The sequence below is a fragment of the Fluctibacter corallii genome, from assembly GCF_025751585.1.
In the GTDB taxonomy this organism is placed as follows: domain Bacteria; phylum Pseudomonadota; class Gammaproteobacteria; order Enterobacterales; family Alteromonadaceae; genus Fluctibacter_A; species Fluctibacter_A corallii.
In genome coordinates, this window is the sequence record NZ_JAOWKX010000001.1 from 519301 (window position 1) to 576971 (window position 57671).

Consider the following 57671-nt stretch of genomic DNA (forward strand, 5'->3'; position numbering starts at 1 on the left):
ATGATGCCTTGGGCGAAGTCTCGGATGAAGTCTCGGATGAAGTCTCCGACGAGGTCTCGGGCAACGCATCAATCGTACCCTCGGCCTCATCATAATCTTCCGGCGTAAATACCGTACCAGCACCATTCTCACGCGCGTAAATAGCAAGTACTGCGCGATATGGAACGCAAAGTGAACGGGCTACACCACCAAATCGGGCTTCAAACGTGATGTCCACATTCCCCATATTCAACTTTACGCACGCGCCTGTAGAGATGTTTAAGACGATTTGACCGTCTTTCACATGCTCTTGAGGGACGAGCGTGCCAGATATCGTTGCATCTACAACAATATAGGGCGTTAGGTCGTTATCAACGATCCACTCATAAAAAGCACGCAGTAGATAAGGTTGATTTGATGTCATTTTAAATGAGGACATGGCGCAATCTTACAATGGATCTCGAATCTCTCTTTCTTGGTCAGTCAATGACGCTTTGAAAGAGTTTCGATCAAAAATTCGGCTCATGTAACCATGAATTTCTTTGCTACCATTGCCTGTTAACTCGATACCTAGCAACGGCAAACGCCAAAGTAGCGGTGCCAAGTAACAATCAACTAAGCTAAACTCTTCACTCATAAAATATGGTGTTTCAGCAAAAAGTGGTGCAATGCTCAACAGCCCTTCACGTAATTCTGAGCGCGCAGTGTCAACGTCACCTTCTTTCTTAAGTACTTTTTCTGCTAACACGTACCAGTCATTTTGGATACGATGCATCATCAAACGACTCTGACCACGAGAAACCGGATAAACAGGCATCAATGGAGGATGCGGAAAGCGCTCATCCAAATATTCCATAATGATATGAGAGTTGTACAATACCAACTCACGATCAACCAATGTAGGTACCGTACCATAAGGATTAAGATCAATCAGATCTTCAGGCAGGTTATTTGGATCTGTGTAGCTGATTTCTACGCCTACCCCTTTCTCAGCAAGAACAATTCTTACTTGGTGACTATAAATGTCTGACGTGTCCGAAAACAGAGTCATGATAGAGCGTTTATTTGCGGCTACAGCCATTAACTATCCTCCAGGAACTGTGTCATCCTCGTTTTACGTTATCGACAATATTAAGCCGACCCACCTTGGAATATATAGCTATTCCTGAAGATTCAAAAAACAGATGACAATAATGTTATTTAGCAAAAAAGGGGCAAAACCCTTTCGGTTCTACCCCTTCGCGATTATACCTTATTTTTTGGCAGATTAATGCACGTCACGCCAATATTCTTTCTTCAACAACAATGCGAAGACAAAAAATACGAAGATAAACACTAGCGCCCAACGACCAATACTCTCTGATTTTAAGCGCGTAGGTTCGCCGGTATATACCAAGTAGTTAACTAAATCCAGTACAGCTTTATCGTATTCTTCAGCACTGAGTTCGCCACTACCGTCGGCTTTTATGCCTACATCACGTTCTACTTCTTCACCATCCACCATCGCTTTTTCTGTTGTTAAACGAGGAACTCCCTGAAGACCTTGCAGCACATGCGGCATCCCAACATCAGGGAATACTTTGTTATTCACACCGAATGGTCGGTTTTCGTCTACATAAAAAGTACGAAGGTACGTATATAGCCAGTCTGCACCACGAACACGCGCAACCAATGTTAAATCAGGAGGCGGTGCACCAAACCATTTAGCAGCTGACTCAATTGGCATCGCATTTTTAATATGAACACCAACACTCTCACCAGTAAACTGAAGATGCTCTTGGCCTAATTCTAGCGGAATATCCAAGTCTTCAAAGGTACGCTGATAGCGTTGATATTGCATCTGGTGACATCCCAAGCAATAGTTTTGGAAAATTTTTGCACCACTTTGTAACGACGCTTTATCAGTCAAGTCATACTCTGCTGTGTCTAACGGGTAGTTAGACCCTGCAGAAAACGCAACACCTGGTACCAGAAGTGCGATGATCATTAAAAGTTTTTTCATTTAGTAATCCTCTCTGGTACAGGCTTAGTGTTCTCATTTTTACTGTACATCCATAATAATCCGAAGAAACCGAAGTACATTAAAGTGGCGATCTGAGACGCAACAATCTTCCAGTTCTCCTGAGGCGTTCCACCAAGGTAACCTAAGAAAATGAATACAATCGCGAATACGATCAGGTTCCATTTATGGATGCCTGCACGGTAGCGCCAAGAACGTACTTTTCCACGATCAATCCAAGGCAACAATGCTAACGCAATTATCGCTGCAAACATTGCAATAACACCGAATAGTTTTTCTGGAACTGCTTTCAGAATCGCGTAAAACGGAGTGAAATACCATACAGGGAAAATGTGTTCAGGCGTTTTGAGTGGGTTGGCAATTTCAAAGTTAGGATGCTCTAGGAATTTGCCTCCCATTTCAGGCGCAAAGAACAGTACATAGCAGAAACCAAACAAGAATATCGTAAAGGCTACTAAGTCTTTTAATACGATATGTGGGAAGAAAGGAACAACATCGTCAACAATGTCATACTTGTTCGTATAGTATTCATGCATCTTAAATTTGGTTTTCTCTTCTTCCGATAAAGAGCCTTTAGGACGCTTCACTTCAACGCCATCAGGATTGTTAGAACCCACCTCATGAAGTGCCACAATATGTAGGAATACCAAAATAACAATAACCAAAGGCAATGCGATAACATGCAATGCGAAGAAACGGTTCAAGGTAGCGCCAGAAATAACATAATCACCTTGAATCCATACTACCAAATCTTCACCAATGACAGGAATTGCACCAAACAATGATACGATTACCTGCGCGCCCCAGTAAGACATTTGTCCCCAAGGAAGTACATATCCCATGAAGGCTTCAGCCATAAGCGCTAAATAGATGAACATCCCGAACAGCCACAGTAATTCACGCGGTTTCTGATAAGAACCGTAAATCATGCCTCTGAACATGTGCATATACACTACGATGAAGAATGCAGATGCACCCGTAGAATGCATATAACGAAGCAACCAGCCGTATTCAACATCACGCATGATATATTCTACTGAAGCAAATGCTTGCTCTGCAGACGGTGTATAGCTCATCGTTAGCCAAATACCAGTTACGATCTGGTTTACCAAAACGATAGTCGCTAGGAAACCAAATACGTACCAGAAGTTCATATTTTTAGGTGCAGGGTATTGGATGGCGTGCATATTCGCAACGCGCATCATTGGAATGCGTTTTTCAATCCAGTCTAAAAATGCGTTCATGCTGATTAAGCCTCCGCCTCAGAACCAATCAAAATGGTTGAATCGTCGATATACATGTAAGGCGGCACAACTAGGTTTAGTGGCGCGGGAACACTTTCAAATACGCGGCCAGCCATGTCGAACTTAGAGCCGTGACAAGGACAGAAAAAGCCATCTTGCACACCTTCAACAATCTCTTCAAATGCACCATCTTTCAGGTGTTGAGGAGAGCAGCCCAAGTGCGTACAAATACCGACTAAAACCAAATATTCTTCTTTTAAAGAACGGTATCTATTTTGAGCGAAAGTAGGTTGCTGCTCTTGTTCAGAATTAGGGTCTTTCAACTTATCTTCGTGACCTGCAAGCGCCTCCAAAATTTCTGGCGTACGACGCACAATCCATACAGGCTTGCTTCGCCACATTACACGAATAAGCTGGCCGGGCTCAACTTTGCTAATATCTACTTCCACGTCGGCACCCGCAGCACGTGCTTTCGCACTCGGGTTCCAAGAAGCAACAAAAGGTACAGCCGCACCTACAGCACCGGCGCCACCAACAACTGCAGTCGCAATTGTCAGAAATCGACGACGTGTGTTGTCTTGCGGTTCGCTGTTGGCTAAAGACGAATCGTTAGCATCTACAGATACATCGCTCATCCACTTTTCTCCAAGGGTCGGATTACAGTGATACTTCTCGTGTTGTTCCCTTATACGCAAAAATTGCCGAATTGGTTGACAAAATCACTAAGGCGAAAATCACAAGAAATCATGGTTTTACTTATAACAGGAAATGATAAAAGAAAACCCCTGAAAAAGACAAGGAAATAGATAAGAAAAGCCGAATAAATCAATGCTATGGTGTAAATAAAACGGCCTTCTTGAGAACCATTCTCATTATCAGAAAATATCCCTCTCAAAGCCAGCGCCAAATGAAAATAAAATGTTGCCAAACTTTACCTTTACCTAACATATGAATTTAAAGATCTGCGCCACGTTACCGTTGCCACACAACTCGCCTCAAAGGCAAAAAAAAACCCGGCAAATGCCGGGTTTCTTGTAATGCTGTACACAATGTACAAAACGAATTAACGCTTTGAGAACTGTGGACGCTTACGTGCTTTGTGAAGACCCACTTTCTTACGTTCAACGCGACGTGCATCACGTGTAACGAAGCCAGCCTTACGTAGAGTAGGACGAAGTGTCTCATCAAACTCCATAAGAGCACGTGTAATACCGTGACGGATTGCACCAGCTTGACCGCTGATACCACCACCAGTAACCGTTACGTACAAGTCGAACTTTTCAGTCATTTCAACAAGCTCTAGAGGCTGACGTACAACCATGCGAGCTGTTTCACGACCGAAGAACTCGTCTAGTGGACGCTTGTTTACAACGATATTACCGCTACCTGGACGAAGGAATACACGAGCGGTAGAGCTTTTGCGGCGGCCAGTGCCGTAGTATTGAGTATCTGCCATTTTTCTCGCTCCTTAGATGTCCAAAACTTGAGGCTGTTGAGCAGCATGCTTGTGCTCAGAGCCAGCGTAGACTTTCATCTTGCGGAACATTGCACGGCCAAGTGGACCTTTTGGCAACATACCTTTAACCGCTTTTTCGATGATCATTTCAGGCTTGTGAGCCTGAAGCTTTTCAAAGTTAGTCTCTTTAAGACCACCTGGGTAACCCGTGTGAGAGTAGTACATTTTGCCTTGGGCTTTGTTGCCCGTAACAGTTACTTTCTCAGCATTGATTACAACAATGTAGTCCCCTGTGTCCACGTGAGGCGTGTACTCAGGCTTATGCTTACCGCGTAGGCGGCGAGCGATTTCAGTGGCCAAACGACCAAGCGTTTTGTCCGCGGCGTCAACCACGTACCAGTCACGTTTTACCGTTTCTGGCTTTGCAACAAAAGTTTTCATCTAACGTTACCCGAAAATCTAAAAATAGTTACTAGGCGTTTTCTGTACCCAGCTTGTTTACTGAAAACAGAAAACTCTACAAATCAAGGCATTGACCCCTTCGAGCCCCCTGATTCTTCCGCTTTCCCAAAGCGGGTGTAACTGGGCAGGGCGCGAATTATACAGAAACTTTAGAAAAAAGCGAGTACAAATATCAGACTATTTATATCTGTTTCACTGTGACGGTTGGAAACGCAATATTAAATTCCTATGAATTTCGGCATCTTATGCTTTGCAAAGGGACAAATATTAGTCTAAACCTTGGAATGAGATGCAATTGCACCTTACGCAAAGATGAACCTCAACGATATCGCCTTACATTAAGGGGACACTATGAAACACACACATAGCATCAGGAGCGTTTTCATCGCCACATTATGCACATTAGCGAGTCTATGGATATTCTCTGCGGCGCATGCACAAGTTGCGGTGATCGTTCATCCTTCAAATAGTTCAGAACTGGACGAAGGAACAATTAAAAAGATTTTCTTAGGCAAAACAACCAAGTTTAATGATGGTAAAATTGCCCTGCCCCTCAATGGCGCAAAAGACTCCGCGCCCCGCGAATACTTTAACAACACCGTTTTAGGCAGAACCACCAATCAGGTTAACAGCTATTGGTCGAAGCTCGTGTTTACGGGCAAAGGAGAAATGCCAAAAGAAGTCGATTCAGATGCAGAAGTTGTCAGCACGGTAGCAGCTAATCAGGGTGCGATTGGCTATGTAGATCCGTCTGCGGTTAATGATTCTGTTAAAGTCGTCGCTAACTTTTAAGGGGAACAAAAATGAAACATAAATTATCGCTTACTTCCCTTTTACTCGCTGTACTGGTCCTATTTACTAGTCAAACTCTTGCAGAGGTTAAATTCAGTGGTTATGGCTCCATTGTTGTCGGTAAAACCTTTGGCGAAATCGACGACCCGTTAAATCCCGGCCAAACACGAGACGAAATATTTACTGCAGACTTTTACGATGTTGGTCAATACGATAATGATCTTAGCTTCAAGCCAGAGACGGTGTTTGCTATACAAGCTCGGTCAGATTTAGGAGAGGGCTTAAGCGTCACCGCGCAACTTGTTGCCAAAGGCACTGACGATTTTGAGCCGGAGTTCGATTGGTATTACATCACCTACAAACCCACGGATGACTGGACCTTACTCGCTGGTCGCCGAAACATTCCTATGTACTATTTTTCAGAGTTTTCAGAGGTGGGATATGCGTATCCTTGGATGCGTCCTCCATCAAATCTGTACTGGTGGCAAGTCACTCAATTTAACAGTGTGCAAGCCATTTACACCTTCGACTGGGGCGATCTCACTAATAGCTTGAACTTCTTCTACGGCAACGAATACAGCGACGACAATAAAGAGATGCTTTTCTACGATAGACTTTTCGGTGGAAACGCGACCCGCATAGATGAAATCTGGACAAACATCACCGGCTTTAACTGGAATATGTCGGGGGAAATGTTCGACTTACGCTTTGTTTACTTCAGAAATGACCGTGACAGAGACACCTATAACCCTGATGGTTCGATCACCGTCGCAGATACTTACGATCAGTTTTTCGTAGGCTTAGGCGGGGTTATCAACCTTGATCCAATTACTCTTCTATTCGACTACAACTACGTAGAATATGACGATGTCGTTGGAACTGTTTACCCGACATGGTTATTGTCAGCAGTGTATACCATTGGTGATTTTCAACCTTACATCTCCTATTCCAAAGCCGATCACGAGCAGGACAAGGAACCATTTGTTACAGAAGACTTGGAAGAGCACTATGTATTGGGTATCGGTTTGCGCTACAACTTCCATCCACAAGCGGCACTCAAAATTCAGTATGATAAGTTCAAAGATCAAGGCGATGCAGCGACATTCTACAATTTCCATGGCGATGCCGAAAACATTGCTATCGGAGTCGACTTCATCTTTTAGTCCATCCTATACGTTTGTTAGGCCGCATCATGCGGCCTTTTTCATTACCATCAGCGATATTTGTCTTATTCCAACCAAGCGCTAACAAAGGATTTCAACCCTAACCAGTGGATAGAATTTCATCCACGTTCTACGCTTTCTTTATGACTAGATATGCATTGTTTTTACTCATCCTTAGCCACAGTTTCCACGTGATGGGTAACACCTACATATATACCAGTTACCGTGGTTCAGACGACCAGCGAAGCTACTTCGTTGAAGCACTTAAACTTGCTCTGGAAAAAACCCAGCACGACCATGGTGATTACCGTATTGAGCCAGCCCAAATGCATATGAATCAAGAGCGTCAAATTGTCGCCGTACAACAGGGCTTAGCTGATGTTATGTGGACGATGACAACCGACGAAAGAGAAGAAAAATTACTTCCGGTACGATTTCCACTATTGAAAGGGTATGTTGGCAAACGCGTTTTAGTGATTCATCGGTCGCGCGAGAAAGAGTTCGGAGCAAAGCGAAAAAAAACTGAATTGCAAAAAAAGCTTGCGGTACAAGGGCTTAATTGGCCTGACTCAATCATACTATCCCATAACCAATTCAATGTGCAGACTGTCGATTGGGGAATGTGGTACGAAAACATGTTCAAGTTACTCGCAGAAGGAAAAGCCGATTACTTTCCTAGAAGCATTATTGAAGTTCATCAGGAACTCAGCCGTTTACGCGATCCGAACTTCGTCATATCGCAATATCATCTAATCGAATATCCGGCTTTTATATATTTCTTTGTGAGTAATGACAAAAGAATATTCGCGAAACGATTATTGACAGGTCTTAAACGGGCAAAGCAATCTGGGGAACTACAAACGCTATTCGAAAGTTTTCCTGAACATCAACGGGCTGACGAACTAATCACGCGAGGATTTGAGCAACATTATCGGTTAGAAAACCCATTGTTAACCGTCAAACCTGTTGGTTTCAAAAATTGGCGTGCCAAAGTTCGCACACTGAACTAAGCTATTAATATCGGTGAGAAAATCAATAAAATTACTCCCGAATTATTTACATTTGCCTATAGTTAAGTTTGCGCTGGATTTTTGGAACACACTCTATGCATAATTTTTCTGATGTACGCGAATTGCTTCACCACAATCAACGTTTTCACGATCGCGCCAGTTTGTATTACCGCGAGCTGGCAAGTAAAGTGTCTGACGAACGCGTGAGAATGCTATTAGACACTCTCAGTACGCATGAAGTGATACTTTCGAATGAATTAAAGCGCTATGTAGAGCAAGCCCCAGACGCCATTTTGAATACCTACTACCAGTTTGATCATGAATACGACGTTAATGAGCTGTTTGCCATTGCTTCAGCCCCTCACGAATGCAACGTCAATGATATTGAGCAGCTTGCCACACGATTAGATGATTATTTACAAACGCTATACAGCAAAATGGCACAAGGCGTAGACTCTGAAAATGTGAGAGAAGTATTCGAAAATCTCTCAAACCATATGCAAGAGGAGAAGAAGAAGCTCTCTACTGACTTATACTCCATGCTTGATATTTAGCTTTAAGTCGGCTTAAAACCAACATCACTTAACTCAACACCAAGAAAAATTGGTGAATACCTATGATTGGTAAAAACCATTGCCAATGCTGCAAATTTTCTGATAGGTTTGACATCCCCGTAATATCGCCTTTGCAACAAGCTCGCTCAGTGGCAAACATTATCTGATAGGTATGCCGTGATGCTTGCCGTGGCATTAAAAAATCAAATACGGGATCAACGAAGGAAAAAACAGATGATCAAATTCAGCAACGTTGCGATTGCGGTAATTACTGCAACTTCGCTCAGTTTACCTGCTGTTTCGGCCACCAAGGACGGCAGCAACAAAGTAGGTAAACCTATTATATCTTCTAAAATTGTTGGTGGTGAAGAAGCCACACAAGGCGACTACCCTTGGATGACTGCCCTCGTGACCGTCTCAACCGAAGTCGATACCACTCTCACCGTTGGAACTGATATTATCGGTAGTAATGCATTTAGTAATGGTGTGTCTGGCGACGCAACAGCAGAAATTGCTAGCTGTGGCCTAGGTGGAGAAGTCTGTACAGAAGTACAAGACAAAATATGCTTAATTGAGCGTGGTGAATTTAACTTTTCTACTAAAGCGCAGAATTGTGAAGAAGGCGGCGGTATAGGCGCAATCATTTATAATAATGAATCTGGCCCGTTGAGCAGTGGCACACTAGGTGACGATTTTGCAGGCACCATTCCTGTTATTGGTATTTCTCAAGAAGATGGGCAGGCACTGTTAGATCGGGTAGGCGAGATAGCAAGCATTAGCGTCGCTGCAACAGAAAACCTTGTTCAAGATTCCAGCTGTGGTGCATCTTACCTAGGAAATGGTTGGGTACTTACCGCTTCTCATTGTGTCGACTCGGAAGCCTCAGCCTCACTTAAAGTTAACATTGGTGAATATGATCTAAGAGATGGCGCTGAAAATGCGGTAGATATTGAACGCATCTATTTACACCCAGATTATAACGACTCAACATTGGATTCTGATATTGCTTTACTAAAGCTTACGCAAAATGTTGAAGCAGCAACGGTTACAGTAGCGAACAAAACACAAACAGAATCTTTTGAAAATGCTGCGTCGCTTACAACTGCTATTGGTTGGGGTGGTCGCACAGGCTATGAGCCAGGAGAAGGGCCTACATCAGATTTCCCCAGCATTTTACATCAAGTTAATACAAACCTAATGACCAACGAAGTGTGCGCACAAACATTAGCCACATCATATGGTGAAGAAGATCCTGCTTTAGCAGGCATCACCGAACGTATGATTTGTGCTGATGTTCCCGACGGCGGGAAAGCTACCTGTCAAGGAGACAGCGGCGGCCCACTGCTCGTTCAGGAAGGAAATGAATGGATTCAAGTAGGTATAACTAGCTGGGGAAGTGGTTGTGCAGCGAAAGGCTACCCGAGTGTATACGCTCGTATATCTGCCTTTGAAGATTGGCGTCTCGCCACCATGACAGGTATCACTCTGCTCAACGCAAAAACGTTCCCGACAATTCGTGTTGGACAAAGCACAACGCAAACATTGACCTTAATTAACAACTCGAATTCAGCACAAACTATCGACCTGACTACATCAGGTACAACTGATATCGTGTTAAATAGTGCTGCATGTCAGACCATAGAAGCAAACGCGTCGTGTGATGTCACTGCGACCTATACTCCAACTCAAGCTGAAGAGGTGTCTCTAGACATTACCATCACTGCTGGTGATACCAGTGTGAAAACGTATGGTGCAAGCGTAAATGGTCGTGCGCTGATTGAAGCAACCGACGTACAAACTGCCTTTGCCTCTCTTGGCACTACTGCCTCTTGGTACACAGGTGGGAACAATGCCTGGATGGTTAACACCGAAGGTCATGTAGAAAGCGGTGATATCAATGATAGCCAATATGCTTTGCTTGAAACCACGATTACAGAAACTGGTACGCTAACGTTCGAATGGTTTGTTTCTTCAGAAGCGAATGAGGACGACCCAGAAGCACCATACGACGCGCTATATTTAGTCGTGAATGGTCAGTTGATTGACTTTATCTCTGGTGAAGTTCCTTTCACTGAGAAAAGCGTAGACCTCACAGAAGAAACGAATCTTGTGCAATGGATATACGAAAAAGACGGGTCTACCAGTGCATTTGAAGACAAAGGCGCTTTACGCAATGTATCTTTTGCCTCTGATACACCAGTCACTCCGCCACCAGTTGAACCACCGCCACCGGTTGAGCCTCCTCAACCTAGAAGCTCTGGCGGCTCGTTTGGTATCTCTGCACTATTGCTTCTACCTTTATTGTGGATGCGCAGACGCTTCAAATAAAAAACAATCGTTATCAAGCCCGGTTATCCGGGCTTTTTTATTCGCTTTGCTCTCATATTAATTGACTCACTGCTCAATACATATTGATTCAACATCCCCCCAGATATCCACTAAACTTAATGTGGGTAATTTACGTAAAAAAATAAATTATTTCGCTTAACTCCGCTGGATTATCACATTGGCAAAGCCTCAACAGGCTACAGGTAAACGATATGAGCAAGTTTAGTAAAATCGCCGTGGCAGTTGCTACAGCATTGGCAACACAGTTTTCTCTCACTTTCACAACCAGTGCGGCAGCTGTCAATAAACCATCCGTTACGCCAAAAATTGTTGGAGGTGAAGAAGCACAGAACGGTGAATTTCCCTGGATGAGTGCGCTATATGAAGTCTCTAACAATAGTACATCGCAATTGCGTGTCGCCGGCGTTGAAATAAATAGCTCAGGTTTTCGCGAAAGTCCGTTTGCAGACGTAACAGGACAATTAGTCAACTGTGGACAGGGACAATCACTGTGTGAAGGCGTTCTCAACCAGGTTTGCTTAATCGAGCGAGGCGACAATACATTTTTGGATAAAGCGTTAACGTGCGAAGCCTCTGGAGGAATAGGTGCGATAATCTATAACAATGAAGCAGGTGACATAGAAGCTGGCACACTGACAAGCGACTATTATGGCACGATCCCTGTTGTATCAGTTTCACAAGAAACTGGGCAGTCTCTATTAACGCAAATAGGTAGTGATGTCTCACTCTCTGTCAGTATTTCAGACTTGAGCACTGAAACCTTTACCTGCGGTGCAACCTACTTAGGAGAGGGTTGGTTACTGACGGCTGCGCATTGTATACCAATTGACGCGACGCAACGGCTCAAAGTAGGCATTGGTGATTATGAAGTATTTGTAGGTACTCCCTCTAACATTACCGCTGTCTACATTCATCCAGATTTTAACGAGGTAACCTTTGACAGCGACTATGCGCTACTTCGAGCCAATGGCGGCGTTAGTGAAACTATTCGCCTCGCTGACATTGCGACCACGGATGCATTTGTGAATGCCAATAGTGTAACCACGGCAATTGGTTGGGGAGGACGCATTGGTTACGAACCCGGCGAAGGACCTACAGGGGATTTTCCTGCTCGACTTCATAAAGTTGATACAAACTTACTCACGAATAGCCAATGCATTCAAACTTATGCGTCATCAAACGGCACCCCTGTCGAAAATACTTTCATTACAGACAACATGGTATGTGCTGATGTACCAGAGGGAGGGAAAGCGACCTGTCAGGGCGACAGCGGCGGGCCAATTCTCGTCAACGATGGTTCGGAGTGGATTCAAATTGGTATAACAAGTTTTGGGCAAGGATGCGGGGCACAAGGATACCCAAGTGTCTATACTCGATTGGCGCGATTCGATAATTGGCGAGACATCACCATGAATGGCGTGATTTTTAATCCAAGCTTTTCAGTTCCTACTCTTACTGTTGGAGAAACGTTAGCACTCCCTATCGTCGCCCATAATAATTTTAATGACGCCTTAAATATCGGTATACAACAGACAAACATTCCATTTGCATCTATTGAAAATGGACAATGTAACAACGTACCGAGTGGAGGTGTGTGTGAAAGGATAGTCACCTTTGCGCCATCAGAAGCCGGAACCTTTACAGCCAATTTTGACATTACCTCTGATGAAAACCAATTTCAAAAAAGAGATTTAACCCGAAACATTATCGTTCTCGATAAAAGTGAGGCTTTTCAAGCTCTGTTTACCGTGGATGATGACGAGAACATCGTTTGGTCGACGGGAGGCAACGCCGACTGGCAAATTGCGAACGGTACAAATGCACAAAGTGGCGATATTAATGATTCTCAAGCAAGCTATTTAAAAGCGACTGTATATGGTAAAGGCGTACTCACTTTTGATTGGCGCGTTTCCTCAGAAGTCAGTTCTTCTCCAGATACGGTCTTTGACGGCTTATATTTGTACGTAAATGACAGGCTACTAGATGTTATTTCTGGCGAAAATGCATTCGCAAAAAAAACGGTTAATCTTGTAAGTGAAGTAAACCGAGTCGAGTGGGTTTATCGCAAAGATGAATCTGTTTCTAGCGGAAGAGACAATGCCGACATAAAAAACGTAAATCTACGGCTGATAACGAAAACGCCACCGCCTTCACCCAGCCCTGCGCCGAGTCCAACTCCTAGCCCAGCTCCGAGTCCATCACCCAGTCCTACGCCAAGCCCAAGCCCAGCGCCAACTCCAGCTCCGAGCTCTGGCGGAGGCTCAACAGGCGTGTTGATGGCTGGCTTATTACCTATTTTGTGGTATCGGCGCAGACCAAAATAGAAATCTAGTTAAGAAAAATCTAGCATTAATAGCGAAGTATCACGACGCGGTTGCGACCTTCATTTTTGGCTTGGTACAAAGCTTGGTCTGCTCGCTCGAACATTCGATTTTGATCTTTGGCTGCATCAGGTTCACATACACAGCCTCCCACACTGACTGTGACCGAAAGAGGCTCCCCATCGTGACGAATAAAGGTTTTGCTTACTTTATCTCTTATTCGTTCTGCTAACCGCGACACGTCTTCAACATGAGCGACCGCGATTAACACAGCAAATTCCTCACCACCAATACGTGCAACGGTATCAGACTTACGCTGGCATACTCGCTGTATTGTTTCTGCCACTTTAACAATCACCTTATCGCCTGTAGCATGCCCAAAGGTGTCATTAACCCGTTTAAAATGATCGATATCAATAATCAGCAAGCTTAAATTAGCTTGCGTTCTTATGTGAGTATTCCACCCAAGCGACAACGCATTATCAAAAAATCGACGATTACCGATACCTGTGAGAGCATCTTTGTTAGACAGCGCTTTAAGTTTCTGTTGTTGTTCAATTAATTGCGCGTACTCTCGGTTGAGGCGCGTTACCTGAATACTCATGAAAATCGCATACAGCGCCATTAACATTCCAAGAACGCGGTTTTCTGTGGCAAAAAATACCGATGCGATAAATGGAGGCGCCACAGTACAGAATAAATACGCGAGTGACAAAGTACGATTTGGTGAAAAGCTCACCGTACCGCCAGACACAAAAGCAAAATTCGCCATCATCAGAAAAAGATAAATACTTTGATGGGCAGGTAAAACCATAGACACCGCAAACATCGAACTGAGAATTAACGTAGGAATAAGTGCATTGAAGTACAACAACCCCCGCCACATGGTTTTACTTCGACGCCTAAGCGTATCTGAAGAATAGTATGCCAACAGCCTGAGTATGCCTAAAAGCAGTAAGGCGAACGAGAGAGACCAAAAAATAGTAGGCTGTTGAAGGTGGTACCCTGCGCCACCGCCGATAATTAACCAAGCCGCGAGATAAACATAAGCGCCATTCAGCGCGCGCTCTTCAAGATCAGTGGCAATCCGCTGCTCCATAGGTGCGTTCATGCACATACTTCCTTTTTATTATTGTTATTGATTATTTTTAGTGCCTGATTATGTTAAAAATTTATCCCCATTCCGTCAATCTTCTTCAGCTCCTCTACATTTGAAATCGATTTATACGATTAATTCAATCTACTTGATTCATTTTAAATAATTAAATCACTTCTCTATTATTAGCGTAAATGAATTGACGCGGTGACATTAACCGCACTGTTTGAACCTAAGTACATAGAGGAATTATCCATGGCTAAAATCAATCAAATGATCCCTGAATTCACTGCTGAAGCATTTCACAACGGTGAGTTTAAAACCATCACGAGTGAAGACGTAAAAGGTAAGTGGTCAATTTTCTTATTCTACCCAGCAGACTTCACCTTTGTTTGCCCTACAGAACTCGAAGATATGGCAAAAATTTATGAGGAGCTGCAAGGTTTGGGTGTAGAAGTGTATTCAGTCTCTACTGACACTCACTTCGTTCACAAAGCATGGCACGATGCGAGTGACGCGATTGGCAAAATCAACTACCCAATGATTGGTGACCCAACAGGTAAAATCACACGCGGTTTCGACGTGATGATCGAAGAAGCAGGCCAAGCTTTGCGTGGTACGTTCTTGGCTAACCCTGAAGGCATCATCAAAGTGGCTGAAATCCACGACCTAGGCATCGGCCGTTCAGCAAAAGACATGCTGCGTAAAGTAAAAGCAGCACAGTATGTAGCAAACAACGATGGCGAAGTATGCCCAGCTGCATGGGAAGAAGGTGAAAAAACCCTAACCCCTAGCCTAGACCTAGTAGGTAAAATTTAATTCCTGCCAGTCTACATCGGTGGCTTCGGCCACCGCATGCCGAATCAATACTTCGTCTAACACGCATTTAAGAGGTTATGTCATGTTATCACAAGAAATATTATCAGCCATTTCGCAGTACACAGCATCAATGCAACATGCCGTGACTCTGGTGCTGCAAACAGGCGAACACAGCAAGCGCGATGAATTAAAAACATTTTTAGACGGCATTGCTGGTGCATCAGACAAATTAACGCTAGAAGAGCGAGATAGTGCTCTACCCAGCCCCATCAGCTTTTCAGTAGAAGTTAACAACGAGCCAACCGGCATTATATTCTCGGGTATTCCTGGTGGGCACGAATTCAACTCACTCATTCTTGCTATTCTTCAAGCCGGCGGCGTAAGCTTGAAGTTAGACGACACCATTCAGAATATGGTGCGTAAAGTAACGCAACCACTGCGCTTTGAGGTATTTGTGAGCCTAAGTTGTCACAATTGCCCAGATGTGGTTCAAGCACTGAACCAATTCGCTCTGCTTAACCCGAATATTCAAACAGAAATGATCGACGGAGGATTATTTCAAGATCGCGTTGACCAATATGGATTACAAGGCGTACCTGCGGTTTACCTAAACGGGAAACCCTTCGCAAACGGCAAGATCGACACGGCGAAATTACTGGATAAACTGATTGAAACCAACCCTGAAGTGGTTTCACAATCTGACAACCAAGAAGCACTTCCACTGCAAGATGTGACCGTCATTGGTGGAGGCCCAGCGGGCGTTTCAGCGGCAATTTATGCTGCACGTAAAGGATTGAACGTAACGATGATTGCCGATCGTATGGGCGGTCAGGTTAAAGATACCATGGGAATCGAGAACCTGATCTCTGTAAACAAAACCACGGGCCCAGAATTAACCAGCGCACTTGTGGGTCACATGAACGACTACCCAGTTACGTTAAAAGAGCATTTACGCGTCGAAAAAATTGACAAAGGGGAAATCAAAACCCTTCACCTATCATCTGGTGAAATTATTCAGTCTAAAACCGTCATTGTTTCGACGGGTGCGAAATGGCGAGAGCTCGGCGTACCTGGAGAAGCCGAAAATATCGGAAATGGCGTAGCATATTGCCCACATTGTGACGGGCCATTCTTCAAAGGCAAAGATGTTGCAGTGATCGGCGGCGGTAACTCGGGGGTAGAGGCTGCACTCGACCTAGCTGGTATCGTGAAGTCAGTCACCGTGTTTGAGTTTATGCCAGAACTGAAAGCCGACAAAGTGTTGGTTGAGCAACTGGCTAAACGCGACAATATTAACGTGATCACCAACGCTGCAACAAAACAGATTCTGGCTGACAATGGCAAGGTGAACGCCATTGAGTATCAAGAACGTGAAACAGGCGACATAAAGCAACTGCCGCTAGCTGGCGTATTTGTACAAATAGGACTTGTGCCTAATTCACAAGTGTTAGAGGGCGTAGTGGAGTTGAGTCAGTACGGTGAAATCATTATTAATGAAAAGGGTGAAACCAGCGAACCTGGCATATTTGCCTGCGGTGATGTAACGACCGTACCTTACAAACAGATAGTGATCGCAATGGGTGAAGGCGCCAAAGCCTCACTTGCAGCATTCGACTACCTTCTAAAACATCATTAATTAATGACATTGTGATTGGCACGTAGCTTTATCAAACCATAGGCTACGTGCCACTTTTCGATGCAAAAATGTCGCAGTCACGGTCTCTCGAATTTTATGCGTTCGTGCTTCACTTTTCGTCAGTGGCTGTTTCCCCAATCGCCTATTAACAATAGGACAAACACCCACCCAGTTGCGACTGTTCTTCTTCTCTGAGGGTCAATACTTCGAAACCATTTGAAGTAACCAATACCGTGTGCTCCCATTGCGCGGATAGTTTTCTGTCGCGGGTTACGACCGTCCAGTTGTCTTTTTTAGTCTTGGTTTTTGCGGTTCCTTGGTTCACCATTGGTTCAATGGTGAAGGTCATGCCTTCCACCAGCGCTTGGCCTGTTCCGCGACGTCCAACATGCAGCACTTGGGGCGATTCGTGCATTTCGCGGCCAATTCCGTGCCCGCAATAATCTTTCACTACTGCGTAATGGTGCATTTCAGCGTGTTTTTGAATCGCGTATCCAATATCACCCAACGTTGCACCTGGGCGCACCACTTCGATGCCTTTCCACATTGCCTCGTAAGTGACATCACACAGTTTTTTCGCCAATGGGGATACCTGACCCACCATATACATTTTACTGCTATCTGCGATAAAGCCGTTCTTTTCCAACGTGATATCAACATTAATAATATCGCCAGACTTCAGTGTTTTCTGTAAGGAAGGCACACCATGACACACCACTTCATTGAGCGATGTATTTAATGCGTACTGATAACCATATTGGCCTTTACTTGCAGGACGGGCTTTAAGGGTGTTGATGATATAGTCTTCGACAAAATCGTTAATATCCATTGTCGAGATACCTGCTTTTATTACAGGATCCAACGCCTTGAATACATTCGCCAATAAACGCCCAGATTCGCGCATAAGCTGAATCTCTTCAGGCGTTTTAATTATGATGTCATTCATTAATCACCCGCTTAAGCGGCTTGGATTCAACTTGCAACTGCTGTTGAATGATTTCGGTAAACGACAATGTAGGGTTAGCTTCTGCCAATTGGCCGATTTTCATCCAAAATTCAGCTTGTGCATTAATAGAACGCACCATAACTGCACTAACCGACCGCAGCTCTTCATGCATCTCATCTGATATTTTAACAATTCCCATAATATACGCTTTGCATATAAAACATATACACAATGTATATTGCAAACCTATTTTTGGCAAATGTTTGTTGAACGCGCGCACTGCGAATAAACAACAGGGCTTGTTAGATACCAGTTACGTGGAATGCCTCAAGTAAACGCCATTTTTGACACGTTATTCCTTAGCTTTAACTCGCAGCCAATAGGATTCCATCTCTTCCAAGCTAGCTTGCTCTGGGGATTTGTTGTCAGATTTCATCATCGTTTCGAGTGCCCGAAAGCGAGTGGTAAATTTGTGATTGGCTTTACGTAACGCTATGTCAGGGTTTACCTGTAAATGTCGAGATAGATTCACCACAGCAAAGAGTAAATCGCCAATCTCTTCTTCAACCGCTTGTTGGTTGATGGTGTCTTTGTCTAATTCTGCGACCACCTCATCAATCTCTTCTTTGATTTTTTCAATCACGGGCGCTGGCGCAGACCAGTCAAAGCCAACTTTTGCACATAACTTTTGAATCTTAGTCGCTTTGTTGAGTGGTGCCATGCCGGTTGGAATGGTGGCAAGCACACTGTCATCAATGTCGCCTTTGGCCTCACGCTCACGCCGTTTGATGTCTTCCCATTGCTGATGCAGTTGTTCATCTGTGGGAGAAGCAGCTTGGTCAAATACATGCGGATGCCGCCTAATGAGCTTGTCACTGATTTGCTCCGCAATGTCTTCTAAATCAAACAGGTTTTGTTCTTGCCCCAGCTGCGCATAAAACACCACTTGAAACAGCAAATCTCCTAACTCATCTTTGACATCACTAGGTGTGCCGTATTCAATCGCATCTGCAACTTCATAGGCTTCTTCAATAGTATGAGGGACGATGGTTTTAAAGGTTTGCTTTTGATCCCAAGGGCAGCCCGATTCAGGATCGCGAAGTCGTGCCATTATTTCCAGTAAGCGGGTAATATTCGGAAGCTCAGATACTTGTGTCATGCCCTTTCCCTCTTTAACACTTAAACGCTATCAGGCTCGCAGCTGCGATAGGACTAATGATCTAACCGCACCACATCGCTAACGCCTTTTACCTGTAGCAAGCGCGTAATCGTTTTTGACAGTGAGTGTAAATCTCTCACCTCTAATTTTAGCGTGATTTTTGCAGTATGCTCCTGCGCATTACTACTACTTATCACCCCCAACAAGCCAATTTTTTCATTGGCCAGCACCGTTGTGATATCACGTAAAATGCCGTCTCTATCAACACTATAAATATCAATATTCGTTTGAAAACCGCCCGTCACATCCGTTACCCAATTTACTTCAATTTGTCGCTCAGGGTGTTGATCTAACAGGTGATTAAGTTGATCGCAGTTCTCTCTGTGCACGCTTACGCCGCGCCCTTGGGTGATGTAGCCCATGATCGGGTCGCCAGGCAATGGCTGACAACATTTCGCCAATTGTGTCATCAGGTTTCCTACCCCTTCTACCACAATCGAATCTTTAGACGCTTTGCTCACCGCTTTACGCGTCTTCAGACGAGGATCAACTTCAGGAGGCGGCGCATTGCGTTGCTGCAAGAAATTCACCACTTGCATGATACGAATATCACCACCACCAATAGCTGCATACAAATCATCTAAAGATTGCACATTGAACCGTTCGCACGCTTCGGCAGCCTCTTTTAGCGGAATACCTACCTTGCTTAGCTCTTGCTCCAAGATTTCTTTGCCTGCTTGCAAGTTTTTATCTTTGTCTTGTTTTTTAAACCACGTGTGGATTTTTGCGCGGGCACGAGAAGAGTGAACATAGCCAAGCCCTGGATGCATCCAATCTCGGCTTGGATTAAGGGCTTTACCCGTTAAGATTTCAATTTGATCGCCCGTTTGTAACTGATACGTAAATGGCACAATACGCCCTGCAACTTTTGCCCCAATACAGCGGTGACCAACATTACTGTGAATATAATACGCAAAATCCAGCGGCGTTGAGCCCGCGGGCAAGTCAACCACATCGCCACGCGGCGTAAATACGTAGACCCGATCATCAAAAACCTGACTACGAAGCTCTTCCATTAAATCGCCCGCTTCCGCGACCTCTTCCTGCCACGCCAGTATTTTGCGCAACCAGTTAATACGCTCTTCATAGCCTGAACGCTCGGAACCACCACCTTCTTTATACTTCCAGTGCGCTGCTACGCCCAACTCTGCATCTTGGTGCATTTGATGGGTACGAATTTGTATTTCTATCGACTTTCCTTCAGGCCCTACCACTACGGTATGAATAGATTGGTAGCCATTGGGTTTAGGCGTCGCGATATAGTCATCAAACTCTCTGGGGATATGCTTCCAGATAGAATGCACTACTCCTAGTGCGCTATAACAATCTTGCAAGCGGTCAGCGATGATGCGTACCGCACGAATATCAAACAGCTCAGTGAAAGAAAGCTGCTTTTTCTGCATTTTCTTCCAGATACTGAAAATATGCTTAGGGCGGCCATATACCTGCGCCTTGATATTAGCTTCGTCAAGCGCACCCTGAAGATGATCAACAAAATCAACAATATATTGTTCTCTGTCTGCACGGCGTTCATCTAGCAAGCCCGCAATTTGTTTATAGGTATCTGGGTGAAGGTAACGAAAAGATAAGTCTTCCAATTCCCACTTAAGTTGCCCAATGCCTAATCGGTTCGCCAAAGGCGCATAAATATTGGCGCACTCTCGTGCCACCATAACACGCGTTTCTTCGTCTTCTTCTTTGATTTGTTGCAATACGCAGATACGTTCGGCCAACTTAATCAAGACCGCGCGAACATCTTCAACCATAGCCAAAAGCATACGACGAAGATTATCAATTTGCGTTTCGCTGGCTTTCCCTCCAGAGCGCGGTTGAAGTGTGCGAATCGCATCCATTCGCCTTACGCCGACAATCAGTTTCTGAATCCCCTCTGAAAAGACCTCTTTAATCTCATCATCGGGAATATCGTGTCGCTGACAATAAGGGTAAACCAGAGCAGCTTGGAGGGTTTCATCATCCATGTTCAGTTCATGCAGGATTTCCACCATTTCCTGCCCAACCAACAAGTCTTGAGGTCGATCAGATACGTCAATCAACTTTTGCCGCGTTTCATCCGACAAAGCCAAACTCTGTAGCCACTCGTGAAACTCAGGGCGTTCAGGCTCATGTACTTTGCGGGTTGAAACCATAGCGTATTTCCTTCTATTAAAACGACGAATTAGGTACGCACGAATAATGCCATTAATTCTGTATGGGACGTCTGAGGAAACATATCCATAAGTGACACTTTCTGCAACTGGAATCCGTTGTTTGTCAGAATTTCTGCGTCACGGACAAATGTCGCAGGATTACAAGAGACGTAAACAACATGGCTCACATTGGTTTTGCCTAAATGCGCAACTACGTTTTGCGCACCATCACGGGCAGGATCTAAAAGTACTTTGCTACATTGTTTGAATAATGTGCCCGAAAAAGTAGCTCCTTCGCTCAGATCCGCTTGCACAAATGTGGCATTGTCGATGCCATTTTTTTGTGCATTGCTGCTTGCCCGTTGCACCATTTCAGTGACCCCTTCCACCCCTGTCACAGAGGCAACTCGGTTGGCAATAGGCAGGCTGAAATTTCCTAATCCACAAAATAAATCAACGACATGATCCTGTTTGGTCAAAGCCAGCCAGTCAATCGCCTGAGCCACCATGGCTTGATTAATGTCAGGATTGACCTGAATAAAATCATTCGGTGCCACCGCCAAACGGATGTTGGGTTCTGGGCAATACTCAATATATTGCATCTCTCGATTTAACGAGATGAATTGATTCGGTTTGATTTCAAGCACAACATGCACGTTTTGCGCAGTGGCAAAGCTGGAGAGGGTATCAATATCCTGCTGGCTTAGCTGACGCGTAACACGAAAACACAGCTGTAGTGGGATCTCTCCTTCCCCTTCTAGCATACTAATATGGCCAATATGTGAGGGCGACTTAAGCGATTGCATTAGTGCTTGTAAAGGAGGCAGCATGTCAGACAACGTAGCGCGCATGATGCCACAATGTTGAATTGAGATGACCGACTTACTGCTTTTACCGCGAAATCCAAGGCGAATATCGTTACGATTGCGCGCATCTACGGCTAAACGAGATTTACGTCGATAGCCAGTAGTACGAGCCTGTAAAGGAGCGCTCCAGTCCCATTGCTGCGCACTGACTCGTTGTAACAGTGAGTCAACTGCCTGTTGCTTTGCGGCAAAGATCCCATCGGAATCAGCATGCTGCAACTGGCATCCACCACATTGCTGATAGTACTCACAAAATGGCGTAACCCGCATTGGAGAAGGTTGCTCTACAGAATGAATATGCCCCGACCAATAGCGAGACTTCTTATGTGTAATCTTCACCTTAGCCTGATCATCTGGTAAGCCGCCATCAACAAAAATCACCGCGCCTTCGTGACGCGCAACCCCGCGGCCTTGATGATCCACATTGTCAATTGAAACAGAGAGAATTTCACCGTGCTGCTTGGCTTTAGACGCTTGTCGAGACTTACCTCGAGCGGGTTTAAATATACGCGCCATCAGAAGGTCCCCTCAAGTACCACAGTAGCCACGGCATAATGCTGCTCATCTGAGATAGAAATGTGGCTACTGGTAATGTTACGCAGCTCACATTGGCGTGCAAACTCACCAGAGAAAACAAGGTAGGGCTGACCAGATTCATAATTTCTTACTTCTACATGTTGCCAACTCATGCCATTGCCTATACCAATTCCAATCGCTTTCACCGCCGCTTCTTTTGCCGCAAAACGTTTGGCCAAAAATCGAACTGGTTGAGAATGTGAATTAAAACGCTCGAACTCAGCGTCTGTCAGTATACGCCGAGCCAGTTTGTCCGATTTTTGTAAATGCGCATCCAAACGCCCAATTTCGATAATGTCCGTACCAATACCCACAATAGCCATTATCTACGACGCGCTTCCAGCATAAGTTGTTTCATATCAGCCACCGCTTTAGCTAATCCATCAAAGGCTGCGCGTGCGATAATAGCGTGACCAATGTTAAGCTCAATCACTTCATCAATCGCAGCAATGGGTTTCACATTATGGTAATGCAAACCGTGTCCCGCGTTCACTTTTAGCCCTTTCTGGTGCGCATATTTAATGCCTTCGATCAATTTTGCTAGCTCTTTTTCCTGCTCAGTTTCGTTGGTCGCTTCAGCATATTGACCTGTATGAATTTCAATGTACGGTGCGCCCGTTTCAACAGCAGCATCAATTTGTTCTTTTTCGGCATCAATAAATAAAGATACTTGAATACCTTCAGAGGCTAAACGTCCGCAAGCAGCACTTATACGCGCAAGATTTCCTGCGACATCTAAGCCACCTTCAGTGGTTAACTCTTCGCGCTTTTCCGGCACTAAACAACAAAATTCAGGTTGAGTTTTCGTAGCAATGACCAGCATTTCTTCAGTTACTGCCATTTCTAGGTTCATACGCGTGTTTAGGGTTTGACGCAACAACGCCACATCGCGATCAGTAATATGACGGCGATCTTCACGCAAATGGACGGTGATACCATCCGCGCCTGCACGCTCTGCTACATCGGCGGCATGCACAGGATCGGGATAAGATGTGCCACGCGCATTGCGAAGCGTGGCGATATGATCAATATTCACGCCTAAAAGAATGTCTTTCATCGTTGCTGCTCCATGTGCAGAAATAACTCTCTGCTTTTTAAAGGTTTCGTGCCCAGAATAGGTAGAAAGGCCTGACGCATTATGTGTTTTGACCACTTTAATGACATCGGATGCCAATGTCGCTGAGCAATATCTATTATAATATTTCCCGGAATTTGCGCGCGCAAACCATTTACAGGTGCGCAGGTAAATCCCTGCTCGTTAATGTATTGGTAGTAAGAATCAGGAAGAATAGATTCACCTGTTTCGCAATCATAATCCCAATCGGGGGTGTAACCCAGTTCATCCAGTAACAGTAATTCAAAATTACGTAATAACGGTTCTAACGGTGCGTTTTCTGTTAGCGCTTGCAGCGCATCTGTGTAAGCATCGAAGACGTTTGGAAACGCCACCTCAATAGGCAAACAACGACTTAACAATTCATTGAGATACATGCCTGAAAACATTGCTCTTCCCACTAAAGGGAAGGGTTTTGATACCGACTCCACACTACCGGCATTCTTAAGCTCATTACGTCCATACACAGTGACAAGAATCGGCTGAAACGGTTGAAGCAAACTTTTGCGATCGCTTTTACTGCCCCGCACCCCCTTGCAAACGGCATGCACTTTGCCTTCTTCTTGGGTGAAAAATTCAGCCAGATAGCTCGTTTCTCTGTACGGGCGACGATGCAGCAAAAAAGCATTAAGGTTATCGCGTTTCACTCAATATTCCGCTATGTGATGCGCAACCGCACAACCTTCATGTATTCGAACTCTACGCCTGCAATCTCTTCAGCTTGAGGGTAATATGTCAAATTCACCCGCGCCCCCTTCAGGTTTTTATAAGGTTGCTTGCGGCGATACTTGAATGGCACATCAATGCCATCAATCATAAGCGTATTCAGATACCAATCGCCGTCCTCTCGCTGCACATGAGACGACACCTTCACATTTTCAGTGTGGGTGAGATTCTGATGAGTTGTCAGTAATGCTTGAATGTCTTTACTTGTCATTTGCAAAAACTAAGTTCGACCGTAGCTAATCATGATATCATCGAATGAAATAAAAATAACAATTTAGCCGTAATTTAAAGGACATTTATGCAGGGAAACATTCAACGCGTAGCGCTATTCATTTTGTCTTTTTCGCTATTAACTGCATGCGACACTCAGCCCGTTAAAACCGAATCCATGCTATACCGCGAACGTGCAGACAATGAAGCGAATACAATGTTATCCAGCGCTGAATCCCTGATCAAGCAAGTAGACAAAACGCAATTAATCCAGCATGTATATGAATTGCAAAAAATTAACTCAATGCTGAAAGATGTCGCTGAGGTATACAGAAACAAATCCATTCTAGACTGGAAAGGGCAACGTTATTTGGCACTCCAAGGTCAGTTGAATAGCTATCACCGCCCATTATCTCTAGCTGCAATTCCTCTTCTCCAGCAACTCCATAATGAAACCAAGCTACTCAGGGAACAAGTTGAGCAGGCAAAAACGCGTCCCCAATCTGCCAGTTCACGCAGCCCTGATGACATGGTCAACTATCTATCTAAACACTACAACCAACGCATATCAGCATGTTGTTTGATGTCTTTATCTGACATAGAGCAACTTCTACCTACAAATGAGACTTATATTCCGCTTAAACGATTGATTTTAAATATCAATTTATCACTAACAAGAATGATTAAAGAGGAGGGATACGGAGATACCTTATTACGAGAAATTAACCAATTAGATTCACAATTGCGTTAAACCTTGAGGCAACGACTCTCCGCATTAATATTAGGATTGTACTTCGTCTATTTGCTTACTGGAAAGCAATGCCATTAGCTTGTAGCACAACTCGATATAATGGACCGCTTCCGCGCTGCCAACTTGGTAATTCTTAGCATGCGCAACTTTGTTACGCAGGCGGCGCAATTCGTTAAATAATTTACCGCGTTTCTGGTCAATCAAACCTTCTTGCAACAAGGTCTTTTCCATTACTTTATAGCGAGTATTCACATTTAGGTCGACATTCACATTGGCGGTTTGAATCATTTTTTCTGCAGCCAGCTCTACGCCTCTCCATGCCTCAAGTACAGCAGCGTTGGGTAAGCTATTTGCAGACTCAATCAATGACAATTTTTTATCATTATCAAACTCAGGAAAGGCCTCACGCGCGTCTTTAGACGCTTCTTCTAACGCCTCGCCAAACTCAATTTCAAGCTCTTTATATTTTACTTTTTTTGCGAGGGGTAATAGTTGTAATAAAGGTGTTTTTAAAACAACCGCGCATGACATGACAACAATAGGCCAAGCAAGCCTATCCACTAACTCAATAATAAATTGCATCCAATGCATGCTTGTTCCTTAACGCTACTTAGGTTCGGCTCGCGTCACTAAAAACATGGCGATCAATAAAAAAAACACTGCCAAGCCCGTTAATAGCAACATATTATTTGAACGAGAGTACAGTATTCCCCAACTCAGAATCAGCATCAACACCGCAATATATTTACTTTTTCTTGAAATGGCTTTTTGTTGCTCCCAATCAATCAGTAACTTACCCAATTGGGGGTGATCATATAACCATTGGTGCAAACGCGCTGAGCCTCTAGCGGCAAACCATGCAGTTAACAATAAAAAAGGAACTGTTGGTAAACCGGGCAAAAATACCCCCAGAAGTGCCAAAGCGAGAAACAAATAAGCAAAAACCAGTGAAATGACTTTTTTCATAATGATTTGAACGAGATCAATTCAACGGCTCCAATCCTTCCACTAGCAGTTGTAAGCTTACTTTGCCTCTAAATTCATTAATATCAAGCTTATAAACAGCGCGTATTCGCTTAACACTCGCTTGAGGCCAAATGGCGGTATCGACATTAAATGCAATTGCGTCAACCAGTTGACCAGTGGGAGTAGACAACATCATTTTTAAGTGCTTTTGTCCGACAATGCGTTGCTCGAGCAATGCAAACTCACCGTCAAAACAAGGCTCTTCATACCCTTGCCCCCAAGGACCCGCGTCTTTCAACAACTTTGCAAATTGCAAATTAAAGTCATTAAGCGCTAATTCCCCGTCGGTAATATAGACATTTTCGAGATTTTTTCCGCGTAAGTTCGCTTCTGCACATTCGGTAAATGCCCGCTGAAACTCGTCCAAATGGCTCAATGGCAATGACAGTCCAGCCGCCATCGCATGACCACCAAATTTATCAATAACGTTGGGATATTTGGTATTGATCTCTTCTAACAAATCACGAATATGCAACCCAGGAATAGAGCGAGCCGAGCCTTTCAACGTGTCATCATCCTGATGTGCAAATGCAATCGTCGGCCTGTAATACTTTTCTTTAATCCGGCCCGCCACAATACCAATAACACCTTGATGAAAATCAGGTTTGTACAACACAATGCCATGCGGAAGCTGATGTTCATTAAACTGAATCGTATTCAGTGAAGTTTCGGCCTCTACTTGCATAGACGACTCTATTTCACGGCGCTCACGATTAAGGCTGTCGAGTTGCGCGGCAATATGTCTCACACGATGCACATCATCACTCAACAAACACTCAATACCCATCGACATATCATCAAGCCTACCTGCGGCATTGAGCCGTGGACCCAGTACAAAGCCTAAGTCACTGGCCGCCAATTGCGTTTGCTTACGTCCAGCAACATCCAGTAACGCCTGAATGCCTGGTCGACAATGACCACTGCGTATGCGTTGTAGCCCCTGATGCACAAGAATTCGATTGTTATCATCTAACTTAACCACATCCGCTACTGTGCCTAGCGCGACAATATCCAAAAACTCAGCTAAATTAGGCACGGCAAGTTGTTGGCTTTCAAACCACCCTCGCTCCATTAGCCCAGCGCGTAAAGCGAGCATAAGATAAAATGCAACGCCCACGCCTGCAATGCTCTTTGATGCAAAGTCACAGCCATATTGATTCGGATTAACAATAGCGTCAGCGGGTGGCAACGTTTCGGAAGGCAAGTGGTGATCGGTGATAACCACGTCAATGCCCAAGGACTTTGCTCGCTCGACACCGTCGAAACAAGATATGCCGTTATCTACAGTAATGATGACATCTGCGCCTTGCTGATGCGCAACATCTACGATTTGTGGGCTTAGGCCATACCCGAAGTCAAATCGATTGGGCACGAGGTAGTCATGATTTTTGCTGCCCATTTTACTAAGCGACAACAACACTAACGCTGTACTGGTGGCACCATCGGCGTCAAAGTCTCCAACGATGATAATGCGTTTGCTCTGCGCTAAAGCCCGCTCAAGTACCAATACAGCCTCAGTCATGCCACGCATTGACTTGTAATGCAATAAGCCTTTAAGTCCAGTCTCTAACTCAGACGGCTCACTTATCCCTCTACTGGCATAGATTTGACGAAGTGTTGCATGGGTGACAGATGACAAATGCGTATCGTCGACCTTTGGACGACGAGAAATGGATAAAGGCATAGCGTGATGAACAAAAATATAGAAATTAAGCTAAAAAAATAAAGAGGCTTTCGCCTCTTTATCATTAAATTTGTTTGAGAGATTGTAGCAGCATTGGGGCCGGTTGATAACCGCCAATCAACGAACCATCAGGAAGGATAATATTAGGTGTACCTGTCACGCCCACTAACTGACCAAACTCATACTGCTCGGCAACAGGATTCTCACATTTTGCAGGCTTAACTGCATCGCCACTTTTAGCCGTCGTCATCGCTTCAAGCGGGTCCTTTGCACACCACACCGATACCATGTCTTCGAACGACTGGCTCTGCATGCCGCCTCGCGGGAATGCTAAATAACGAACCGTAATACCAAGATCATTGTATTCCGCAATTTGACTGTGCAATCTGCGGCAGTAGCCACAAGTAATGTCAGTGAACACATTTACCACATACTTTTCATCTTTAGCTTTGAACACAATGGCGTCGTTTTCAAACTTCTTTAGCCCTTCATTACGAATTTCGCCCAGTGCTTCCTCTGTTTCATTACGCATATCCTCATCCAAGTTGAAGATACGCGCTTGCATGAAATACTTGCCATCTTGACTGATATAGAAAAGCCCACGGTTTGTGATCACCTGGAGTAATCCATCAACAGGTGCATCAGCTACACTACTGACTTCCAGCCCTAACACTTTTTCAACTTTATCAATTGCTGGCGCATGGTTTTCTTGCGCAAAAACCTGATGCGAAAAAGCAGCCATACAAGCGATGGATGAAACCAGTATCGCTTTTTTAAACCATGAATTCATATTCTTTCCTATCAAATCTAAACCTCTTATTCCTTAAGACCGGAATAAGTTAAAAATATTCCTTTTATTTCTTTATTACCGCGTAACAAAGAAAACACATACCTTATTTGGTATTGTGTGCGCTATCATTTAGCAGCTATGTTGCAAATGTATGACGCCCAAAAGGCGACAAAAAATAGACGTATTAACGAGACTACCATTTCCACAACCATCGCATACTATTCGATTCGATGCCAGAACGTTTAGCGCACGTATTACTTGTTACATCGAACGGGAAACAAAATATCCGAATTACGTATTAATGAAAAGAGATAATGTCAATCGTCGCTAGCTCCACCTCATTGATGAGTCATTTATTTCGCAAATTATTTCATTCCACGCTCTTGTTTAATCATTTCATACGCTGCCTGAATATCTTGCGCTTTGTTTTTTGCTATCTCCATCGCTTGTTTGGGCAAGCCTTTAGATACCAGCTTATCTGGGTGATGCTCACTCATGAGCTTTCTATATGCTTTTTTAATGGCGCGATCATCGTCGCTTTTATTAACCCCCAAAATCTTATAAGCATCTTGTAAAGTAGGGCCTTTAGGCGCGCTTTGGTGGGTTCGTTGGCGATATTGATGCTGCGACTGTCCAGTTTGGCTTTGATAACGAGTATGTTGACGAAAACGCACCTCAGCTTCAAACATTGACATTAAATACAGCAATTCATTTTGCTTAAACCCTAAGCCCTCAGCAACATTTTCTAACACCCGTTGCTCTGCTGCGTCTACGCTGCCATCTGCATAAGCTGATTGAATCAGAATTTCTAAAAAAACTTGCTTAATATCACGACGCCCGTGACAACTTTCACTAAAAGACTTCAGGGTTTTCAGTAACGGGAAATCCCGTTCTTTACCCTCACGAAAAGCTTGCTGGGCTTCTTTACGCACATCGCCTTCGAGTCCCATTTCGTCCATAAGTGCGGTAGCGACCCGAATTTCTTCAGATTTCACCTGACCATCCGCTTTCGCGATATGTCCCATTACGGAAAAGAGCGCATGAAAGAACACCGCTTGAGATTTAATTTGATCCTGAGACGTGAAGAAGCGACTAAACCCGCCTTGTTGGCTGAAATCCTGGCTGTAGCCACGATCAAACATGTGACCCACTATGAATCCCAAAATGGCTCCGGGTATACGGCCAAACATGAAACCAAACAACGTACCTAATACTTTTCCCCAAATGGGCATTTACCACTCCAACTCATTTAGCCAGGCCAACCGCTCTGGCGTTCCAACATCACACCAAAACCCATTATGAAGGTGACCGGTCAACACACCGCGCTCAGCCATGTGTCTTAACATAGGCCCTAACGGTAACTTATCAACCGCGAGCGAGTCAAAACAACGTTTGTGATATATAGCAATACCTGCAAACGTATAGCTCGCGCTATTTTCAGATTTAAGTGACACAAAAGGCGAAGTAAAAGCAAAGTCCCCTTTTGGATGATGAATAGGATTATCTACTAACACGATATGTGCATCATTATTGACATTGAGCTGCTGACTCGTTTCGATAACATCACTCAAATCGACATCATGAAAAATATCGCCATTCACCACCAAAAATTGATCTGAATAGTCATCTGGGCACAGCAATGGCAACGCCTTAATAATGCCTCCGGCAGTCTCTAGCGCACTACCTTCATCAGAATAATGAATGCGGCAACGAAAGCGTGAGCCATCACCGAGATAATCAGAAATATGCTGCCCCAACCATGCCAAATTAATCACAATATCGCTTATGCCCGCTGACACTAATTTCTTAATTTGGTGTTCGATAATAGGGATGCCTTTCACTTTTAAAAGTGGTTTCGGTGTTGAATCCGTAAGGGGGCGCATACGCTCGCCGCGGCCTGCTGCCAGAATCATTGCTCTCATAACACGTTTTTCTCAAATGCAGGAATCACACGCATTTCAATCAAATTAGCAAAGTCATGCAAATCAGTATATCGGCGTGCAATAACCGGAATATATGATAAGGCAGTAGGAATGTCGTCCAAATACACTGACTTACCGTCTCGCAAATGCAATCGCGCAAAAATACCAGCTGCTTTTGCATGTCGTTGTATACCCGTTAAATCAAACCAACGTCTGAATGTTGAAAGCGGATACTGTGAATAATCGCGTTGGTGCAACGCGCTCAACTGCGCGTCTACCCACTGTTCGGGCCAAGCCTTGTAACAGTCTCTTAATAGTGATACCGCATCGTAGGTAATCGGCCCACAAACAGCATCTTGAAAATCAATCACACCAATTTCATCGTCACCGACAATCATCAGATTTCTTGAATGGAAATCGCGATGACATCCTACTTGCGGCTGCGCCAGCATATTGTTGGCTAATACGATCTCGGCGTCTCTTAGCACTCGCTGTTCCTTTTCATCTAACTTAAGGCTGAGAAGTTTATTCACTAACCACTCAGTGAATAAACCAAAATCGCGATCGAGCAACGCCTGATCATAAAACTTCATGTTGCCCTGGGCTGTGCGTGTACAGGATTGAATTGCCGGAAGCTGTTTTAACGCAGACTGATACCAATCTGATACAGACTTGGATTCAAAAATTGACGCAAACTGCTTGTCTCCAAAGTCCTCTAATACGTAAAAACCTTGCTCAACATTCACAGCCAGCACTGCGGGCACTCTCACGCCATGCTGGCTATACGCTTCTGCGACTGCTATAAAACGATTTACATCTTCCGTTTCAGGCGGTGCATCAACGGCAATATAGCTTTTTTGGTTTGACTGAAAACGAAAATATCGCCGAAAACTCGCATCACCCGATACGATGTTTAAAGACGTAAAAGAAAATTGTGAATGTTGCTTTAGCCAGGAAACCAATTGCTCCTGTCGTTTAACTTGATGACTCACAGCACCCCCTTGTATATCAAGGTTACTATACCCAAATGCGGTGAGAGATTAAAAGGCGACAAGAAACTAAATTCAGATATTTATCGTTTTTTTTAGTTGTTTACTGGCAAAACATATTCAAAGCCTTAAAATCGACATTTAATTTTCGATTTCTTGGCACCAACGGGATTCAATAATTTATAAACTGTATGGAAAATAAACAGCGCTATCTTATTCCTCTGGCTCTTTTTTCTGGCTGCGTGAACGCTCAACACAGTCAATGTCTGGTGCCGCTTACAGAACTACAGACCTCTCCTGCTATCCAGAAGGGTCAAATCATTGTTGAATCTGATCGCGCAGACATTAACCAAACAACATATGCAAACTTCGAAGGAAAAGTCACGATTTTCAACGACAGCGGTTATATTGCTGCTAATCAGGCGCGAATTGATAAGTTATCTCAAACCATGCGTGCATCAGGCGATGTGAACTATAGAAATCAGCAAATAGACGTTATCACTGAAGACATCAACATAAACCTACTAACAGGCAATCTTAGCATAACAGAATCAGAGTATCGGTTAGCGCACTTTAATGGTCGCGGTAATGCCGAGCAGATATCTCTAAACGCAGAAAGCGGCTTGAGACTGGAAGACGTTAGCTTTACAACCTGCCCGGCTCAATCTGAAGACTGGAAAATTAAAGCGTCTAGTATCAGCTTAAACCCAGAAAAGCCATGGGGCGAGGCGACCAATACGCGCTTCTACATCAAAGATGTTCCCGTCTTTTATTTACCGTATTTTGCGTTTCCAATTACAAATCAGCGTCAAACTGGTTTTCTTTATCCAGAGATATCCACCTCAAGCAGCACAGGGTTAACCTACGAGCAACCTTTTTACTGGAATATTGCACCGAATTACGACTTAACCTTTGCACCAAGATTGATGACCAACCGAGGATTGCAATTAAAAACGGAAGCTCGCTATCTGGTTGACCAACACACGGGACAAATCAACGTAGAATATTTAGATCACGATAAAGATCTGCCGAGCGAAGATTCACGCTACTTCTTCCGCTATATTCATCTGGGACAATTGTCAGACAATTGGCTAATTAGCGCGAATTTGAACAGAATAAGCGATGATAACTACATACTTGATTTAGATTCCGATTTCTATAGCCGTGCAGATACCCATCTGAGTCAAAATTTAGGGCTAAGTTATTTCTCTGACAATCTGGATTTCTCTTTCGAGCTAAAAGATTTTGAATTAATAGGTGATCACCCATCTAGTTACCGTGCATTGCCAGAGTTAAAACTGAACTATAAAACTGATGTGTTAGCTGGGTTTGAGTTTAGCATGCACTCCGAACTGGCATATTTCGACAATGAGTCTGACCTATCGCCAGATGCGACACGTTTTCATCTAGCTCCTACACTCTCATTCCCGCTCTATTCAGCATGGGGCGAATTTGTCGCCGAAGCAAGCCTTCTAAATACGTATTATCGACAAGAAGACATAAAAAATACCGCTCTAAAGAAAGAAGTAACACGCTCATTAGGCCAAGTAAGGCTATACGGTGCACTGAACTTCGAGCGTGATGGCACGTGGTTGGGTCAACCTGTAACACAAACGTTTGAGCCAAAAGTTCAATATTTATATACCAGTTATGAAGATCAATCCATGATTGGTCTATATGATACTACTCGTCTACTCAATGATTTCGATGGGCTATTTAGAGGTCAGGAATTTACTGGTCTTGATAGAATTAGCGATCACAATCAAGTGACTCTTGGTGCAACATCTCGAATACTTGATGAAAATAATCGGGAACAATTTAAGGTAAGTATTGGTCAGATTTTCTATCTTTCCGACAACAAAGTGCTCGAAGCGTCCAAAGAGAACAATCGCTCAGCACTTGCCGGAGAGGTTGACTGGCAGTTAGGTAGTCGTTGGTTTGCGCACACTGAATTTCAAATTTCCACGCAATCTGAAAAGTTAGAAAGAAGTAGCATTTCACTAGAATACCAATTAAGTGATAATAAACTCGTCCAGCTTTCACACCGATACGTGCGTAATTTATCAGGTGAAGAAATTGATCAAGTAGGTATTACTGCAAGTTGGCCAATTGACAACGACTGGCACTGGGTTGGTCGATGGTATAAGGACTGGGATAGAGGCCGTACCATTGAAAGCTACCTTGGCTTACAATACAACTCATGTTGTTGGTCGGTACAGCTGATAGCACAAAGACACCTAACCAATCGATTTAATGAACAAGGAGTGCGAGACAGTGAAGAGTTTGATTCAAGTGTAAACTTGCGCTTTAGCTTTAAATTTGGTGAAGAAGGTAGACAACCTAAAGCAAATCGCATGTTGAATGATGGCTTGTTTGGATATCGACAGCCTTACCTTCTGAATAAATAACACGTAATTTTTAAAATAACTAAGTAAATAACTATGAAATCAATGGCAGTATTCACAAAACTTTCTTTCTGGATGTGTGCGTTGGCTCTCGCTGTCACTTCAATGACAACTAGCGCTAAACAAACGTCATTAGATCGCGTCGCAGTAATTGTCGATCAAAGCGTTATATTAGAGAGCGAAGTGAGCGATCTTGTCGCGACAGTTAAACGCAACGCTATCGCAAACAACCAATCATTGCCCTCTGACCGAGCACTAAGAGTGCAAGCAATTGAAAGGCTAATTACAACACACCTGCAAATGGATATGGCCAAAAGAATGGGTATCCAGGTGAGTGATCCTCAATTAGACCAAACGATTGCCAATATTGCCGCACAAAATAACTTTTCCATGCAACAGTTAAGAGAAAATATTGAGCGTGACGGAATTAGTTTTGAGCGTTATCGTGAAGATATACGACAAGAGATGATTATTGGCGAAGTCAGAAGAGCTAATGTTCGTCGTCGCATCTACATCACACCACAGGAAATTAATAATTTAGTTAAATTAATTGATGAACAGGGTGCAGAACAAGCTGAATACAAACTAGGGCATATACTCATTGGCTTACCCCCAGAGCCTACAGATGATGACATCGCCACCGCTAGAAACAATGCAGAGCGAATTCTTGAGCGCCTCAACAAAGATGGCGACTTTGCCAAGTTGGCTATCGCTAACTCATCTGGTGCAAAGGCACTTGAAGGCGGAGACATGGGGTGGTTAAACATTAATTCTATGCCGACATTGTTTGCTGAAGCCGTTCAAGGTAAGAGCGAGGGTGAACTGATAGGCCCAATTCGAAGCGGAGCAGGGTTTCATATACTTCAAATTCAAGGCTTACGTGGTATAGAAGTCGTAAAAATCGAAGAGGTTAAAGCCCGTCATATTCTTATCAAGCCATCTCTGATTTTAAGTGAAGAGCGCGCTAAAGAGCAGTTAGCTGAATTTCGCCAACAGCTTATTGACGGCGAAGCAGAATTTGAAGAATTAGCAAAAGAGCACTCAGCCGACCCAGGCTCTGCACTACGTGGTGGAGATTTAGGCTGGGCCAATCCAGAGATTTATGTCCCCGCGTTTAAAGATACGCTTGCCTCGCTTGAGAAAGACGAATACAGCCAGCCATTTCGTTCTTCCCATGGTTGGCACTTAGTACAATTAATTGACAGACGCATTGATGATGCAACCGACAAACGCAAAGAAGAGAAAGCCTATCAGTTGCTGTATAAACGAAAATTTGCAGAAGAAACCGATGCATGGTTACGTGAAATGCGAGACGCAGCCTATATTGAAGTAATTAACCCTGCTGATGCTGGTGAGAGCTAATCTATGACGCTAAGAATAGCTGTAACGCCTGGAGAACCCGCTGGAATAGGGCCAGATCTATTACTTCAAGTTGCAAGTCGTTCCTGGCAAGCTCAGCTCATTGCCTTTGCAGATATTACGTTACTAGAAACACGCGCTAAGCTGCTTGGTATTGACATTGAGCTGATACCCTATGAAGGCAACAGCAGCCAGCCCAAGAGCAGTCAAGCTGGCCAATTATTTGTTAAGCACATACCGATGCGTACTAAGTGTGTTCCAGGTGAATTGAATAGCGACAACGGGCACTATGTGGTAGAAACATTACGCCAAGCATGCCAAGAAAACATGAACGATGCGTTCGATGCCGTCGTAACAGGCCCTGTACACAAAGGGATTATCAATCAAGCAGGCATATCCTTCAGCGGACACACTGAGTTTTTTGCTGCCGAATCTAATACAACAGACGTCGTCATGATGTTAGCCACAGAGGGGCTGCGCGTCGTGTTAGCCACTACCCATATTCCTCTGGCATATGTTGCAAAGGCAATAACACAAGACAGACTAAACAAAGTACTGCATATTGTTAATACTGACCTACGCCTTAAGTTCGGTATCAAACGGCCACATATTTTTGTTTGCGGTTTAAACCCTCATGCAGGGGAAAATGGGCATTTGGGTCGTGAAGAAATAGAGGTTATTGAGCCCGCCTTGGAAGCTTTGAGAAGTGAAGGAATGCATATAACAGGCCCCTTGCCTGCCGATACAATGTTTCAACCCAAATATATGCAACAGGCTGATGCTATCCTCGCGATGTATCATGACCAAGGCTTACCCGTACTTAAACATAAAGGCTTTGGTGCGTCTGTAAATATCACCCTTGGCTTACCTTTTATTCGAACGTCTGTCGATCACGGCACCGCGCTTGATTTAGCTGGCACAGGCAACATTGATGATGGCAGTATGACCTTAGCCATCACAGAAGCCATCCACCTTGCAGAAAAGAAACTATGAGTAAACAGCATTTAGGCCACACCGCCCGTAAAAGGTTTGGTCAAAACTTTCTACATGACCCTTTTGTTATTGATCAGATTGTGTCGGCAATTAACCCCCAAAAAGGCGAAAACCTAGTTGAAATTGGTCCAGGTCTTGCTGCGCTAACTGAGCCGGTTTGTGAACGTATTGACACCTTGACCGTCGTTGAATTAGACAGAGATTTAGCTTCGCGTTTGCGTAGTCATCCATTCATTTCTTCAAAACTCAATATTGTCGAGGCAGATGCGCTAAAGTTCGACTTTGCAACTCTCATGACCGATGATCGTCCACTTCGTGTGTTTGGAAACCTTCCTTACAACATTTCGACGCCTTTGATGTTTCACCTGTTTGAGTTTGTGGGTAAAGTAAAAGATATGCACTTTATGCTGCAAAAAGAGGTGGTTAATCGTTTGGCAGCAATGCCCGGCAACAAAAACTATGGTCGCCTATCTGTTATGGCGCAATATTATTGTCAGGTTGTGCCCGTTTTACATGTGCCACCAGGCGCATTTAATCCGCCCCCAAAAGTCGACTCTGCGGTAGTCAGATTGGTGCCTTATCACACGCCTCCTGTCGAGGTCGACAACGTTGATATGCTGAATACCGTATGCGCAAATGCCTTTAATCAGCGCCGTAAAACAATTAGAAACAGTCTTAAAGAACTGCTTAGTGAAGAGGACATCGAACAAGCTGGTATCAGCCCAGATCTGCGAGCAGAAAAACTGTCGCTGTCCGATTTTGCAAACCTTGCAAACATAGCCAGCCATAAAGTAGGAAACTAATATGCAAGAACGGGAACGAGAAAAGTTGCAGCAAAATGTAGGCATTGAAGTGTCCACTCAGTTTGTTGAAAAAGACGACTTAGAAAAAGATAAACATGCATTTGCTTACGAAATTACCATTCGCAATGAAAATAGTATTCCCGTTCAATTATTAAACCGCTATTGGCTGATTACCGATGGAAACGGTAAACAAACGCAAGTGCAAGGACCTGGAGTAGTAGGAAAACAACCCGTCATTGAATCTGGTAAATCGTTTACCTATTCAAGCGGCGCTATTCTAGATACACCAATTGGGACAATGGAAGGCTTTTATGAAATGACAGCAGGAGAAGAGGTGACTTTCAAGGTGTCAATTCCTGTTTTCCGCCTTGCTGTTCCCAATCTGGTTAACTAGTTTGGCAAACTATATTATCGGAGACATTCAGGGGTGCTTCCAAGGTTTACAAAAGCTACTTGCCAAGGTGGACTTCAACCCATCTAAAGACGTGCTGTGGAGTGTTGGCGATCTTGTTGCTCGAGGTGAGGATTCATTAGGTACACTGATTTATTTAATGGAGCTAAAAGACAGCTTTCGTACAGTGTTGGGCAACCACGACTTACACCTACTTTCTATCGCGTCGGGCATAAAACCCGCTAAAAAAAATGATAATTTGACTGACTTACTTGCGTCGCCAGATATCAACAAGATATGTCAGTGGCTACGAGAAAAACCACTGGCGCTATCACTTGATGAGCATAACCACATTGTTCACGCGGGGCTTTATCCTCAATGGTCGACGCGAGAATTACATCAGTATTCTAAAGAGGTAGAATCACAGTTATCCTCAAACGATTATGAAGCACTATTGAAGAATATGTATGGCTCGGGTGCGCAAACATGGTCCGAATCGTTGAGTGGCTACCCTCGTTTAAAATTCATTATTGATGCCTGCACCCGCATGCGCTTTTTACATCAAGATTATGCACTGGATTTTAAATGTAAAACCGCGCCCGATGTATCATGTGATGACCCAAAACTGCTACCGTGGTTCACGGCACCCAACCCCAACCTTAACGCTCAAGAACGTATATTTTTTGGTCACTGGGCCTCGCTAATGGGCAACACACAAACAAATACGTTTATTGGTTTAGACACGGGATATGTCTGGGGTAACACTATGACGCTTTTTCATTTCGAGAAGAATGAAAAAGTAAGTATTGATTTTTAAAGAAAAAAGTCGATTCGTCGATAAAACTTAGGTCGAACTAAGTTTACTTAGTCATTAGGGATGTAGCTTGTCAGACCAGACAACACAACGATTTGCTACTTTTTTTTAACGTAGTAAACGGGTAAAGTTGTGGGCTTGCGTAACGTTTTTAGTCTCTAGTTCAATGTTACACCTGTACTTGAACAAACATAATTTGCGTGCAAAAAAGCAGTATCAGGGGAATTTACATGAAAATAACAGTTGCTATGCGTGTAATCGGTGGTTTTGCCATCATTTCACTCTTGCTGATCGTCATCAGTGCTGTTTCGCTCGTCAGCTTAAACAGCATTGACAGCGCGACCGAAGAAGTGAATACACTCGCCATTCCAACACTTAAAGGAAGCACGCAGCTCAAGTCCTCATTTATTAATATGGGAAGATTGACCGTTGAAGCGTATTACGAAGGAGAGCTTGCTGTTTTAGAAGACGAAATTGCTAAATTTCAAACAAGCCAGCAAACGTTTGAAGAGGAATTCTCACACCTGAAAAGTGTGGTCAGCAGACAGCCAGAATTGAACAAAACGCTCACCAGTGTCGATCAAATTTACCAAAGCTATCTCAGTAACGTCAATGAGATGTTCACTAGCCACACAGCAGACTTACAAACAGCCAATGCATTACAAGATGTCGTAGACGAGGTTGAAGAAAACGCAGACGACGCATCGACACTGCTGCTCGATTTTGCCGACTTAGACGAAGTGCAATCTAATGACTCACTTGCTCAAGCATCAGAAATGGGCAGCAAATTAGAAACAACGCTTCTCTCTTTGCTTACCGTAAGCGCAGATTACATTAAAACCAAAAACCTTACCCGTGCACAAACCATAGGAAATGAGGTGCGTATTGTTGTCGACGAAGTTGAAAGACAGATGGCAGCGATGCAAGAAGCCGCGGGTGGACAGGATTCTTCAGGCACATTAGATGAAATTTCTGAGTTGGTTGACTCAGTCGTCAATAAAGTGAAATCTAGCAGCGGATTACTCGCCACGCAGGTTGATCGCCTAAATAAACAAATTAAAGCCAAGCAAGCGCTTGATGCGTCTGAGATAAATATTCAAGAAGCGTCAGAAGTGCTCAATAAACTACTAGCTCAAGCCGAAGCAATGAGCGCGAATGCAGCATCTGATGTTGAAGGGGCGGTATCAAGCGGCACATTGCAAGTAGCCATATTTGTGATCATTTCGTTGGTTGTTGCAACGGGTATTGCGTATATGAGTGTCAGAGCGATTACAGTGCCACTTGATAAAGTAAACGAAGTGCTTCACGTTGTCTCATCTGGCGATCTAACCCGTCGTCTTGATGATTCATCGGATGATGAATTTGGTGAGCTAGCAAAGAGTGTAAATAACCTGATTGCGAGCCTTAAAGATCTGATTACTGGCATTAGCAGCCGTGCAGCACAACTTGCGGCAGCATCTGAGCAAACATCTGCAGTTACAACCCAGACAACAGCATCGATTCATGATCAGAAGTCACAAGTTGCTCAAGTAGCAACCGCCACTACTGAGATGCATAGTACGTCACAAATGGTGACTCAGAATGCAGAAGATACGCTTAATCAGATTCGTCATGCAGATGATGAAGCAGAGAAAGTTAAAGCCATATCACTGGAAAATAAACGTACTATCGAAGTATTAGCCAAAGATGTTGAAGAAGCCGCCGAAGTGATCAACAAACTACACCAAGACAGCGCGAGTATTGGCGGTATTCTTGATGTTATTCGCGGTGTAGCCGACCAAACCAACCTATTAGCCCTGAATGCTGCTATTGAAGCTGCGCGTGCTGGTGAACAAGGTCGTGGTTTCGCAGTAGTTGCAGACGAGGTACGTACTTTAGCGAGTCGCACACAGGAATCAACGCAAGAAATCAATTCTATGATTGAAGTGTTGCAGGCGGGTGCTGAAAAAGCCGTTTCAGTCATGAATCAAGGCAAAGAGCAAACGACAGTATGTGTGGAGCAGACCGAAAAAGCGACTCAAGCGCTAGATCTCATAACTGAGGCGGTTCACAAAGCCCACGATGTCAGCTCTCAAATCGAGCAATCTGCGCGCGAACAGAACGTTGTATCTCAAGAAATCAGCGAAAAGCTTGAAACTATCGTAGGTATCGCAGAAGAGACGGCGACAGGCGCTCAGCAGACCTCCGAGTCAAGTTTGGAAGTCGCAAAGTTAGCTGAAGAGCTACAGGCATCAATTAAACAATTTAAAGTGTAATAAGCTAAATTTAAATGAAGTTCTAAAAAGCCCGCATTTAAGCGGGCTTTTCCATGGAAAATCAAAGAGTTAAGAAACAGATTTACGCAATCCACCACCTAAGCATTTAGGTGAATTAGGTGAGCCGCCATACAAAGATTGCCACTCATCATCCGTATAAGTATGTAGCGCAAGCGCATGTATTTGGTCTGCAAGTTCGTCTTTTAGCACCGCATTAACGGCGCGATGGCGATTAATTAACCGCTCACCTGAAAAACGTGGTGTGACTAGCACAACTTTAAAATGTGTCTCTGAGCCAGCAGGCACATTGTGCATGAAGCTCTCATTCACGACTTCCAAATGGGCCGGATCAAAATGGGCCAGAAGTTTCTGCTCAATGCTATTTTGAATGTTCATGTGCTCTCCTCTTTTAACGACTTTTTTCGAGCTAAAAAAGATCCTTCTTGGAGTAAATCTAGCGTTATTTTTCCCATTTAAACATCGCTTTTTGGATAAAATCTGATAACTCTTTGAGGGACATTGATATATTTTTTAGAGGCTTATAAGTGGGATCTTATAACCGTGTTTTCAAGTTGGTGGATAAATCGGAAGGTTAAATTTACTCTCAAGCCCAGTGTTTTCGTGCGTTTTGAAATTGCATGAAACCAATACTTTTGCGTCTCCTCAGACATGATTAACAGGCTACCATGCGCCAACCTAACTCGATGCTTTTCACCTGTTATTTTGTGCTTAAAATCAAAATCCCGCGCTTCACCTAACGTCAACGATGCAATAACGGGTCGCTCTCCCAATTCTGGTTCATCATCAGCATGCCACCCCATTGAATCTTGTTCATTGCGGTATAAATTCGCTAACACCCCATTAAATTTTGCCGACGCAGCCTGCTCACACATCTGTTTCAATTCAAGTAAGCACGGTGTCCAAGCTAACGGTTTCATAGTTAGCCCAGAATATGTATAAATGGCCTCTTTATCACCATACCAAGCCTGAAGTCGCGGTATTTTCACCGTTTTACCAAACATTTTGATATGATCCTGCCTCCAAGCAAGTTCAGACACCAATGTTTGCAAACTGGAGTCTGCGAGTTCACCCCCAAGAAAACGGGGGATATACTCAACACACGCATCTTGCATGGGTAAGGATAACACTGGCGAATCATTGTCAAATAAATCGGATTGCATAACCCAAGAATAACCTGAACGTTTAATATGAATACTATTTTTAGTTTACTGGATAAATCGTTTGAATTAACCCGTTTTCCCGAACAGCTTCAGCACGAAAGCTGGCAAGCTTGGGATGCCGCCGACGAGTATCTGATAGAACACGTAGAAAATACGTTGTCTTTTGAAACAGTTTCACGCATTGCCATATTCAACGATGATTTTGGTGCCCTTGCATGCTGGTTTGCCACGCGTATTACTGCAAAAGGTAACCCTGTAGACATTGACTGGTACAGTGATTCTTATGTTTCTCGAAAAAGCTGTGAGCGCAATTTAGAGCACAATATGGCGCTTAGTCAGCCCCATCCTCATCCAGTAGAGTTTCGTGATTGCATGACCTTAGGTGATCAGCAACCCGATGTGATATTGCTCAAAATTCCGAAAACGACAGCGCTACTAGAGCACCAACTCATTTTACTCCAACAGGTAGTGACGCCAGACACTCTTATTATCGCCGCGGGCAAGGTGAAAAGTATTCAAAAATCGACGTTGGGTTTGTTCGAAAAGTACTTAGGGGACACTACCACGTCGCTCGCGAAGAAAAAAGCCAGACTGATATTCTGTCGCCGCGCAGGAGACAAACAGCACACGTCGCCTTTTCCAACGGTATGGCAAACTGATGACAAACGTTTAACCATTCACAACCATGCCAATGTATTTGCTCGCCAGCAACTGGATATTGGAGGGCGTTTATTGATGAATCACCTTCCTGATTGTCGCAGCAAGCGTGTGGTCGATTTGGGCTGTGGCAACGGCGTAATAGGATTAAGCGTATTGCTTGACTACCCTGATGCCGAGGTATTTTTTGTCGATGAATCGCACATGGCAATTCAATCAGCAATGGAGAATGTAAAATACAACATGCCTGAACGCCTGTCGCAGTGCCACTTTATTCATAGCAACTGTCTAGACGAATTCGCCAGTATTGGTCACCCTAGCGTAGATATCGTGTTATGTAATCCACCTTTTCATCAACAAAACGCCATTACCGACCACATTGCTTGGCAAATGTTTGTGGATGCAAAAAAATACTTGCGTAGAGGCGGTCAGCTGAGGATCATTGGCAACCGTCATCTCGACTACCCCAAAAAGCTCAAACGCTTATTTGGCGGGTACGGTGTAGTCACCAGTGACAAGAAATTTAGTATTCTATCTTCATTAAAACGATAAGGGACGATTTAATGACATTCAGACTTTTGTGCTTCACGCTATTGCTTACACTGACTTTACCATTGCAAGCAAGCGGTAAAAAAGACGGCTCACATATTCAGCCTGACAACTTATATCCACGAGTAAAAATTGAAACCACGATGGGCAATATCGTAGTCGAATTAGACCGAGCGCGAGCGCCTATCACAACCAACAATTTTTTACGTTACGTAGATAAGCGCAGCTATGAAGGCACGCAATTTCATCGTGTTATCCCTGACTTTGTTATTCAAGGTGGCGGAGTCGACAAAGACTTCCGTGAATTGTCTAAGTTTCCTAATATATTTAACGAATCAGGCAACGGTATGAAGAACAGTTTGTACACCATTGCCATGGCACGGCAGAATGATCCTCACTCAGGCAATCGACAGTTTTATTTTAATATGGCTGACAACCCCAGCCTTGACCCAGGCCGAAACTGGGGTTACGCAGTATTTGGTATGGTAATGGAAGGCACTGAGGTGCTAGATGCCATGGCACTGGTAGACACCCATTATCATGCACGCATAGGTTGGGCCGATGTGCCGAAAGAACCTATTTTTATCAACAAAGTAACTGTGCTTCCTCCTCAGTAGGTAGCGCGATTTTAAATACGCGAGTGGGTTGCATATCAATGTACTTATCCCACTCGCATGTAGGCGTTAGCCCAAGCTTCTTAATTAACGCGATCGACGCGACATTATCGGGGCTTACCAGCGCAGCTATACTCTCAAGTTCCGTATTTTCTTTAGCATATTCAAGAGTGGCTTTACAGGCCTCAAACGCTACGCCTCTGCCTCGGGCGTCAGGCAAAAATGCATAGCCAATATCCACAAAAGGCATTCCCTCTCGTTGCAATAAGCCACACAACCCCAAAGCTTTGCCTGATTCACGCTCGCTGACCTTCCATAGGCCAAAGCCATGTTTACAGTACATGTGAATAGGGCCAGTGTTCATATAGCGTATCGCCCCTTCTGTGTCGCGAACGCCCTTATCACCGATATAACGAATAAAATCGCGATCATTAAGCAAGTGAACGATAAAATCTGCGTCGCCTTCTCTCAGCTCTGATAACACAAGTCTTGATGTAACAATCACACATTATTTCCTATGTTGAAGAATACCCGTTGACGCAAGGAGCGTGTCGATTAATGCAAAGTTACCCGCCTCAAGCACCGCTCTACGAGGATAGCTTGGGTTCAGTCTGTCATTCACCCACGCGTTTTCCCAGCCATGAGTGGTATGAACGAATGCCTCGACCGCTTGATGTCCGCCAACTTCGTAGCAGCCTATTAAACACGTATCGACATAAGATTGAGTTATGGGAAACGTGTCGTTCGCATTGTGCTCTTTTAGCGTCTCGCAGATCCAGAAGGTATCTGTATTTGAAACACTGTCTGACATAAAATCCAGAGACGATTTCGCCACTGGCGAAAATTGATAGTCTTTTTCGCGTGCTTGCAACACAGTGCAAGATTTATCTAAAGGCAACAACACGCCATTCATCTCAGTATCGCTGGACTTTACTGCACCCACATAGGTTTGTAGTTCATTCTCAGAGCGCGTTACCCATTTTCGTTGCCAACCAGTTAGCCGAGCGGGAATCGCTTCACCTCGTATCGTGGAGTGCGCCAAACGACTTTGTACACTCAACAGGCTTCCATAACCGAACAACCAACTTCTTGCCATGCTTTTGTGCCCTTTATGCGCGATCTATATCAAATGCCAACACCTCAGATATTCGAGATGCACCCAAGGCCAACATTATCAAGCGATCAACTCCTAAAGCAACGCCTGCACAATCGGGTAACCCCGACTCCAGCGCCTCAAGAAAGTAAGCGTCTATAGGCATTTCAGGTAACCCCATCACATGTCGTTTTTGATTATCCCTTTCAAACCGCGAGCGTTGTTCTTGCGCGTCAGACAATTCATGAAACCCATTCGCTAATTCAATGCCTTTATAGTAGGCTTCAAACCGTCGTGCCACGCGCGGGTCCTGTTCATCTATTTTTGCCAAAGCCGCCTGAGAAGCCAGAAAGTGATAAACCAAAACGGGGCGAGCTTGTCCTATCTTTGGCTCTATTTGCTCACTAAACAGCAACTGTAACAGCGTGTCTTTGTCGGTTTCGCCGACTGCAATGTCTGCATAGCCAAACTCAGCACACACTGACTTCAAATCTTCTATTCCGACTGTAAGAGGATCAATCCCCAATACAGTCTTAAATACTTCCTGATAGGACATCCTATCTGCTGGCTCAGTCGATAACACCGCTTGGAGCAAGGCATCCACCTCGTTCATTAGAGCGAAATGGTCAAAGCCGGGACGGTACCATTCAAGCATAGTGAACTCAGGGTTATGAAAACGCCCCCCTTCTTCGTTCCTAAATGCTTTGCTTAGTTGAAAAATCGCACCGCTGCCTGCGCAGAGCAAGCGTTTCATGGCGAATTCTGGAGAGGTTTGCAAATACAAAGTTTGCGCATCTGGCTTGAGGGGATGATGAAATCGCGTAGAAAACGTGTGAAGGTGCACATCCGTCACGCTGGCAGCGGAAAACGCAGGCGTCTCCACTTCTAGGACGTCTCTTTCAATAAAAAATTGTCGGATACTTTGTATTAATGCTGCACGCTCACGCAGCGCCTTGATGGTCGCACTGGGTTGCCACATACTAATTACCTCCAAAAGAATGAGCCGAAATAGTCAGAAACAAGGCGTTAAAAGACACAAAAAAACCCACAGCAATGTGTGGGCTTTGTTATCTAAAAGGCGATTATTTTTGTGCGCGTGACACATACTCGCCACTACGTGTGTCAACTTTAATGACTTCACCCGTTTGTACAAACAACGGTACACGCACTACTGCACCGGTACTCAATGTCGCAGGCTTACCACCTGTGCCCGCTGTATCGCCTTTAAGGCCAGGATCCGTTTCCGTGATTTCTAGCTCAACGAAGTTAGGTGGCGTAACGGCAATCGGAGACCCATTCCACAAGGTAATAGTGCATTCATCATTCTCAACCAACCACTTTGTTGTATCGCCTACTGCTTTTTCATCAGCAGCAATCTGCTCAAAGGTTTCGTTGTTCATAAAGTGCCAGAACTCACCGTCGGTGTACAAATACGCCAAATCCGTATCCATTACATCAGCACCTTCTACTGAATCGCCAGATTTGAACGTTTTTTCAAGCACTTTGCCAGAAATTAGCTTACGGATTTTAACGCGGTTGAACGCTTGACCCTTTCCTGGTTTAACATATTCGTTCTCAAGAATGTTGCAAGGCTCGCCATCAAGCATTATTTTAAGGCCCGCTTTAAACTCGTTTGTGCTGTAATTAGCCATATTTCCTCTAATCTAATCTTTTGTTGAGCAATTTCGTTGGCGCAGATAATACCTAAAAAACCGCTTTCTGTAGAGCAGAACTGGCAAAAAGAACTCGCTTTGTCATTTACCGCCCCAGAAAAGCTTTTACATTACCTACAATTGCCTGTTGAAGAGTATAGGCAAGACATTCATGCTCGTAAGTTATTTCCTATGCGTGTTCCTCGTGATTTTGCCGCACGCATGGAAAAAGGCAACCCTAACGATCCACTTTTAAGACAGGTTTTTCCGCTTAAAGAAGAATTTGCCGAACCCACGGGCTACACAGATGATCCCCTGTTAGAACAAAATAATGATCAAAAAGGCCTGTTACATAAATACCTAAGCCGTGTGTTACTGATTGTACGTGGCGGATGCGCAGTAAATTGCCGCTATTGCTTTAGACGCCACTTTCCTTATGCAGACAACAGTGTAAACAAGCAAGGTTGGCAAGAGGCACTGACATACATCCGCAAAGACAATCAAATTAACGAAGTGATTTTTTCTGGCGGCGATCCACTTATGGCCAAAGATGACTTTCTGGCATGGTTAAGCAAAGAAGTATCGTCAATCCCCCACATAAAGCGCTTGCGTATTCATACGCGATTACCCGTTGTTATTCCATCGCGCATCACGACAGAATTAATCGATTGGTTCTCGAATAACGGCTTGCAAAATATCATGGTGTTGCATATTAATCATGCAAACGAAATTGATTCAGCGCTGATTGACAAGCTATTACTGCTCAAACAAGCGGGGGTCACGTTACTTAATCAAGCTGTGTTACTGAAAGGTGTGAATGATTCAGCCGAATCACAAATTGCCCTTAGTGAAGCATTGTTTGCCGCGGGTGTACTGCCTTATTATTTGCATGTGTTAGACAAAGTCAAAGGCGCTGCGCATTTTGATGTATCAGATCAACATGCCAGGGATATCATGCGTGAAATGATAAAGCGTCAGCCAGGCTATCTAGTCCCCAAACTCGTTAGAGAGATTGCAGACCAACCCGGCAAAACGCCTTTAGACTTACAGCTACATCCGTAAACCCGAATTATGCGAAGGTGTCGATTGTCGAACCTAGCGCAGGGTTTGCTGATGTCGCTTTTGGTACGTCAGCGGCCGATTCCAGCAGCTGAAGTGACGCCTTGCCTTCAGCTTCCTGCTGAGACTTTGCTAGCTTTGCAGCACGCAATTCAGACGACACGTCGGACGTTCCAGAGGCACCTACACCTTGAAGTTCCATACCAAATTCCTCTATTGCTTGTAGCGTTAATAAAAAGCAGGCAGAATTACCAGCCTTCGAGTAGTTATCGACCGAACTAAACGAATCTTTAGCATTATTTTTAAATTTTTTTGAGATCACTATGCAGGTAATTTTTGACAAGCTCGCAGAGAACATGCAGCTTATCTATCGTAAAGCCATTGACGCAGATAACACCTTGAATGCGTTACAAAAAGACGGCAAAGGTAAATTCAGTAATATCTTTAATTCCAACGAGGGATTCCGCGTAAGTAGCAAGCGCTTTATGCCATACGTAGAAGAATTGAGTAATGATATTGCTGAACTTTCTCAAAAAGACGATGCAACGATTCAAGCTGCACTTCCCAGCGTTGTGCAGAAACTCGAACTACTGATGAAAACCCTAAACCAGTTTCAACAATCATTGCGCACTAAAGCTTAATACGTGGCTGCAATGCGGTTCAAGAAAGCCTATTGTCGAACCGGAAACCTTAATACGAATACGGCAAGGTTGTTTTTTGAGCAAAATATTCCATACTTAACTCAGTAAATGAGGTGATTTTATGGATTTGCGCGCAAACAATAATCTTGCCGAAACCCTAACCAATAAGATATCAACACCCACTCAAACCAGAGAGTCGGTGAATCGATCTATTTTAGGTAGTGAGGCAGAGTCAACGACGGTTGCCTATGGTATTGGTTCTGCCAACAAGCCAGAAGTTGAACTGTCGCCTCAGGCACGTATTCTGCAACAAAATGAAAAGCAGCAAGAAGCACGCAGAGAATCCTTGCAGCAAGAAGAAGATAACCCCAATGCGCTCACCGGCGACGAATTTGTACGCGTATCAAGCAGTGTTGGTACTGCACAAAAAAACAATCTGACCACAGAAAAGGCCACCGAAGTATACCGCTCTATTCAAGAAATGCTGTGATAGATTGTCCAAAAGCGAATCGCAACAGCAACAACATATCATCTATCTGTATCAACTCTCTTTCAGATTTTTATCTCAAAGTACAAAATTACAGTTGGCTTAAAGGTAAATTGTCAATTCGAGTTTGAATGTCAATAAGTACATCTTTATACGCCTGACTATCTACTGTTTCAAACTGCTCAGAGAATGCCTGCTTTGTCAGCCCCTCTGCTAAGCCTTGCGTATCAGGGAATAACCATGCTTGCTCCACTCCCTTGGCCAACGCAGACTGCAACGGCATAGCTCGTTCAGGTGACAGTGCCTGTTCTGCGAAGCGCAAACCTGCCATGTCTGCGGCCAAATCAACGAAGCTGTAGCCGCTTCCCCCGTTCGCTCTATCCATCAATTCTTTAAACTCACCGATGGCGACGGTGATGCCCTGTTGCGATAACACATATATTGCTGCAGACAATACGAAATGCTGAGTTAAATCGGTTCTGCCCGCCAATAACGGGCGATATCGAGGTAGCGCGGCACGTCCTTTTACTGGCTGAATATCCCCGACTAAGTTAGCTAAACGATGATGCCCCGTGTAAACCGCCAGAGCTAAAATAGCCGCTTGATTGTCTTTGACAGGATCATGAAAAGCGCGCTGACTTTCTACGAGTTGAAAAAGCGAACTCAAATACTGAGTTAATGACACCCCTCTAGTTTGATTCAAGTCGCTCTTATCATCTAACGCTTTTAAGTAATAGGCTGTGCGCTCTCGCAGATGCGTGTCTTGGCTGGTACCTAGCCCATTTTTAATTTCATTTAATTGCGCCAGCACCGGCTGAATCGGCTGTAAATCAAGCACCAAATAATCTTTATTCACCTGCGTACGCTTAATCGTATTTAGTCCATTGGTGGCAATATCACTTGATGTCCATGTATTTACAAGCCATTCCACTAAACACAAAAATGTTTGACCCGATAAAGTAAGCTGCCCTATAGACACATCATCAATATGCAATCTAGCTCCCGAAGACAACGACGCACTCACGTTCAAATAAACGGTAGGCAACGGAACGTCGAAGGGGGAAGAAAATGCGTAGGAGGCGGCGATAAGACCGATTTCAGGTTGGAGATTTACTTTAGATGAAAAGTTGGGCAATGCGCGGTTTGCTAAACCTAATAAACTGTGAACTTGCTGCTCGGATATGCTGACTTCTTGCGCCTGATGCCTGCGCTTTAGCATGTTTCTTACGCTTCGCATCAACGCATGAACAGAATCTGCGTCATCAACTGTGCTCGCTTGCTGTTGTGCGACAAGAGGCGAACCATCAAAAATAACAAATACCAATCCTACTGCACTCACAAGAAGCAGAGACATAGCTAACAGAAACAGTCTAATTAACTTCAAGACAATTCAACATACCAAAAATACGAGGACGGTAATCCTAGCACAGCCTGAATTAACCTCACTATAGTTGTGGGTAGAAAAAGTGTTATCCAAATGCAAAAGCGCCTTTTCACTGCTAATGTTAAGTTATCTACCAGATAGATCTCTGAGTCCAAGGGATCCACCTTTCATCATTCACATGAAGACGATTGTTCATCCAACATGGAGCAAAAATGCGGTTATTTATCAAATAAATCTTCGCCAGTTTAGTATTGAAGGCACGCTTTCTGCCGCGCGAAAAGCGTTATCGCGAATAAAGCAGTTAGGCGCAGATATTCTATGGCTAATGCCAATTCACCCTATTGGTATTAAAAACAGAAAAGGGACGCTTGGCAGCCCATATAGTGTTAGGGATTATAAAGACATCAACCCTGAGTTTGGCACAATATCTGATTTAATGGCTTTCGTTAATCACGCCCACACCTTAGGCATGAAAGTCATTTTAGACTGGGTTGCTAACCATACATCTTGGGATAACATCTTAGTAAGCACTCACCCTGAATGGTACGCCCATGATCGAAAAGGCCATTTTCGCCCCACGCCGTGGTGGGATTGGGCAGATATCATCGAGTTAGACTACAGCCATAGCGAATTGCAAGATTACATGGTCAATGCCATGTTGTTCTGGGTTAACGAGACCGATATAGATGGGTTTCGCTGTGACGTAGCAGGATTTGTTCCCAATCTATTTTGGCAAAAAGCGCGCGCTAAACTTGAACAAATCAAACCCGTTTTTATGTTGGCCGAGTGGGAGTCGCGAGATCTCTATGCGCATGGTTTTGACGCCACCTATGCATGGTCGTGGGTAGAGTCTGTGACGCGCATAGCACAGCAAGACGGTGATGTCAGACTCCTGCATAAGTACTATTCATGGAATGAAAAAGCCTACCCCCGCAACGCTTACCGAATGACTCATGTCACAAATCACGATTTAAACGCATGGAACGGAACATCACGGGCTCGGTTTGGTGATGCGCTCGAGGCAATCATTGTTTTGTCTGTGATTGGAGAGGGCTTGCCTATGATCTACAACGGGCAAGAAGCCGGAGATAACAAGCAACTGCTCTTCTTCGATAAAGACCCGATTCTATGGACAAAACATCCAATAGGCGCACTATACCAAGCTTTGTTCGCACTGAAACATGCCAACATCGCACTGTGGAATGGCGAATATGGCGCTCGTATGCAGCATGTGACCAATACAATGCCTCTTGACGTCTTCAGCTTTGTCAGGCAGCACAAAAACCATAGAATTTTTGCCGTATTTAACTTCAGTGCTCGCCACCAGCAGGTGAATTTCACAGATGATATATTCGTAGGAAAGTACTTCGAATTTAGGCAAGAGCGTATCATTTCGCTAGATGCGGATATAGAAATACGGCTAGCGCCTTGGCAGTATCATGTTTATCACTGGGAAGATCCTGGCGCCGCCTAGCAACACTACATTAGCTGGTCAGGTCCACGACTTCCCTCTCCAACTGATCTACCAGCTCCTGATATTCGTCTACCGATAACTCCAGTTCTGCCAATGCAGACAAACCAAATCGCCGCCATTCTGTTAGGTCTGTTTCTTCAAAAATCATGGAAATAGCATTCTCTGCGGCTTTCATTACGGCCACCAATGCTCGGGCTTCAAAATCTTTTTCAACATCAAAAAATGATCGATCTTGGGAGTGAAGTAGTGCTTTAGACAATGATTTGGGCAAATGCCATGAACGAGATAAGAAGTAACCTACTACATTGTGCGACGTATCATAAAGCGCATTTTCTTTTTCAACTAACGTTGCGTCTTCGTCTTCCTGCGCCTCCAGCATGGTAATCCCATAATCCTGAAAACGTATCGCCATGACTGGCACACCACAATTATGAAACAGGCCAGCAAGGTACATTAAGTCGTTGGTTACATTGCAGTACGACGCCATACCAATTTTCACTGCGGCTCTGGCGACCATTGTTGCTCTATCCCAAAATGGTTCCAGTAAAATACAGCAACTACCTTGATCGAAGGTCTGCTTAAGAAAGTAAGCGGTAGATATTCCCTTAATGGCTTCTAACCCAAGAATGGTCGCGCCATGTTTGACATCTCTGACTTCTCTTGAAAGGCCAAACGCAGGGGAGTTTAAAATTTTTAATATGCCAGCGCTTAAGCCAACATCTTTGGCAAGAAGCGCAGACACCGCGTTGAGGTCGGGTTCTTCACGCCGAAGTTCCTTGTCTAGCTCCACCAGAATGCTTGGCCGAGAAGGCAGGCTCACGGTTTTCTTTAGTTTTTCGAGTGTCTCGTCATTAATATCAAACACGGGGCGCTCTCTTCTGCGCTGGACGTTTTATTACATACTGTTTTAAAACGTAGTCCAAGTCGTTGAAGAGTGGAAATAAACCGCCCCGAAATTCACATTTTTTTTAGCTTCAGATTAGCCGGGTTTGCCGTCTACACGCGGGGCAGACAATATCGGCCAATATATATAGACATACGCAGCAAAGCTTAAACACCAAAACAACGAGGCTGCCTGCAACAACACGTCGGAATATTGCGGCCAGAAAAACATCCCCACACTGCGTAGTGAAGCGGCAAGTACAACCAATACGAAAGCACCTTGCATCAACCCGCCTGCACCAAGCTGACGTCCAGTGTGGCCCAACGAAACTCGCGCCATCATTGCCAGTATCATCCCGCCCATTGCGCCAACAGTAAGCGCATGAAGTGCATGCCCCAACACAAAGCGTTCAGGGAATAATAAGGCGATACCCATTAACGCCAACCCAATTGGAATAAAGACATAACTACTGTGAAGTGACCAGAGCAACGGCACTTGTCCAGTAGTAAAAGGACGCCAGCGCAACCATCTCAAGCTTTGGGCGATGGCACCAACGAAACATACCGCTGCTATAAACTCAGGGGGTAAAGAGACACCAGAGATAAAATACAAGAACAACGTGAAAACACTGACCACAGACAACACTTCCAGCAACATAATCACAGGTAATCGACTGTTCCCTGTACCATTCGCTGTAAAAAATGGCACCACACGGCCACCCAGCAACGACACCAGCATCGTCACCAACATAGCCATGCCATAAAAGCCCTGTTGTTGGAACTTCGCATCAAGCCCTAAAAGCGGCAAATAGCTGACTACGTTAGCAACAGCCATTAGGGTAAGCAACGGCACAAAGACTAAATTACGGTATTGCTTAATTTTTAATACGGGTTGCGCTAGCACAGCGGCTGACGCCAATAAAAAACCAACATCGATGATCATGATGGCGAACATCGAGATACCTAGATCGGTGAACAGCAGCACTCTGGCGGTTACCCAAAGTGCAAACAGTGCGCCTAGTTTGCCTGCACGAATGCCAGGTATACCTGTCCAGTTTTGCACTGCAGTCAGAAGAAATCCGGCGATAATCGCAGGTAAAAACCCAAACAGCATTTCATGACCGTGCCACCATATTGGATTGACACTCGGTATCCAACTTACGTGGCCTTGCAAAAAGCCCGCCCAATAAAGAACAGTGGTAAAAGCTAAAACCGCACCAAACAAAAAGAATGGACGGAACCCTAAACGTAATAGCGGTGCAATTTTTTGCTCTTGCTGAAGATCAGTAATTTGCAACACGGCGAAGACTCCTGAGAAGCGTTGCGAGATAACACGTGAAATATGTTCACGCAGTCCATTTAGCCCAATCTATGAAAATGAATTTATGCTTGCCAATTCAAAGTCATTTGGGCGCGCTAACCATCATACGGTTAAGTCAACATTGCAGCAACATGGTATTGACTAAAAACCTTCATTAGACCCGTCAACTTTCGACAACACATTTTTTAACGGCGTTAAATGGGCTTTGTAGTGTTTCCACAAATCCACTCCTTTCGCGTTTACAGGTTGCCTCACTTGCTCTGAGCTCGGTGTTTTAATGACGCGTTGGGTTTCGTGAAAGCGGAGACAGGCATCTTCGAAAGGTAAACCACAAAAGGCCAAGATCCGACGAACTTGTCCTTCAAGATCGGCAATCACATCTTCATTATTTACCCGCAGTACGTAACCCGGTAAGACATTGTCCCAATGTGCCATGAGTTTTTCATACGCTCGGTAATAGCGACCGATATTGGTTAAATCGTAAGTAAATTCTTGCCCTTCACCGAACAGTTGTTTAAAACCGCCGAAGCAACACGCCATCGGATTGCGTCGTGCATCAATGATTTTCGCGTGAGGCAACATGCATTTAATTAAGCCAATATGCAAAAAGTTATTTGGCATCTTATCGATAAAAAACATGCCGCCTCGTCGATACACGCGGGAATCCTTGATGTATTGCTCGCCAAACTGCTTGAAATAGTCATTTTGAAGTTGAGGCAATACGTCTGGGTAGCGATTGGTTTGACCGCGCAAGCGCGATACTAACCCCATCACATTATGGAGCTCCATTGTGCCATCAACCTGTGAATGCGAGGCAAGAATTTGCTCTAACAAGGTCGAGCCTGCTCGCGGCAAACCCACAATAAAAATGGGATCAGTGCGGCTACACCCAACGTCTTTTCGCATTGCAAAAAATTCGGCAGTACAGGTACGAATTTGTTCCTCGACCTGACGTTCGATAAACTCCGCGTTATAGCCGTATTGCAGCTGTTTTAACGCATTCCCTTGTTGGTAGTAATCAAAGGAATCTGCATACTGTTTTTTATCTTCAAAGGCTTTTCCCAATGCAAATAATGTGTGCACTTTGTCATCTTTCGATGTCGCACTATCCTTTGCAATGGCTTGCATTGAGGCTAATTCACTATCGGTAAATGTATAGGTTTTTGTGTTCGCTAAGCTCCAAAATGCGTCACCAAAGGATGGATTTTCATTGTACGCTTGTTGATAGGCTAATACGGCCTCTTGCTGTTTTCCCTGAGCTTTTAACGCGTGCCCGAGTAACAGGTAGATAGATGCTTGATTGACGTTTTCAGTTAGCAGCTCTTGATAAATGCTAATCGCAGCGTCTAACTCACCAATACCGACTAAGGCATTGGCTTTGGCTGTTCGTATTACGGTATTGGTTGGCGCAGTTTTTAATAACTGCTCAGCAATCTCAAGTACAGTTTGAAACTTACCCATTTTTGCCAGCAGACGCAGGTACTCTATCCCCGCTTTTTGATGATTGGGATGTAACTCAATGCAGCTCTCTAACAGAAACTCTGCATCTTGATATACTTTCAGTTGAATCCCGATCTGGGCAAGTAACAACATGGCATCAGGATGATGCTTATGGTGTGAAAGAAACGATCTGCATAGCTGTTCTGCCTGATGGATTTGTCCATCATAAAATAAATCATGAGCGCCAAGAAGCTTGGGAGGCAACGCTTGAAGAAACGCTAACTGAGCTTGTGCCAACGCCGCCCCTTCTTGATTTCCCGCTTGTTCATGCAATAAAGCCAAATTTCGCCAGCTGGCTATCAACGCAGGGTTATGTCGAGCAGCGTGATAAAACCCATTAGCTGCATCCAGCGGTTGCGCGAGCGCTAAATAGATATACCCCAACTCTTGGTGTGCCCGTGCGTGTTCAGGCGCTTGCTCCAGCAGCCTTTTCGCCGCGCTAAGGGCATCTGTGTATTGCCTCTTCTGACGGTAAGACACCGTGAGACAATATAATATCGACTCACGAGCGTGTGCGTCATGCTCTGCTTCCAATGCTTGATTGGCGCGCAAAATCACATCATCAAAGTGGCCCTGCTGCACGGCCAGCCTCAATTGTTGTGCAATACTCAAGGTGTATTCCTTTTCTTGTTACCGATTACTCACCAACAAAGCGGTCGAGGCGAAACCCTCGGTCGCTTACACCTCATCGACACAAGGCGTAAGCGATGAACTCAGTCAATTAATAGAAATCGTATGATAACCTTACTCCTAGGGTGCGTGGCCTGTTACTCACTACTTTTGGCGTAAATTGCTGATTATCAATATTTAATATTGCACGTTTATCAGTGAGATTGTCGATATATAATTCCGCTTTCCATGACTCTTTCTGTATGCCCACTGCAACATTCGCAATCGTGTAGGCTTTCTGAACATAGCGGCCACCCGCAAACTGCCCACCTTGAGAATCGGTGTACGTTACTCCTTGATATACATCAGCCTCCTGCTGAATTTCAAGCCCTGAACCGGTGCCGTAAACCAATTGGGTTGTGTCTTCGAGCACATAAGCATCCATTTTCATGCCCGCCAAGCGATCACCTGTGTAAGCAATACTGCCGTTCACATAACCCGAATAGCCATTTTCCAATTCAAAGAAATAGCGCGCTCTGAGGTTGCCTGAAAACGTAGCAGAATAAGGTAGTTCACTGCCCACTGGCGGCGCAATTCCCTGTAGCTCAGGGTTAATTCGGGTCAGTTCGGTATCTAGTAAGCTAAATGATGCATTTATGACAAGATTATCTGTTGCTAGCCACGTAATATCTGAATCCAGCCCAACAATTTCAGCGTCACCCACATTGTCAGTAAATACTAAAAAGCTAATGTTGGTGGGATCAAACCGAGAGGTTTGTAAATCGGTAATTTCCGAATAATACGCGGTAGCATTCACCCGTAAGATTCCATCGAGAAAATCCCCTTTTAACCCCAGCTCATAATTGTCCAAGGTATCGGTAAGCGAGTAAACCGGAATTCGAAAGCCTTCAAATGCACCACTTTGGTTGGTAGCCAAACCGCCGCCCACGCGGTTAGTAACAGGTGGTCTGAACCCTTCTGAATAGGTAGCAAACAGCAAGATATCTTTGGTAACTTTCCAGTCAAATGATGCCTTCCAAATGACATCATCAACGGTAAGTGTGCCGTTCTCGTCCAGTAAATCTACTTCTAGCTGGCCATTGGCAATGGCCTGATTAATCAAATCTGGATCTTCCCCCACCGCGGCCAATTCATCGGGATCAAGTGAACCAAAGGCTTTAACACGCCGAGACACATCCACCGTTGTTGTTGAGCCTTTGTATGTGTCTTCAATTTCATACCAACGCGCCCCTACACTCGCTGTCAGCGTATCGGTGAGATCAAATTCGAGCTGTCCGAATACAGCAATTTGATCGATGGTATGAGTCACATCGTTCACAAAGCTAACGTCTGATTCAAACGGGCCGCCATTGCTGTTAATGCCGTCGGTCCCGACCGTTGTGCGCCCTTGATCAGCAAAAAAACTAAGATCGGTATTGCCCAACTGAAATTTGCCAACTGTTTCTAAGTCCTGTGCATCATAGAATACGCCAGCGGTGAGACGCCAACGCTCTTCATCAGACGTATTAATACGTAGCTCATGGGTTAAACGTGTGGTGTCAGTTTGCTCTTTATAGAATTTGGTGGGGTCGAGGCAGCGTTCATCGGCGGGCGTTTCGGTTTCATAATGATTACACACATAGTATGCAGCAAATAACCCGCCATTGGTGTAACCGGTATA

The 57671-nt window shown here is 44.3% G+C and carries 58 protein-coding genes (2 of these 58 only partly in view); 22 read left to right on the forward strand and 36 right to left on the reverse strand.

Annotated features, from left to right (window positions below):
• From OE749_RS02315 to rplM, 7 genes are all read right to left on the reverse strand, one after another.
• On the reverse strand, window positions 1-403 hold the 5' portion of the coding sequence (locus tag OE749_RS02315) for a ClpXP protease specificity-enhancing factor (RefSeq protein ID WP_404828115.1). 101 nt of this gene lie to the left of the window's left edge; only the first 403 of its 504 coding nucleotides appear in the window; it begins with the start codon at window positions 401-403; its stop codon lies off the left edge, out of view.
• A 24-nt stretch (window positions 404-427) separates the two neighbouring features.
• Window positions 428-1060, reverse strand: a complete 633-nt coding sequence (sspA, locus tag OE749_RS02320; RefSeq protein ID WP_263710728.1) for a stringent starvation protein SspA — start codon at window positions 1058-1060, stop codon at window positions 428-430.
• A gap of 186 nt (window positions 1061-1246) precedes the next feature.
• Window positions 1247-1966 carry a cytochrome c1 gene (locus OE749_RS02325; protein WP_404828116.1) on the reverse strand — a complete coding sequence of 240 codons (720 nt, stop codon included), beginning with the start codon at window positions 1964-1966 and terminating at the stop codon, window positions 1247-1249.
• Between the two features lie 11 nt (window positions 1967-1977).
• Window positions 1978-3243: a cytochrome b gene (locus OE749_RS02330; RefSeq protein ID WP_263710730.1), complete on the reverse strand. Its 1266-nt coding sequence runs from the start codon at window positions 3241-3243 to the stop codon at window positions 1978-1980.
• 5 nt (window positions 3244-3248) lie between these two features.
• On the reverse strand, window positions 3249-3878 hold the full coding sequence (gene petA, locus OE749_RS02335; RefSeq protein ID WP_263710731.1) for a ubiquinol-cytochrome c reductase iron-sulfur subunit: 630 nt from the start codon (window positions 3876-3878) through the stop codon (window positions 3249-3251).
• A 428-nt stretch (window positions 3879-4306) separates the two neighbouring features.
• Window positions 4307-4699: a 30S ribosomal protein S9 gene (gene rpsI / locus OE749_RS02340; RefSeq protein ID WP_263710732.1), complete on the reverse strand. Its 393-nt coding sequence runs from the start codon at window positions 4697-4699 to the stop codon at window positions 4307-4309.
• A gap of 12 nt (window positions 4700-4711) precedes the next feature.
• A complete protein-coding gene (rplM, locus tag OE749_RS02345) occupies window positions 4712-5140 on the reverse strand; it encodes a 50S ribosomal protein L13 (protein WP_263710733.1) in 429 nt (142 codons plus the stop codon).
• Window positions 5141-5512: 372 nt separating this feature from the next.
• Here rplM and OE749_RS02350 point away from each other — a divergent pair, with 372 nt between their 5' ends.
• The 6 genes from OE749_RS02350 (at window position 5513) to OE749_RS02375 (ending at window position 13353) form a co-directional block, all read left to right on the forward strand.
• On the forward strand, window positions 5513-5953 hold the full coding sequence (locus OE749_RS02350; RefSeq protein ID WP_263710734.1) for a substrate-binding domain-containing protein: 441 nt from the start codon (window positions 5513-5515) through the stop codon (window positions 5951-5953).
• Between the two features lie 11 nt (window positions 5954-5964).
• Entirely contained in the window at window positions 5965-7116 is a 1152-nt protein-coding gene (locus OE749_RS02355) for a porin (protein ID WP_263710735.1), read from the forward strand.
• Between the two features lie 143 nt (window positions 7117-7259).
• On the forward strand, window positions 7260-8126 hold the full coding sequence (locus OE749_RS02360; RefSeq protein WP_263710736.1) for a transporter substrate-binding domain-containing protein: 867 nt from the start codon (window positions 7260-7262) through the stop codon (window positions 8124-8126).
• Between the two features lie 95 nt (window positions 8127-8221).
• Window positions 8222-8680, forward strand: a complete 459-nt coding sequence (locus tag OE749_RS02365; RefSeq protein ID WP_263710737.1) for a hypothetical protein — start codon at window positions 8222-8224, stop codon at window positions 8678-8680.
• Window positions 8681-8914: 234 nt separating this feature from the next.
• The gene (locus OE749_RS02370; RefSeq protein ID WP_263710738.1) at window positions 8915-11008 is read left to right on the forward strand and encodes a trypsin-like serine protease; all 2094 of its coding nucleotides are present in this window, start codon (window positions 8915-8917) and stop codon (window positions 11006-11008) included.
• A gap of 212 nt (window positions 11009-11220) precedes the next feature.
• The gene (locus OE749_RS02375) at window positions 11221-13353 is read left to right on the forward strand and encodes a trypsin-like serine protease (RefSeq protein WP_263710739.1); all 2133 of its coding nucleotides are present in this window, start codon (window positions 11221-11223) and stop codon (window positions 13351-13353) included.
• A 25-nt stretch (window positions 13354-13378) separates the two neighbouring features.
• Here the strand turns inward: OE749_RS02375 and OE749_RS02380 are convergent, their stop codons facing one another.
• Entirely contained in the window at window positions 13379-14461 is a 1083-nt protein-coding gene (locus tag OE749_RS02380) for a GGDEF domain-containing protein (protein ID WP_263710740.1), read from the reverse strand.
• A 240-nt stretch (window positions 14462-14701) separates the two neighbouring features.
• Between OE749_RS02380 and ahpC the strand changes: the two genes are divergently transcribed.
• Together ahpC and ahpF are read left to right on the forward strand one after the other, a co-directional pair.
• Window positions 14702-15265 (forward strand): alkyl hydroperoxide reductase subunit C, encoded by a 564-nt coding sequence (gene ahpC / locus OE749_RS02385; RefSeq protein ID WP_263710741.1) that lies wholly within the window; start codon window positions 14702-14704, stop codon window positions 15263-15265.
• A gap of 82 nt (window positions 15266-15347) precedes the next feature.
• Window positions 15348-16901, forward strand: coding sequence for an alkyl hydroperoxide reductase subunit F (gene ahpF, locus OE749_RS02390; RefSeq protein WP_263710742.1), 1554 nt, complete (start codon window positions 15348-15350; stop codon window positions 16899-16901).
• Window positions 16902-17046: 145 nt separating this feature from the next.
• On the opposite strand, the gene map is transcribed toward ahpF, so the two are convergent.
• The 9 genes from map to OE749_RS02435 all read right to left on the reverse strand — a co-directional run bounded on the left by map (window position 17047) and on the right by OE749_RS02435 (window position 24706).
• Window positions 17047-17847: a type I methionyl aminopeptidase gene (gene map / locus OE749_RS02395; RefSeq protein ID WP_263710743.1), complete on the reverse strand. Its 801-nt coding sequence runs from the start codon at window positions 17845-17847 to the stop codon at window positions 17047-17049.
• Entirely contained in the window at window positions 17840-18046 is a 207-nt protein-coding gene (locus OE749_RS02400; protein ID WP_263710744.1) for a ParD-like family protein, read from the reverse strand. The genes map and OE749_RS02400 overlap by 8 nt, the downstream gene beginning before the upstream one ends.
• A gap of 153 nt (window positions 18047-18199) precedes the next feature.
• Entirely contained in the window at window positions 18200-19006 is an 807-nt protein-coding gene (gene mazG / locus OE749_RS02405; RefSeq protein ID WP_263710745.1) for a nucleoside triphosphate pyrophosphohydrolase, read from the reverse strand.
• 53 nt (window positions 19007-19059) lie between these two features.
• Window positions 19060-21213: a GTP diphosphokinase gene (gene relA, locus OE749_RS02410; RefSeq protein WP_263710746.1), complete on the reverse strand. Its 2154-nt coding sequence runs from the start codon at window positions 21211-21213 to the stop codon at window positions 19060-19062.
• Window positions 21214-21242: 29 nt separating this feature from the next.
• Entirely contained in the window at window positions 21243-22595 is a 1353-nt protein-coding gene (gene rlmD / locus OE749_RS02415; RefSeq protein ID WP_263710747.1) for a 23S rRNA (uracil(1939)-C(5))-methyltransferase RlmD, read from the reverse strand.
• Entirely contained in the window at window positions 22595-22978 is a 384-nt protein-coding gene (acpS, locus tag OE749_RS02420; RefSeq protein WP_263710748.1) for a holo-ACP synthase, read from the reverse strand. Before acpS ends, rlmD begins: the two co-directional genes overlap by 1 nt.
• Window positions 22978-23712, reverse strand: a complete 735-nt coding sequence (gene pdxJ / locus OE749_RS02425; protein ID WP_263710749.1) for a pyridoxine 5'-phosphate synthase — start codon at window positions 23710-23712, stop codon at window positions 22978-22980. The genes acpS and pdxJ overlap by 1 nt, the downstream gene beginning before the upstream one ends.
• Complete coding sequence (gene recO / locus OE749_RS02430; RefSeq protein ID WP_263710750.1) at window positions 23709-24416, reverse strand: DNA repair protein RecO; 708 nt, start codon at window positions 24414-24416, stop codon at window positions 23709-23711. The genes pdxJ and recO overlap by 4 nt, the downstream gene beginning before the upstream one ends.
• An 11-nt stretch (window positions 24417-24427) precedes the next feature.
• Window positions 24428-24706, reverse strand: a complete 279-nt coding sequence (locus OE749_RS02435) for a hypothetical protein (protein ID WP_263710751.1) — start codon at window positions 24704-24706, stop codon at window positions 24428-24430.
• 87 nt (window positions 24707-24793) lie between these two features.
• Here OE749_RS02435 and OE749_RS02440 point away from each other — a divergent pair, with 87 nt between their 5' ends.
• On the forward strand, window positions 24794-25456 hold the full coding sequence (locus tag OE749_RS02440) for a hypothetical protein (RefSeq protein WP_263710752.1): 663 nt from the start codon (window positions 24794-24796) through the stop codon (window positions 25454-25456).
• Window positions 25457-25486: 30 nt separating this feature from the next.
• On the opposite strand, the gene OE749_RS02445 is transcribed toward OE749_RS02440, so the two are convergent.
• The 7 genes from OE749_RS02445 to OE749_RS02475 all read right to left on the reverse strand — a co-directional run bounded on the left by OE749_RS02445 (window position 25487) and on the right by OE749_RS02475 (window position 31870).
• Window positions 25487-26047 (reverse strand): hypothetical protein, encoded by a 561-nt coding sequence (locus OE749_RS02445; RefSeq protein ID WP_263710753.1) that lies wholly within the window; start codon window positions 26045-26047, stop codon window positions 25487-25489.
• A 15-nt stretch (window positions 26048-26062) separates the two neighbouring features.
• Window positions 26063-26422, reverse strand: coding sequence for a YbaN family protein (locus OE749_RS02450; protein ID WP_263710754.1), 360 nt, complete (start codon window positions 26420-26422; stop codon window positions 26063-26065).
• Window positions 26423-26438: 16 nt separating this feature from the next.
• Window positions 26439-28166 (reverse strand): single-stranded-DNA-specific exonuclease RecJ, encoded by a 1728-nt coding sequence (gene recJ / locus OE749_RS02455; RefSeq protein ID WP_263710755.1) that lies wholly within the window; start codon window positions 28164-28166, stop codon window positions 26439-26441.
• Window positions 28167-28230: 64 nt separating this feature from the next.
• Window positions 28231-28956: a bifunctional protein-disulfide isomerase/oxidoreductase DsbC gene (dsbC, locus tag OE749_RS02460; protein WP_263710756.1), complete on the reverse strand. Its 726-nt coding sequence runs from the start codon at window positions 28954-28956 to the stop codon at window positions 28231-28233.
• A gap of 365 nt (window positions 28957-29321) precedes the next feature.
• The gene (djlA, locus tag OE749_RS02465; protein WP_263710757.1) at window positions 29322-30188 is read right to left on the reverse strand and encodes a co-chaperone DjlA; all 867 of its coding nucleotides are present in this window, start codon (window positions 30186-30188) and stop codon (window positions 29322-29324) included.
• Entirely contained in the window at window positions 30189-30878 is a 690-nt protein-coding gene (gene murU, locus OE749_RS02470) for an N-acetylmuramate alpha-1-phosphate uridylyltransferase MurU (protein WP_263710758.1), read from the reverse strand. It abuts the gene before it with no gap.
• On the reverse strand, window positions 30875-31870 hold the full coding sequence (locus OE749_RS02475; protein WP_263710759.1) for an aminoglycoside phosphotransferase family protein: 996 nt from the start codon (window positions 31868-31870) through the stop codon (window positions 30875-30877). Before OE749_RS02475 ends, murU begins: the two co-directional genes overlap by 4 nt.
• 188 nt (window positions 31871-32058) lie before the next feature.
• Here OE749_RS02475 and OE749_RS02480 point away from each other — a divergent pair, with 188 nt between their 5' ends.
• The 7 genes from OE749_RS02480 (at window position 32059) to OE749_RS02510 (ending at window position 40887) form a co-directional block, all read left to right on the forward strand.
• Complete coding sequence (locus tag OE749_RS02480; protein WP_263710760.1) at window positions 32059-34275, forward strand: LPS-assembly protein LptD; 2217 nt, start codon at window positions 32059-32061, stop codon at window positions 34273-34275.
• 42 nt (window positions 34276-34317) lie between these two features.
• Window positions 34318-35634 (forward strand): peptidylprolyl isomerase SurA, encoded by a 1317-nt coding sequence (gene surA / locus OE749_RS02485; RefSeq protein WP_263710761.1) that lies wholly within the window; start codon window positions 34318-34320, stop codon window positions 35632-35634.
• Between the two features lie 3 nt (window positions 35635-35637).
• Entirely contained in the window at window positions 35638-36624 is a 987-nt protein-coding gene (gene pdxA / locus OE749_RS02490; RefSeq protein ID WP_263710762.1) for a 4-hydroxythreonine-4-phosphate dehydrogenase PdxA, read from the forward strand.
• Window positions 36621-37427 (forward strand): 16S rRNA (adenine(1518)-N(6)/adenine(1519)-N(6))-dimethyltransferase RsmA, encoded by an 807-nt coding sequence (gene rsmA, locus OE749_RS02495; protein ID WP_263710763.1) that lies wholly within the window; start codon window positions 36621-36623, stop codon window positions 37425-37427. Before pdxA ends, rsmA begins: the two co-directional genes overlap by 4 nt.
• Before the next feature lies 1 nt (window position 37428).
• On the forward strand, window positions 37429-37821 hold the full coding sequence (apaG, locus tag OE749_RS02500) for a Co2+/Mg2+ efflux protein ApaG (RefSeq protein WP_263710764.1): 393 nt from the start codon (window positions 37429-37431) through the stop codon (window positions 37819-37821).
• 1 nt (window position 37822) lies between these two features.
• Window positions 37823-38635: a symmetrical bis(5'-nucleosyl)-tetraphosphatase gene (locus tag OE749_RS02505; protein ID WP_263710765.1), complete on the forward strand. Its 813-nt coding sequence runs from the start codon at window positions 37823-37825 to the stop codon at window positions 38633-38635.
• Window positions 38636-38862: 227 nt separating this feature from the next.
• A complete protein-coding gene (locus tag OE749_RS02510; RefSeq protein ID WP_263710766.1) occupies window positions 38863-40887 on the forward strand; it encodes a HAMP domain-containing methyl-accepting chemotaxis protein in 2025 nt (674 codons plus the stop codon).
• A 69-nt stretch (window positions 40888-40956) separates the two neighbouring features.
• Here OE749_RS02510 and bolA read toward each other — a convergent pair whose 3' ends face one another.
• Both bolA and OE749_RS02520 read right to left on the reverse strand, forming a co-directional pair.
• Window positions 40957-41283, reverse strand: coding sequence for a transcriptional regulator BolA (bolA, locus tag OE749_RS02515; protein WP_263710767.1), 327 nt, complete (start codon window positions 41281-41283; stop codon window positions 40957-40959).
• Between the two features lie 143 nt (window positions 41284-41426).
• The gene (locus OE749_RS02520) at window positions 41427-42068 is read right to left on the reverse strand and encodes an alpha-ketoglutarate-dependent dioxygenase AlkB family protein (protein ID WP_263710768.1); all 642 of its coding nucleotides are present in this window, start codon (window positions 42066-42068) and stop codon (window positions 41427-41429) included.
• Between the two features lie 27 nt (window positions 42069-42095).
• On the opposite strand from OE749_RS02520, the gene OE749_RS02525 reads away from it, so the two are divergent.
• Window positions 42096-43277 (forward strand): methyltransferase, encoded by a 1182-nt coding sequence (locus tag OE749_RS02525; protein WP_263710769.1) that lies wholly within the window; start codon window positions 42096-42098, stop codon window positions 43275-43277.
• 11 nt (window positions 43278-43288) lie between these two features.
• Entirely contained in the window at window positions 43289-43891 is a 603-nt protein-coding gene (locus OE749_RS02530; RefSeq protein ID WP_263710770.1) for a peptidylprolyl isomerase, read from the forward strand.
• Here the strand turns inward: OE749_RS02530 and OE749_RS02535 are convergent.
• From OE749_RS02535 to efp, 4 genes are all read right to left on the reverse strand, one after another.
• Complete coding sequence (locus OE749_RS02535; RefSeq protein ID WP_263710771.1) at window positions 43860-44393, reverse strand: GNAT family N-acetyltransferase; 534 nt, start codon at window positions 44391-44393, stop codon at window positions 43860-43862. The two genes, OE749_RS02530 and OE749_RS02535, sit on opposite strands and share 32 nt — an antisense overlap.
• 3 nt (window positions 44394-44396) lie before the next feature.
• The gene (locus tag OE749_RS02540; RefSeq protein WP_263710772.1) at window positions 44397-44984 is read right to left on the reverse strand and encodes a gamma-glutamylcyclotransferase family protein; all 588 of its coding nucleotides are present in this window, start codon (window positions 44982-44984) and stop codon (window positions 44397-44399) included.
• A gap of 13 nt (window positions 44985-44997) precedes the next feature.
• Window positions 44998-45960: an elongation factor P--(R)-beta-lysine ligase gene (gene epmA, locus OE749_RS02545; RefSeq protein WP_263710773.1), complete on the reverse strand. Its 963-nt coding sequence runs from the start codon at window positions 45958-45960 to the stop codon at window positions 44998-45000.
• 103 nt (window positions 45961-46063) lie between these two features.
• Window positions 46064-46633, reverse strand: coding sequence for an elongation factor P (gene efp, locus OE749_RS02550; protein WP_263710774.1), 570 nt, complete (start codon window positions 46631-46633; stop codon window positions 46064-46066).
• Window positions 46634-46669: 36 nt separating this feature from the next.
• On the opposite strand from efp, the gene epmB reads away from it, so the two are divergent.
• Entirely contained in the window at window positions 46670-47695 is a 1026-nt protein-coding gene (gene epmB, locus OE749_RS02555; protein ID WP_263710775.1) for an EF-P beta-lysylation protein EpmB, read from the forward strand.
• A gap of 7 nt (window positions 47696-47702) precedes the next feature.
• Here epmB and OE749_RS02560 read toward each other — a convergent pair whose 3' ends face one another.
• Window positions 47703-47894 carry a hypothetical protein gene (locus OE749_RS02560; RefSeq protein ID WP_263710776.1) on the reverse strand — a complete coding sequence of 64 codons (192 nt, stop codon included), beginning with the start codon at window positions 47892-47894 and terminating at the stop codon, window positions 47703-47705.
• A 121-nt stretch (window positions 47895-48015) separates the two neighbouring features.
• Here OE749_RS02560 and OE749_RS02565 point away from each other — a divergent pair, with 121 nt between their 5' ends.
• Window positions 48016-48333 carry a hypothetical protein gene (locus OE749_RS02565; protein ID WP_263710777.1) on the forward strand — a complete coding sequence of 106 codons (318 nt, stop codon included), beginning with the start codon at window positions 48016-48018 and terminating at the stop codon, window positions 48331-48333.
• Between the two features lie 121 nt (window positions 48334-48454).
• Window positions 48455-48823: a hypothetical protein gene (locus OE749_RS02570; protein ID WP_263710778.1), complete on the forward strand. Its 369-nt coding sequence runs from the start codon at window positions 48455-48457 to the stop codon at window positions 48821-48823.
• Window positions 48824-48911: 88 nt separating this feature from the next.
• Here the strand turns inward: OE749_RS02570 and OE749_RS02575 are convergent, their stop codons facing one another.
• Window positions 48912-50204, reverse strand: a complete 1293-nt coding sequence (locus OE749_RS02575) for a hypothetical protein (protein ID WP_263710779.1) — start codon at window positions 50202-50204, stop codon at window positions 48912-48914.
• Window positions 50205-50382: 178 nt separating this feature from the next.
• Here OE749_RS02575 and OE749_RS02580 point away from each other — a divergent pair, with 178 nt between their 5' ends.
• Window positions 50383-51678, forward strand: a complete 1296-nt coding sequence (locus OE749_RS02580; protein ID WP_263710780.1) for an alpha-amylase family glycosyl hydrolase — start codon at window positions 50383-50385, stop codon at window positions 51676-51678.
• Between the two features lie 10 nt (window positions 51679-51688).
• Here OE749_RS02580 and OE749_RS02585 read toward each other — a convergent pair whose 3' ends face one another.
• From OE749_RS02585 to OE749_RS02600, 4 genes are all read right to left on the reverse strand, one after another.
• Complete coding sequence (locus OE749_RS02585; protein WP_263710781.1) at window positions 51689-52543, reverse strand: HDOD domain-containing protein; 855 nt, start codon at window positions 52541-52543, stop codon at window positions 51689-51691.
• Between the two features lie 114 nt (window positions 52544-52657).
• Window positions 52658-53860 (reverse strand): NnrS family protein, encoded by a 1203-nt coding sequence (locus OE749_RS02590; RefSeq protein WP_263710782.1) that lies wholly within the window; start codon window positions 53858-53860, stop codon window positions 52658-52660.
• Window positions 53861-54022: 162 nt separating this feature from the next.
• Complete coding sequence (locus OE749_RS02595) at window positions 54023-55993, reverse strand: tetratricopeptide repeat-containing sulfotransferase family protein (RefSeq protein ID WP_263710783.1); 1971 nt, start codon at window positions 55991-55993, stop codon at window positions 54023-54025.
• Between the two features lie 109 nt (window positions 55994-56102).
• Window positions 56103-57671 carry the 3' portion of a TonB-dependent receptor gene (locus OE749_RS02600; protein WP_263710784.1) on the reverse strand. It continues 1098 nt past the right edge of the window, so the window shows 1569 of its 2667 coding nt (coding positions 1099-2667); its start codon lies off the right edge, out of view; its stop codon occupies window positions 56103-56105.

What these genes read in the sequence shown, in the direction of transcription:
- OE749_RS02350 (WP_263710734.1), top strand. Translation starts at nt 5,513, where the DNA reads ATGAAACACACACATAGCATCAGGAGCGTTTTCATCGCCACATTATGC.
- OE749_RS02570 (WP_263710778.1), top strand. Translation starts at nt 48,455, where the DNA reads ATGGATTTGCGCGCAAACAATAATCTTGCCGAAACCCTAACCAATAAG.
- OE749_RS02580 (WP_263710780.1), top strand. Translation starts at nt 50,383, where the DNA reads ATGAAGACGATTGTTCATCCAACATGGAGCAAAAATGCGGTTATTTAT.
- OE749_RS02440 (WP_263710752.1), top strand. Translation starts at nt 24,794, where the DNA reads ATGCAGGGAAACATTCAACGCGTAGCGCTATTCATTTTGTCTTTTTCG.
- OE749_RS02565 (WP_263710777.1), top strand. Translation starts at nt 48,016, where the DNA reads ATGCAGGTAATTTTTGACAAGCTCGCAGAGAACATGCAGCTTATCTAT.
- OE749_RS02375 (WP_263710739.1), top strand. Translation starts at nt 11,221, where the DNA reads ATGAGCAAGTTTAGTAAAATCGCCGTGGCAGTTGCTACAGCATTGGCA.
- mazG (WP_263710745.1), bottom strand. Translation starts at nt 19,006, where the DNA reads ATGACACAAGTATCTGAGCTTCCGAATATTACCCGCTTACTGGAAATA.
- OE749_RS02365 (WP_263710737.1), top strand. Translation starts at nt 8,222, where the DNA reads ATGCATAATTTTTCTGATGTACGCGAATTGCTTCACCACAATCAACGT.
- bolA (WP_263710767.1), bottom strand. Translation starts at nt 41,283, where the DNA reads ATGAACATTCAAAATAGCATTGAGCAGAAACTTCTGGCCCATTTTGAT.
- sspA (WP_263710728.1), bottom strand. Translation starts at nt 1,060, where the DNA reads ATGGCTGTAGCCGCAAATAAACGCTCTATCATGACTCTGTTTTCGGAC.
- OE749_RS02435 (WP_263710751.1), bottom strand. Translation starts at nt 24,706, where the DNA reads ATGACAAGTAAAGACATTCAAGCATTACTGACAACTCATCAGAATCTC.
- OE749_RS02525 (WP_263710769.1), top strand. Translation starts at nt 42,096, where the DNA reads ATGAATACTATTTTTAGTTTACTGGATAAATCGTTTGAATTAACCCGT.
- OE749_RS02510 (WP_263710766.1), top strand. Translation starts at nt 38,863, where the DNA reads ATGAAAATAACAGTTGCTATGCGTGTAATCGGTGGTTTTGCCATCATT.
- OE749_RS02540 (WP_263710772.1), bottom strand. Translation starts at nt 44,984, where the DNA reads ATGGCAAGAAGTTGGTTGTTCGGTTATGGAAGCCTGTTGAGTGTACAA.
- OE749_RS02330 (WP_263710730.1), bottom strand. Translation starts at nt 3,243, where the DNA reads ATGAACGCATTTTTAGACTGGATTGAAAAACGCATTCCAATGATGCGC.
- OE749_RS02445 (WP_263710753.1), bottom strand. Translation starts at nt 26,047, where the DNA reads ATGCATTGGATGCAATTTATTATTGAGTTAGTGGATAGGCTTGCTTGG.
- OE749_RS02360 (WP_263710736.1), top strand. Translation starts at nt 7,260, where the DNA reads ATGACTAGATATGCATTGTTTTTACTCATCCTTAGCCACAGTTTCCAC.
- OE749_RS02380 (WP_263710740.1), bottom strand. Translation starts at nt 14,461, where the DNA reads ATGAACGCACCTATGGAGCAGCGGATTGCCACTGATCTTGAAGAGCGC.
- map (WP_263710743.1), bottom strand. Translation starts at nt 17,847, where the DNA reads ATGAATGACATCATAATTAAAACGCCTGAAGAGATTCAGCTTATGCGC.
- dsbC (WP_263710756.1), bottom strand. Translation starts at nt 28,956, where the DNA reads ATGAATTCATGGTTTAAAAAAGCGATACTGGTTTCATCCATCGCTTGT.
- acpS (WP_263710748.1), bottom strand. Translation starts at nt 22,978, where the DNA reads ATGGCTATTGTGGGTATTGGTACGGACATTATCGAAATTGGGCGTTTG.
- OE749_RS02400 (WP_263710744.1), bottom strand. Translation starts at nt 18,046, where the DNA reads ATGGGAATTGTTAAAATATCAGATGAGATGCATGAAGAGCTGCGGTCG.
- OE749_RS02520 (WP_263710768.1), bottom strand. Translation starts at nt 42,068, where the DNA reads ATGCAATCCGATTTATTTGACAATGATTCGCCAGTGTTATCCTTACCC.
- recJ (WP_263710755.1), bottom strand. Translation starts at nt 28,166, where the DNA reads ATGCCTTTATCCATTTCTCGTCGTCCAAAGGTCGACGATACGCATTTG.
- rplM (WP_263710733.1), bottom strand. Translation starts at nt 5,140, where the DNA reads ATGAAAACTTTTGTTGCAAAGCCAGAAACGGTAAAACGTGACTGGTAC.
- OE749_RS02480 (WP_263710760.1), top strand. Translation starts at nt 32,059, where the DNA reads ATGGAAAATAAACAGCGCTATCTTATTCCTCTGGCTCTTTTTTCTGGC.
- rlmD (WP_263710747.1), bottom strand. Translation starts at nt 22,595, where the DNA reads ATGGCGCGTATATTTAAACCCGCTCGAGGTAAGTCTCGACAAGCGTCT.
- pdxA (WP_263710762.1), top strand. Translation starts at nt 35,638, where the DNA reads ATGACGCTAAGAATAGCTGTAACGCCTGGAGAACCCGCTGGAATAGGG.
- rpsI (WP_263710732.1), bottom strand. Translation starts at nt 4,699, where the DNA reads ATGGCAGATACTCAATACTACGGCACTGGCCGCCGCAAAAGCTCTACC.
- efp (WP_263710774.1), bottom strand. Translation starts at nt 46,633, where the DNA reads ATGGCTAATTACAGCACAAACGAGTTTAAAGCGGGCCTTAAAATAATG.
- rsmA (WP_263710763.1), top strand. Translation starts at nt 36,621, where the DNA reads ATGAGTAAACAGCATTTAGGCCACACCGCCCGTAAAAGGTTTGGTCAA.
- OE749_RS02560 (WP_263710776.1), bottom strand. Translation starts at nt 47,894, where the DNA reads ATGGAACTTCAAGGTGTAGGTGCCTCTGGAACGTCCGACGTGTCGTCT.
- murU (WP_263710758.1), bottom strand. Translation starts at nt 30,878, where the DNA reads ATGAGAGCAATGATTCTGGCAGCAGGCCGCGGCGAGCGTATGCGCCCC.
- ahpC (WP_263710741.1), top strand. Translation starts at nt 14,702, where the DNA reads ATGGCTAAAATCAATCAAATGATCCCTGAATTCACTGCTGAAGCATTT.
- epmA (WP_263710773.1), bottom strand. Translation starts at nt 45,960, where the DNA reads ATGTGGCAACCCAGTGCGACCATCAAGGCGCTGCGTGAGCGTGCAGCA.
- OE749_RS02370 (WP_263710738.1), top strand. Translation starts at nt 8,915, where the DNA reads ATGATCAAATTCAGCAACGTTGCGATTGCGGTAATTACTGCAACTTCG.
- ahpF (WP_263710742.1), top strand. Translation starts at nt 15,348, where the DNA reads ATGTTATCACAAGAAATATTATCAGCCATTTCGCAGTACACAGCATCA.
- OE749_RS02450 (WP_263710754.1), bottom strand. Translation starts at nt 26,422, where the DNA reads ATGAAAAAAGTCATTTCACTGGTTTTTGCTTATTTGTTTCTCGCTTTG.
- OE749_RS02530 (WP_263710770.1), top strand. Translation starts at nt 43,289, where the DNA reads ATGACATTCAGACTTTTGTGCTTCACGCTATTGCTTACACTGACTTTA.
- petA (WP_263710731.1), bottom strand. Translation starts at nt 3,878, where the DNA reads ATGAGCGATGTATCTGTAGATGCTAACGATTCGTCTTTAGCCAACAGC.
- surA (WP_263710761.1), top strand. Translation starts at nt 34,318, where the DNA reads ATGGCAGTATTCACAAAACTTTCTTTCTGGATGTGTGCGTTGGCTCTC.
- djlA (WP_263710757.1), bottom strand. Translation starts at nt 30,188, where the DNA reads ATGCCCATTTGGGGAAAAGTATTAGGTACGTTGTTTGGTTTCATGTTT.
- OE749_RS02355 (WP_263710735.1), top strand. Translation starts at nt 5,965, where the DNA reads ATGAAACATAAATTATCGCTTACTTCCCTTTTACTCGCTGTACTGGTC.
- OE749_RS02325 (WP_404828116.1), bottom strand. Translation starts at nt 1,966, where the DNA reads ATGATCATCGCACTTCTGGTACCAGGTGTTGCGTTTTCTGCAGGGTCT.
- pdxJ (WP_263710749.1), bottom strand. Translation starts at nt 23,712, where the DNA reads ATGAAAGACATTCTTTTAGGCGTGAATATTGATCATATCGCCACGCTT.
- apaG (WP_263710764.1), top strand. Translation starts at nt 37,429, where the DNA reads ATGCAAGAACGGGAACGAGAAAAGTTGCAGCAAAATGTAGGCATTGAA.
- relA (WP_263710746.1), bottom strand. Translation starts at nt 21,213, where the DNA reads ATGGTTTCAACCCGCAAAGTACATGAGCCTGAACGCCCTGAGTTTCAC.